The sequence below is a fragment of the Janibacter anophelis NBRC 107843 genome, from assembly GCF_001570945.1.
GTDB classification, from domain to species: domain Bacteria; phylum Actinomycetota; class Actinomycetes; order Actinomycetales; family Dermatophilaceae; genus Janibacter; species Janibacter anophelis.
In genome coordinates this window covers 1-41,206 of sequence record NZ_BCSQ01000030.1, presented here as the reverse complement: position 1 = coordinate 41,206, position 41,206 = coordinate 1, and the positions used below count along the sequence as shown (strand labels likewise).

The window sequence follows — 41,206 nt, the reverse complement described above, 5'->3', positions numbered from 1 at the left end:
CGGGCGGGCAGTCACCCAGGTCCTTGGGCAGAAAGATGAGGACCTGCGTCCCGGTGACGAAGACCCCGCCGGTGGGGAGCGCCAGGTGCTGGTCGAGGCGGATGAGGACGGTCTGACGATCTATCCGCAGGCGATCAGCGGGGACACCGGTATATGGGATGTCCCAGCGCACCCTGATCTGCGCGAGCTGCCGCGACAGGCCTCCCTGACTGACGTGGGACAGGCCGTGTCGTTGATGGCCGACGAGCAGACGGAGTGGGGCTGACCCGAGTCGGCCCGCGCCGGACCCGCACCCGGGTGCGTCGCGGCTGTATTAACGCAGGTCGCCGTCGCGACGGATGGGACGGGTGGCGTCGGCGGGGCCACCCTCGCGGCCGATCGGGCGGGTCTCGCCGTCCCGGGTGTCGATGCGCTGGGTCTGCAGGGTGGGGTCGTGGCGCTCGGCGGCCTCGGCCCGCTCCCGGGCGATCTCGGTCGAGGTGCGCTGGTCCTCGAGCTCGCGGTCGCGGCGGGCGACCTCCTCGCGGTGCGCCGCCTCCTGCTGCGCCAGGCGCTCGCGCGCTTGGAGCTCCTGCTCCTTGCGCAGGCGACGCTGCTTCGCCTTGCGAGTCAGCGCCCACTTGATGAGGACCAGCCCGAGCCACAGCAGGAGCATCGTCAGCATGCCCGCGATGACGAGGGTCAACGGGTCCAGGCTGATCGTCACGGCCTCGAAGAGCTTGATGTCGACGTCCTGACCGGCGACGTCCGGAGCCTGCGTGCCCACGAGCAGGGCAGCCCCGAGGGCGACGGCGACGAGCACGAGGATGAGGCCGAGGATGACCATGGCAGTCCTTCCGGGTACGTCAGCCGGCGGTCTCCGGCAGGGGGTCCTCGCTCACTGTATGGCCGAGCGACCCCAGGAGCATGTCGAGCAACGCCACGGCTCCGCGCGCGTCGAGCGGCTCGTTGCCGTTGCCGCACTTGGGGGAGACGACGCACGCCGGGCACCCGCTGCCGGAGCACCCGCACCCCGCGATCGTCTCCCGGGTCATCGCGAGCCACTGACCGATCCGGTCGTGGGCCCGCGCGGCGAAGCCCGCTCCGCCCGGGTGGCCGTCGTAGACCATGATCGTCGGCAGCCCCGTCTGCGGGTGCAGGTCCGTCGACACCCCGCCGATGTCCCACCGGTCGCAGGTCGCGAGCAGCGGGAGCATCCCGATCGCGGCGTGCTCGGCCGCGTGAGCAGCACCGGGGACGTCCGCCTCGGCGACACCGGCCGCGGCCAGCGCCTCCGGCGTCATCGTCCACCAGACCGCGCGCGTCGACAGCGTCCGCTCCGGCAGGTCAAGGTCGTGCCGGCCGATGACCTCGCCGTTGGGCAGCCGCCGCAGGAACCCCGTGACCTGTCGCCGCACGTCCACCCGGCCGAAGCTCACCCGCACCGGACCGTGGTCGACGCCCACCTCCTCGGCGACGATGTCGAAGGAGGAGACCGACTGGGCGTGGGTCGACCACCCCGGGTCACCCGCCACGACCGTCGCCGTCGACTGCTCCAGGTCGAGCTCCGTGACGACGAAGCTGCGCCCCTGGTGCACGTGGACCGCGCCCGTGTGGACCTGTGCGTGCGCCGACGCCTCGTCGACCGTGCCGACGACCCGGCCGGACCTCCCTTCGACGATGCTCACGACCTCGCCGATGCCCCGGAGCGAGACGTGCTCGCCCGGGCGGTCGGGTCGGGTCCAGAACCATCCACCCGGCCGCCGACGCAGGATGCCGCGCTCCACGAGCACGTCGAGGACACCGGACAGGCCCTCGCCGAACCACCGCTCGTCATCGAGCGTCACCGGGATCTCGGCCGCCGCGCACGCCACGTGCGGGACGAGCACGTGCACATTGCCCGGGTCGAGCACATTCGTCTCGACCGGCGCATCGAAGACCACCTCAGGGTGCTCGACCACCCACGTGTCCAAGGGGTCGTCGGCGGCGAGCAGCACGGCGAGAGCGTCCTGCCCGTCACGGCCGGCCCTCCCGGCCTGCTGCCACACCGACGCCAGGCGGCCCGGCCAGCCGGCCATGAGCACGACGTCCAGGCCGGCGATGTCGATCCCGAGCTCGAGGGCATTGGTCGCCGCCAGCCCGAGCAGGTCGCGCTCACGCAGGCGCCGCTCGATGACCCGGCGCTCCTCCGGCAGGTAGCCACCACGGTAGGCGGCGATCCTCCCTTCGTCCGTCGCGGAGACCTGACGGGCGGCGGAGGAGGCGAGCGCCTCGACCCCGGCCCGCGACCGGGCGAAGGCGAGCGTCTGCACGTCGCGCCCCACGAGCTGCGCCATGAGCTCGGCCGCCTCGGTCGTGGGGGAGCGACGGCTCCCTTCGTCGTCCTCCGGCGGTTGCCACAGCGCGAAGGTCACGCCACCGCGCGGCGAGCCGTCCTCGGTGACGGCGAGCACCTCGTCCCCGATGAGGCGGGAGGCGTGGGCCCCCGGATCACCGACGGTCGCCGACGCGAGGACGAAGACCGGGTCCGCGCCGTAGCGCCGCGCCACCCGTCGCAGCCGCCGCAGGAGCAGCGCGACGTGCGAGCCGAAGACCCCCCGGTAGACGTGGCACTCGTCGACGACGACGTACCGCAGCCGCCGCAGCACGTGCGCCCAGTGCTCGTGACCCGGCAGCAGGGAGTGGTGGACGAGGTCGGGGTTGGTGAGGATGACGTCCGCATGGTCCCGGATCCAGCGGCGCTCGTCGGTCGGGGTGTCACCGTCGTAGGTCGCGGCGCGCACGCCGGGCACCGCCCACGACTGGATGCGGGCGAGCTGGTCGGCGGCCAGCGCCTTGGTGGGGGAGAGGTAGAGGGCCGTCGCGCCGCGCCCGTTGGCCGCGGACCTGCCGTCGAGCACCGCGGTGAGCGAAGGGAGGAGGTAACCGAGCGACTTGCCCGAGGCCGTGCCCGTCGACAGCACCACGTGCTGCCCGTCGTGCGCGGCCTGCGCCGCGCGGGCCTGGTGGGACCACAGCCGCTCGATGCCCGCACCCGCCAAGGCCTGGCGCAGGGGAGGTGCCACCCAGTCGGGCACGTCGACGTGCTGCGCGGGGCGTGCCGGGATGTCCTCGACGTGGCGCACCCGCTCCTCCCGGCCCGCTGACAACGCGGCCAGCAGCTCGCGAGCCTGCGGACGGGGTGAGGACATGTGTTCTACGGTAGGCGGATGCCGATCTCCGTCACGACCAGCACCACGGGGGAGGTCAACATCGTCCACGTCAGCGGCGAGATCGATGTGACCTCGGCCGCCGTGCTCCGCGATGCCCTCGAGGCGCTCATCGCCGATGGGCGCCGCCGCCTGACGCTCGACCTCGGCGAGGTGACCTTCATGGACTCGACGGGCCTCGGGATCGTCGTCGGCCGGCTGAAGAAGCTGACCCGTCACGGCGGCGTCCTCACCGTGGCCGCCGACCACGAGCGCGTCCTGCGCGTCTTCACCATCACCGGGCTCGACCAGCTCATCGACATCCGCCCGACCCTCGCGGCCGCGGTCACGGCCGCGAAGGAGCCCGTCGCCTGACGCAACCGCGCGTCCGCCTCGGGCGTCTATCTGCGCACAGCCGGAGAGTTGGAGGAGCAGTGGACACCGTCGTCGTTCTCAGCCGAGCGGGCACCCGATCGGTGCCGACCCCGCTGCAGGCGTGCATCGAGGAGCACGGGACGCTGCAGTTCGTCACCCGTCAGGAGGCACCGCACGGACGCGAGGCGGCGCAGCTGCTGCGCTCGGCCACGGTCCTGGCGACGACGAATGTCACCCTGCCACGTCTCGACGCCGAGCTCCTGCGGGCCTGCCCGCGCCTGCGGCACGTCGTCCTCTACGCGACCGGGTACGAGCACGTCGATCTCGACGTCCTCGACGACCACGGAGTCGGCCTGACCGTCCTGCCGGAGTACGCCACCCCCGCCGTGGCCGAGCACGCACTCGGACTCCTGCTCGGGCTCGCCACCCGGGTCCACCTCGCCAACGACCGATCCCGTCGCCTCGTGCCCCCATCCACCTCCCTGCGCGGGATCGAGCTCGGTGGACGCACCCTCGGCATCATCGGCGTCGGTCGGATCGGCGGGCACCTGGCACGCATCGCCGCAGGGGTGGGCATGCGGGTCATCGGCAGCGACACCGACGAGGTGGCCTGCGCCGTCGCGCGGGAGCAGGGGATCCCCATGGTGGACACACCGAGGCTGCTCGAGCGTGCGGACGCCGTCGCCCTGTGCTGCTCGACCGACCCGCACGCGCCCCTCGTCGTGGGTGCCCCGGAGGTGGCGCGACTGCGCCCCGGAGCGCTGCTGGTGAACATCGGCCGGCCGGCACTGGTCGACCACGACGCGGTGGCCGCAGCGATCCGCACCGGGCACCTGCGCGGCTACGGGATCGACGACGCCGTCTTCGACCCGGACTGCGACCTGGTCACCGAGGGGCGGGTCCTGCAGACCGACCACAGCGCCTGGTGGCGTGACGAGGTGCTCGAGCGCGGAGCGCACCACTTCGGCCGGGCCATCCTCGCCGCGGTGCGGGACGAACCCGTCGACGTCGTGACGGCCCGACCCGAGCGCACGGAGCAGATCGCATGACCGCGCGCGCCCGCACGCTGCTGCTCCTCGCGCTGGGCCTGACCTGGCTGGTCGTCCCCGCCCTGCTCTTCGCTGCCCAGTACCCGACGTGGTGGGTGTGGATCGCCCAGGAGCAGGTCCCGATGACGTGGTTCCAGTCGGTCACCCTCGTCGTGGCGGGGGTGGTCGCCGGCCTCGGGTGGTTCGTGACCGGGCTGCTCGACCTGCGCCATCGCCGCGGGCTGGCGCTGCTGGCCGTGGGCTTCTGCGCGCTCGCCTTCGACGAGCGCTTCGCCGTCCACGAGCGCCTGCGCGACGGGTACCTCGCCCCCCGGGACGTGCGCCTGCCCCTGCTGACGTGGATCGCCCCCGGGGACTTCCTGCTCCTGCTCGTCGGGGTGGTCGGGCTCGTGCTGCTGCCCGTCGTCCTGCGCAGCATGCGGGAGGACCGGTGGGCCACGGCGCTGCTCGTGGTCGGGGTCCTCCTGGCCTGCATCACCGTGGGGACCGACTCGATCGACCCGCACACCTGGTCGGTGGAGGGCGAACGCGTCCAGCAGACACTCGAGGAGGTGCTCGAGCTCGGCGCGGGCCTGGCCTTCCTCGGGGCCGTCGCGTTGCGCCTGCTGGGGATGCTCGAGGAACTGGGGGCACGTGCCAGGCACGTTCAGCCGCAGGTCACCGACCGCGAGGTGGAGCCGGTCTGACGAGGGGCGACGCCCCCTTCGTCCGACGGGGGGCCCAGCGGGACAACGGCTCTGCGTCCCCCACCCGGGAGGACTTCCGGCGCTAGGGTGTGGCCACGGCTGTGGTCCGCGTCACAGCGATCGCGGCCGTGACCCGCGTCCATCAAGGAGGATGGCATGGCAGTCACGTACGGGACGCTGACCACCGCGTCGGCGATCGACCTCGACGGCACCAACCTGACCCTCGTCGGTGGGGTGGCGGTCATCGGACTCGTCGCCCTCGTCCTCGGGGTGGTCCTGCGCGGGCAGGTGCTCGCTGCGGGGGCCGGCACCGAGCGCATGCAGGAGATCGCGGGCGCGGTCGAGGAGGGCGCACACGCCTATCTGCGACGGCAGTTCCGCACGCTGGTCATCTTCGTCGCCCTCGTCTTCGTCCTGCTGCTCTTCCTGCCCGCCGACTCCCAGGCCGTGCGGTGGGGTCGATCCGGCTTCTTCGTCCTCGGCGCCGCCTTCTCCGCAGCGATCGGCTACCTGGGCATGTCGCTGGCGGTCAAGGCCAACGTCCGGGTCGCAGAGGCGGCCCGCTCCACCGGCCGCGACGACGGGATGCGCATCGCCTTCCGCACCGGCGGCACGGTTGGCATGTTCACCGTCGGCCTCGGCCTGCTCGGCGCCGCGGTCGTCGTCCTCGCCTACCGCGGGGACGCGCCCAAGGTGCTCGAGGGCTTCGGCTTCGGCGCCGCCCTGCTCGCGATGTTCATGCGGGTCGGTGGCGGCATCTTCACCAAGGCGGCCGACGTCGGCGCCGACCTCGTCGGCAAGGTCGAGGCGGGCATCCCGGAGGACGACCCGCGCAACGCGGCGACGATCGCCGACAACGTCGGTGACAACGTCGGCGACTGCGCGGGCATGGCCGCCGACCTCTTCGAGTCCTACGCCGTCATGCTCGTCGCCGCGCTCATCCTCGGCTCCGCCGCCTTCGGCGCGCACGGCCTCGTCTTCCCCCTCCTCATCCCCGCCATCGGTGCCGTGACGGCGATGCTCGGCATCTTCATCACCCGGGCGAAGGGGGGAGAGTCCGCCCTCGACGCGATCAACCGCGGCTTCTACATCTCCGCCGTCATCTCGGCCGTCCTGTGCGCGGTGGCCGCCTACACCTACCTGCCCGGCAGCTACGCCGACCTCGGCTCCCCGGACGAGGCCGTCGCCCAGCTCGTCGGCGACCCGCGCCGCGCCGCGCTGCTCGCCGTGGTCCTCGGCATCGTGCTCGCCGCCGTCATCCTGCGGATGACCGGCTACTACACCGGCACCGACAGCCGCCCGACCAAGGACGTGGCCCGCACGACCGAGACCGGCGCCGCGACGGTCATCCTCTCCGGCATCAGCCTCGGCCTGGAGTCCGCGGTCTACAAGGTCGTGACGATCGCGGTCGTCATCTACCTCGCCTTCCTCCTCGGCGGGTCCTCGGTCGTCCTCGGGCTCTTCTTCATCGCCCTCGCCGGCTGCGGCCTGCTGACGACCGTCGGCGTCATCGTCGCGATGGACACCTTCGGCCCCGTCTCCGACAACGCCCAGGGCATCGCCGAGATGTCCGGGGACGTCGACGACGAGGCGGCGCAGGTGCTCACCGAGCTCGACGCCGTGGGCAACACGACCAAGGCGATCACCAAGGGCATCGCGATCGCGACGGCCGTGCTCGCCGCCACCGCGCTCTTCGGCAGCTACACCGACGCCTGGCGCTCGGCCCTCAACGGCATCGACGAGGCCACGGTCAGCCCCGAGCGGGTGGCCGACCTCGAGCAGATGGTCAACACCCAGATCGTCTCGCCCAACGTGCTCGTGGGCGTGCTCATCGGTGCGGCCGTCGTCTTCCTCTTCTCCGGTTTGGCGGTCAATGCCGTCACCGTCGCGGCCGGCTCGATCGTCCACGAGGTGCGTCGCCAGTTCCGCGAGCACCCCGGGATCATGGCGGGCACGGAGAAGCCCGAGTACGCCCGGGTCGTCGACATCTGCACCCGCGACTCGCTCGGCAAGCTCGCCACCCCCGGCCTGCTCGCCGCGCTCACCCCGATCGTCGTCGGCTTCGGCCTCGGCATCGGCGCGCTCGCCGGATTCCTCGCCGGGGCGATCGCCTGCGGTGCCCTGATGGCCGTCTTCCTCGCCAACTCCGGCGGCGCCTGGGACAACGCGAAGAAGATCGTCGAGGACGGCAACCACGGTGGCAAGGGCTCACCCGGCCACGAGGCCGCCGTCATCGGCGACACCGTCGGCGACCCCTTCAAGGACACCGCCGGCCCGGCCATCAACCCCCTCATCAAGGTGATGAACCTCGTCGCCGTCCTCATCGCCCCGGCCGTCATCACGCTCTACCTCGGTGACGACACCCAGCAGCTCATCCGGTGGGCCATCGCCATCGTGGCCCTGCTCATCGTCACCGTCGCCCTGGTCATCACCCGCCGGGACGACGTGGCGATGACCGACACCGACAGCGAACCCGTCGTCGAGCGGGCCTAGGCTCGACGTCGTGACCTCCACGGCGACCCCACGCACCGACCCGGCCCTGCTCGACGCGCTGCGGGAGGACCTGGCCGCGGCCCCCTTCGGCGTCGACGAGGTGCACGAGCGGCTGGGTGACCTGGCCGCGCGAGCGCTCGGTCGTGAGCAGGTGCTGCCCGCGCGCCGCGCTGTCGCGGGGGCCACCGACCCGCTCGGTGTGCTCATCGGGTGCTTCGGGCTCGGGCTGCCGACCTCTGCCGACGACCTCGCGGGGGCGTTGCCCCGCACCGGGGTCACCGGTGCCGTCGCGCTCGGGATCGTCGAGCCGCACGGCGCGCACGTCGTCGCCACGTGCGACCTGCGGCCCTACGGCGACGACGCCGGCCACGCGTGGTGGGTCGCGTCCGACCCGACCGAGCACGCCCGCACCGAGCCGCTGCCCGTCGACCACGTCCTGGGCATCGGCGGCGCCTCCTCGACGCTCGCGTCGTGGACCCCGCGCGCGCAGGTGCCCCGGGCGCTCGACGTCGGCACCGGCTGCGGGGTCCAGGCCCTGCACCTGTCCACCCACGCGGACAGCGTCGTCGCGACCGACCTCTCCCGCCGCGCGCTCGGCTACGCGGCCTTCAACGCCGCGCTCAACCGGGTCGACTGGGACCTGCGCGCCGGGTCCTTCCTCGAGCCGGTCGCGGGCGAGGCCTTCGACCTCGTCGTGAGCAATCCCCCCTTCGTCATCACGCCGCGCGCCGAGGGGGTGCCGCTCTACGAGTACCGCGACGGCGGCGCCGCCGGGGACGCCGTCGTCGAGGCGCTGACCAAGGGGGTCGGCGCCCACCTCGCACCCGGCGGCATCGCCCAGCTGCTCGGCACCTGGGAGACCGTCGCCGGCCAGGACTGGCGCGAGCGGCTGGGGGAGTGGATCGCGGCGAGCGGGCTCGACGCCTGGGTCGTGCAGCGTGACGTGCAGGACCCCGCCGAGTACGCGGAGCTGTGGTCCCGCGACGGCGGGCACCTGCCCGGCACGCCGGGGCACGAGGCGCTCGTGGGCGCCTGGCTCGACGACTTCGCCGCGCGGGGTGTGGAGCAGATCGGCTTCGGGATCATCACGCTGCACCGCCCGACGACCCAGCGCGCTCCCTTCGTCGATCTCGTCGAGGTGAGCGGTCCGGTCGCCTCACCCATGGGGCCGACCATCGCCGCCGGGCTCGCCGCACGCGACCGCCTCGCCGCCCTCGACGACGACGAGCTGCTCGACCGCCCCTGGCGGTGCGCGGACGACGTGACGACCGAGACGCACGCGGCGCCCGGCGCCACCGACCCCAACGTCATCGTCCTGCGCCAGGGCGGCGGACTGGCCCGCTCGGTGCGCCTGGACACCCTCGACGCCGCCCTGGTCTCCGTCTGCGACGGCGAGCTGACCGCACGCCAGGCGCTCACCGCGATCTCGGCGCTGCTCGACGTGCCCACCGGCGAGGCCCTCGCGGCCGGCGCTGGCCTCGTGCGGCGACTCGCGGCCGACGGGCTGCTCCTGCCGGGCTGACCCCCGGGGACGGCGCAGGGCGGCCGGAGACCCGGCCGCCCTGCGTCGTGCTCACGCTCCGGAGGGAACGTGGGGGAGCGTCACTGCATGGAGAGCTTCCACTCATCCTCGACCTTGATGAGCTTGACGTCGTTCTCCTCGCCCTCCTTGTTCTTGACCTTGACGGTCGCGGTCTTCTCGTCCTCGGCGACCTCGGAGGAGATGACCTCGATGTCGTCGGCGTTGACCTCCTCGGCGACCTCCTCGCCGCTCTCCTTCATGCCGTCGACGCAGTTCATGCCGCCCTGCTCCATCGTCTTGACCATCTCGGGGTCGATGGAGTCGCAGATCTTTTCGTAGTCCTTGTCCTCGAAGGCCTGGGCGAAGTCGGTGACGGCCTGCTCCGCCTCGTCCTCCGGGCTGGCGCCGCACGCGGCGAGGCCGAGCACGAGACCACTGGTGGCGACGATGGTGGCGAGCTTCTTCATGGGTGTCCTCCCGTCCTGCCCGGCGGGCGCGCCGGGTCTGCTGGTACCGACCCTAGCGACGGGTCGGTGCCGGCGCGACGGGGAGGACTCCCCGACGGGGGTGAGTCCCGCCACCGAGAGCGGTCGGCTCAGTCGAACTGCCAGGACCGCTTCGACAGACCGAACCAGAAGCCGTCGACCGCGGTCGCGCGCTGCGTGGCGCCCGAGGCCTCCGCCGCACCGGCCGCGATGTAGAGCGGGGCCCAGTGCTCGGTGCGCGGGTGCGCCTCGTGCGCGGCCGGGGCCACCTCGAGCATGCGCTCGAGCAGGTCGAGGTCACCCGACTCGACCGTCTCGGCGGCCCAGTGGTCGAACTCGCTGGAGACCGAGGGCGGCGTCGAGTCCGCGCCGGCGCGCGGGTTGAACCAGCGCAGGTTGTGGGTGGTGAAGCCGGACCCGACGATGAGCGTGCCCTGGTCGCGCAGTGGCGCAAGGGCGCGGCCGAGCTCGACCAGCTCGCCCGGGTCGAGGGTCGGCATCGACATCTGCAGGACGGGCACGTCCGCGTCCGGGTACATCTCGACGAGCGGTACGTAGGCGCCGTGGTCGAGGCCACGGGTCTCGTCGCGCTGGACCTCGACCCCCTTCGTGCTCAGCAGGCCGGCCACCTCGTCGGCGAGCTCGGGCGCGAGCGGGGCGTCGTACTGCACCTCGAAGTACTTCTGCGGGAAGCCCCAGAAGTCATAGGTGAGCGGCACCTTGCGCTGGGTGGGGCTGACGGTGACGGGGGCGTCCTCCCAGTGGGCGGAGACCATGAGGATGTTGGTCGGCTTGTCGAAGGAGGCGGACCACCGCGCCAGCTCGGCGGTCCAGCGCGCGTCGTCGGCCAGGGGCGGTGCGCCGTGGGAGAGGAAGAGGACAGGAGGAGTGGTCATGACCTCACAATACTTGTATCTACAATTAAAAACAAGCGTGGAACGTCTCGCGACCACCCTGCCATGCGGAGGGCGTCCCCGGCCCGTAGTACGGTCGGCGCCAGATGAGCCCGACGTCGAAGCAGCGACGAATCCGCTGCACGCGGGATCAGGAAACGAGGCACACATGGCCAGCAAGCTCGTCATCGTGGAGTCACCCGCCAAGGCCAAGACGATCGCCGGGTACCTCGGCAGCGACTACGCGGTCGAGGCGTCGGTCGGTCACATCCGCGACATCCCCACCCCCTCCGAGATGCCCGCGGAGATGAAGAAGGGGCCCTTCGGCCGCTTCGGGATCAACATCGAGGAGGGCTTCGAGCCCTTCTACGTCGTCGACCCGGACAAGAAGAAGAAGGTCGCCGAGCTCAAGCGCCTGCTCAAGGACGCCGACACCCTCTACCTCGCCACCGATGAGGACCGCGAGGGCGAGGCCATCGCCTGGCACCTCCTCGAGACCCTCAAGCCCAAGGTCCCCGTCAAGCGGATGGTCTTCCACGAGATCACCAAGGAGGCCATCCAGCGCGCCGTCGAGGAGACCCGCGAGCTGGACCTCGACCTGGTCAACGCGCAGGAGTCGCGCCGCATCCTCGACCGCCTCTACGGCTACGAGGTCTCGCCGGTGCTCTGGCGCAAGGTCAAGGCCGGCCTGTCCGCCGGCCGCGTGCAGTCGGTCGCCACCCGCATCGTCGTCGAGCGCGAGCGCGAGCGGATGGCCTTCAAGGTCGCCTCGTACTGGAGCGTGGAGGGGACCTTCTCCTCGACCTCCGCTCCCTTCGCCGCCCGGCTGGCCTCCCTCGACGGGACCAAGGTCGCGACCGGCAGCGACTTCGACGACACCGGCGCGCTCAAGGGCAGCGCCCGCCAGCTCGACGAGCGCGCGGCCACCGCCGTCGCCGAGGCGACCATCGCCGCGGCCGTCACCGTCTCGTCCGTCTCGGAGAAGCCCTACACCCGCCGGCCGTACGCCCCCTTCACCACCTCCACGCTGCAGCAGGAGGCCGGTCGCAAGCTCGGGCTCGGCTCCAAGGCGGCGATGGGCGTGGCGCAGAAGCTGTACGAGAACGGCTACATCACGTACATGCGAACCGACAGCACCAACCTGTCGAGCTCGGCGGTCTCCGCCGCCCGCGGCCAGGCGCGCGACATGTACGGCGCCGACTTCGTGCCCGAGGCGCCGCGCGTCTACGGCAAGAAGTCGAAGAACGCGCAGGAGGCGCACGAGGCGATCCGCCCCGCCGGTGACCGCTTCCGGACCCCGGCGCAGGTGGCCGGTGAGCTGCGCGGCGACGAGTTCCGCCTCTACGAGCTGATCTGGAAGCGCACGATCGCCTCCCAGATGGCCGACGCCAAGGGGTCGACGGCGACGATCAAGCTGGCCGCGGACCTCGGCGGGTGCGAGGTCGCCAAGACCGCCGAGTACTCCGCCTCGGGCACCGTCATCACGTTCAAGGGCTTCCTCGCCGCGTACGAGGAGGGCACCGACGAGCCGCGTGAGGCCGCAAAGGGTGGCGAGGCCCGGCTGCCCAAGCTCGCAGAGGGCGCGGCCGTCGACGTCGTCGACGCCAACGCGAACGGTCACGAGACCTCCCCGCCCGCGCGCTACACCGAGGCCTCGCTCGTGAAGAAGATGGAGGAGCTCGGCATCGGCCGCCCCTCCACCTACGCCTCGACGATCAGCACGATCCAGGACCGCGGGTACGTCCGCAAGAAGGGCAGCGCCCTCGTCCCGACCTGGCTCGCCTTCGCCGTCACCCGGCTCATGGAGGTCCACTTCGGTCGGCTCGTCGACTACCGCTTCACCGCGTCGATGGAGGAGGACCTCGACGAGATCGCGTCCGGCTCCGCGGAGCGGGTGGCCTGGCTGCAGCGCTTCTACTACGGCAGCGAAGGGGGGCACGAGGGCCTGCAGGCGCTCGTCGCCGACCTCGGTGACATCGATGCCCGCGCCCTGTCGACGATCGAGATCGGCGACGGCGTCGTCGTGCGCGTCGGGCGCTACGGCCCGTACGTCGAGGAGGTCGTGCCGAAGGGGGTCGACCCGGCCACCGGTGAGGTCACCGACGAGACGAAGACGACGCCGGCCCCCAAGCGGGCCACCATCAACGACGACGTCGCCCCCGACGAGCTGACCCCGGCGATGGCGCGCGAGTTCCTCGCGGCCGCGGCGGACGACGGTCGTGTCCTCGGGCAGGACCCCGAGACCGGCCGAGACGTCATCGTCAAGAACGGTCGCTACGGCCCCTACGTCACCGAGGTGCTCGAGGAGGGCGACGACAAGCCCAAGCGCGGCAAGGCCAAGGTCAAGCCCCGCACGGCCTCGCTCTTCACGAGCATGGACCCGGCCACCATCGACCTCGAGCAGGCGCTGCGGTTGCTGTCCCTGCCGCGCACCGTCGGCACGGTCACCGAGACCACGACCGCCGAGGACGGCACCGAGAAGAGCGTCGAGGTGCCGATCACGGCGCAGAACGGCCGCTACGGCCCCTACCTGAAGAAGGGGACGGACTCGCGCTCCATCGAGACGGAGGAGCAGATCTTCTCCATGACGCTCGAGGAGGCCCTGGCGATCTACGCGCAGCCCAAGCAGCGCGGCCGGGCCGCGGCCAAGCCGCCGCTCGCCGAGTTCGGCGAGGACCCGGTGAGCGGCAAGAAGGTCGTCGTCAAGGACGGTCGCTTCGGTCCCTACGTCACCGACGGTGAGACGAATGCCACGCTGCGCCGTGGTGACGAGCCCGAGACGCTCACCGCCGAGCGCGCCTACGAGCTCATCGCCGAGAAGCGCGCCAAGGGCCCGTCCACCCGCAAGAAGTCGGCGAAGAAGACGACGAAGAAGACGGCCAAGAAGGCCACGAAGAAGGCCGCGGCCTCGTCGACGGCGAAGAAGACGGTCAAGAAGGCGGCCGCCAAGAAGTCCTGAGGTGTGGCGCGTCTGGCGCACGGACGCCGTTGCCCCCTTGGTTACCCGTGGGTATGGTCGCCGGGACCCCGTGCACCGAAGGAGCTGCCCCATGGACCTGGACCCGTCGACATTCGAGTCGATGACTCCGGAGGAGTTCGCCCAGACCGTCAAGAAGATGTCCGACGCGGAGATCTCCGAGGTGATGCGCGGGGAGCACCGCGTGGCCATCCTCGACACGATCTTCGGGCGCTTCCCCGACCTCTTCCGCCCCGACAAGGCGGTCGGGGTCAACAGCACCATCCAGTTCCGCATCACCGGCGGTCCCGAGGAGCACCCGCACGACACCTACGAGATCGTCGTCGACGACGGCACCTGCACCGTCTCGGAGCAGCCCGGCGACACGTACGACGTCTCGCTGATGATGGCTCCTCCGGAGTTCACCAAGATGGTGACCGGTCGGGGCAACCCGACGATGCTCGTCATGCGCGGCAAGATCAAGGTCAAGGGCGACATCGCCACGGCCGCCACGTTCCCGTCCCTCTTCGACATCCCGAAGGCCTGATCCGACATGAACCCACTGATCATCGCCAAGACCATGGCCAAGCGCGGGATGCTCAATCCCGGGCCCCCGGCCGCCCAGGTCAAGCAGCTCACCGCCCTGAAGAAGTGGGGCTTCGGCCTCGCCGGTGAGCTGCGCCAGGCCGCCAACCGCTCGCCCAAGACGGTCGCCGTCATCGACGAGACCCGGGGCGCGACGACCTACGCCGAGCTGCTCGCCAACTCCGAGAAGATCTCGGTCATCCTGCGCGACATGGGATTCGGGCCCGGCGACCGCGTCGGCCTGCTCGCCCGCAACCACGTGCAGGCCATCGAGGTCATGACGGCCACCTCGGCCATCGGCGTCGATCTCGTCCTGGGCAACACCGGTCTGGCCGGGCCCCAGTTCGCGGTCGTCGCGGAGCAGCAGGGGATCAAGGCGCTGATCCACGACGACGAGTTCGCCGAGGTCGTCTCGCACCTGCCCGCGTCGATGCCCAGGATCACCGAGACCGAGCTGGCCCGCAGGGTCGAGCAGGCTCCCCGGCCCGAGCCCCTGCCCGTCCCGGCGAAGGGGGGTCGCACGATCATCCTCACGTCCGGGACCACGGGTACGCCCAAGGGCGCGGCGCGCAAGACCCCCGGCGGTTTCGGTCCGCTGATCTCGATCATCGACCGGATCCCGCTGCACGCGCACGACCGCATCCTCATCTCGGCGCCGATCTTCCACACCTGGGGCTACGCCGCGATGCAGCTGTCGATGGCGCTGCGCGCGACGATCATCCTGCAGCGCAGGTTCAAGCCCGAGGCGGCCCGCGCCGCGCTCGAGGAGCTGCAGCCCGACGCGATGTTCGCCATCCCCGTGATGCTCCAGCGGATGATGGAGCTGCCGAGCGACCCGGCCGCGCGCTCGCGCCGCAAGCTGCGGGTCGTCGCCACCTCCGGCTCCGCCTTCCCGTCCGGCTTCACGACGAGGTTCATGGACGAGTACGGCGACGTGCTCTACAACCTGTACGGCTCGACCGAGGCGTCGTGGGTGTGCATCGCCACGCCGGAGCACATGCGGCGCAGCGCCAACACCGCCGGCACGCCGCCCCTGGGCACGGTCGTCAAGATCCTCGACCACGACGGCCGTGAGGTCCCCGCCGGCGAGACCGGCCGGATCTTCTGCGGCAACGAGCTCGTCTTCGACGGCTACACCAACGGCAACACCAAGGACTTCGTCGACGGGCTCGTCTCGACCGGCGACATGGGCCACGTCGAGGGCGACCTGTACTTCGTCGACGGCCGCGACGACGACATGATCGTCAGCGGTGGCGAAAACGTCTACCCCATCGAGGTGGAGGGCCTGCTCGCCGAGCACCCTGCCGTGCGCGAGGTGTCGGTCATCGGCGTCCCCGACCCGGACTTCGGCCAGCGGCTGGCGGCCTTCGTCGCACTCACCGAGGGCCACACGCTCACCGAGGACGAGGTCAAGGAGCACGTCCGCGCCCACCGCGCCCGCCACTGCATCCCGCGCGAGGTCGTCTTCATGGACGAGCTCCCGCGCAACGCGACGGGCAAGATCCTCAACCGGGAGCTGCGCAAGCACTTCGCATGAGGCTGTGGAGCCTGCACCCCGCCCAGCTGGACCGGGCGGCGCTGGTCTCGGGCTGGCGGGAGGGCCTGCTCGCCCAGGCCGTGCTGCTCGGCCGGACGCGGGGGTACACCCGCCACCCGCAGCTCGAGCGGTTCCGTGAGCTCGGCCATCCGGCGACCGGGGTGATCACCTGGCTGGTCGGCCTCGCGGACGAGGCCGACCGGCGGGGATACCGCTTCGACCGGACCCGGCTGGCGGGGGAGCCCGACCCGACCCTGCGGATGACCGTCACCGACGGGCAACTCGACCTCGAGCGCGCGCACCTGCTGGCCAAGTGCCGGGTGCGCGCGCCCGAGTGGGCCGCCCGGCTCGAGGCCGAGCCCGCCCGACCACACCCGGTCTTCGACGTCGTGACCGGACCGGTCGCCGGCTGGGAGCGCGCCGCCGCGCCGTGACCCAGGAGCCGGGACGCCTCAGAGCCAAGCGCCGAAGGCGAGCGGTTCCCGGGTGAAGCGATAGGTGGCCCAGTTGAAGTGGCTGACCTCTCCCTTCGCGTCACGCTGCACGCGCAGCAGCTCACCCGCCTCCCGCCCGGAGACGGTGCGGTAGCGGTCGGTCCCGTCCGGCTCGAAGACGGATGCCGGCTGCTCTTTCGGCTGACCGGCGATGCGGGCCTCGAGCGTGCCTCGGCGCACCGACAGCACGAAGTGGGTCCCCTCCGAGTACCAGTGGCCGAGGAGCGGGACGAGCTCCTCGGGGACCGCGGTGCCGGGCTCCCAGGGCTCGGGGACCACGGGTTCGCGCTCGATCGCGATCGTGCCGAGCTCGATGGCGGCGGTGGCCGGAGGGACGGGCGAGGATTTGTTCATCAGGATCAGTCCCGTCGTCGCCGACGAGCGCTCCGTGAAGACCCCGGTGATCGATCCCGGCCAGCCGCCGGTGTGCCCCACCCAGGTGCGGCCCTCGTGCCGGACGAGTTGGAAGCCCAGGCCCCACGCCGACGTCCAGCCGACGGCGTCGGCCATGACCTGCGGCTGGCACATCTCCTCGAGGGTGTCGGGGGAGAGGACCTCGTCCACGGGGTCGGCGACGAAGCCGCCCCAGCGCGCCATGTCGGTGGCCGTCGAGCGCAGACCGCCGGCCGGGTCCATGGCCGCCGCGTCGAAGACCGGCTCCTCCACCGGCACGTCGGCGAAGGGGGGAACGTAGTACCCCTTCGCCTGCCGGCCGCTCGGGGCGGTGCCCGTGCGCGTCATGCCGAGCGGGTCGAGGATCCGTCGCCGCACGGACTCCTCCCACGTGCAGCCGTCGAGGCGCTGGATGATCTCGCCGAGCACCGCGTAGGCGAGGTTGGAGTAGTGCCACCGGTGGTGCGGGCGGCCGACCCGCTCGGCCCCTGACCACCCGGCGAGCAGCTCCTCGCGGGAGGGCATGACCATCGTGTCGAAGACGTCGCCGACCGGCTCCCGCTGCATCCCCGAGGAGTGCGAGAGCAACTGGCGGACCGTCACGCGGGCGTGCGAGCTGTCCGACAGGTGCTGCTCGACGGTGTCGTCGAGGTCGAGGCGGCCCTCGTCGCGCAGCGCCATGACCACGACCGCGGTGAAGGTCTTGGAGTTGCTCGCGACGGGGTACTGGGTGTCCGCGTCCGGGGTGTCGCCCGGGGTCGCCAGGTCGATGGTGCCGATCCCGCCGAACCACTCCAGCGCACCCGCGCGCGCCACCCCGGCAGCCAGTCCCGGGACCCTCCCGTCGGTCTGCGCGGTGAGCGCACGGAGGGTCAGGGCACGGGCGGTGTCGTCGCTGAAGGTCATGATCCCCAACGTATCGCCGCTGCGTCACCCGCCGTCCGTGCCGTGCCATAGGGTCGACGGCGTGACGGACAGCGGGTACTTCATCGCCTTCGAGGGTGGCGACGGCGCGGGCAAGTCGACCCAGGTCGGGCACCTCGTCGCCGCGCTCGAGGCCGCCGGCCGCGAGGTCGTCGTCACCCGCCAGCCCGGTGGCACAGCCCTGGGTGCCGCTCTGCGCAACCTCGTGCTGCACGGTGAGCACATCACCGCGCGCGCAGAGGCGCTGGTCTTCGCGGCCGACAAGGCCCAGCACGTCGAGGAGGTCATCCTCCCTTCGCTCCGCCGCGGAGCGGTCGTCGTGACGGACCGCTACGTCGACTCGTCCGTCGCCTACCAGGGTGCGGGCCGCGCGCTCGGCGCGCAGGAGGTCGCCGACCTGCAGTCGTGGGCCGTTGCCGGGCTCACCCCCGACCTGACCGTCGTCGTCGACGTCGACCCGGCCACCGGTCGGCAGCGCCGCGGCGACACGCACGACCGGATGGAGTCGGAGGCCGACGGCTTCCACGCGGCGGTCCGCGAGCACTTCCTCACGATGGCGAAGGGGGAGCCCGCCCGGTATCTCGTCGTCGACGGCTCCGCGCCGGCCGAGGAGATCGCCGCACAGGTGCGCGAGCGGTTGGAGCAGGAGGGCCTGCTGTGAGTGTGCCGACCGCCGCCGGCTCGGCGCCCTCCGCCCGGGCCCCCGTCTGGCGGGACGTCGTCGGCCAGGAGGAGACGGTCGCGACCCTTCAGCGGGCCGTCGCCGACCCCGCTGCCATGACGCACGCGTGGCTCTTCACCGGCCCCCCGGGGTCCGGTCGCTCGACGGCCGCGCGGGCCTTCGCCGGGGCGCTGCTGTGCCCGACCGGTGGGTGCGGTGAGTGCCGCGAGTGCCGCACCGCCGTCGACGGCACCCATGCCGACGTCGACGTGCTCGCCACCGAGGCGCTGTCGATCGGTGTGGCCGCCGCCCGCGACCTCGTCCAGCTCGCCGGGCGCTCGCCGAGCGTCGGCCGCTACCGGATCATCCTCGTCGAGGACGCCGACCGACTGACCGAGCAGTCGGGCAACGCCCTGCTCAAGGCGCTGGAGGAGCCGACGCCCCGCACGGTGTGGCTACTGTGTGCCCCCAGCCTCGAGGACGTGCTCATCACCGTCCGCTCGCGCTCGCGGCACGTGCGGCTGCGCACACCTCCGGTCGCCGAGGTCGCCCGGTTGCTGCAGCGCCGCGACGGCATCGACCCCGGCATGGCCACCTATGCCGCCCGCGCCGCCCAGAGCCACATCGGCCTGGCCAAGCGGCTGGCCACCGACGAGGGTGCCCGGATCCGCCGGCGCGACACGATCACCATGGCCGCGCGCATCCGCGGGGTCTCCGACGCCGTCGGGGCCGCCGCTGACCTGCTGCAGATCGCCGAGCAGGAGCGCGACCGCACCCTCGAGGCCCGGGGCGCCGCGGAGAAGCAGCGCCTCCTCGAGACGCTCGGTGCCGACCCCAGCGCCCGCACCCAGCCGCCGCACATCCGCGCGCAGGTGACCGCACTGGAAAAGGACCAGAAGACCCGCGCCACCCGCTTCACCCGCGACATGATCGACCGGGCGCTGGTGGACCTGCTGTCGGTCTACCGTGACGCCCTCGTCCTGCACGCAGGCTCGCCCGTGGCCCTGGTCAACGAGGACGCGCGGCCGGTCGTCGAAGAGGTCGCCCGTGCCTTCAGCGGTGAGGGGTTGCTCATCGCCATGGAGGCGATCGCCACCGCCCGGGAGCGGATCGCCGCGAACGTCGCGCCGCTGCTCGCGCTCGAGGCGATGGCGGTGTCGTTGCAGCTGCCGCGCTGACGCCACGCGCTCTGAGGAGGTCGCGCAGCGACCGTCTCGAAGGGGCTGGGTGCGTCGACGGACGAAGGACGTGGCGCTGGTGCGCCGACGGACGAAGGACGTGGCGCTGGGCCGAAGTCCTTCGTCGTCGCGTGGTCACGTTGTCGTTCTCGACTTCGGCTTGATTCGCGCCACGCCCTCCGTCCGACGGCTTCGCTCGTGTCGCACCCTCGTCTTGGCCCCGGGCCCGGCGCTCCCTTCGTCCTGAGGCTGCATTGCCCCATGGCAATGCAGCCTCCGGGGGCGTCTCGGTCGGCGCGGGTAGCGTGCGGGCCATGCGTTCTCGTGTCGGCCGGCCCCGCTCCCTTCGCACGTCGGCGCGGAGGGTCGCTGCCGGGTCCGCCGCGATGGCGGTGCTGCTGCCGGTGGCGGGGTGCTCGCTCCTCGAGCCCGACGTGCAGCCGACGGGACTGACGGCGGGGGACCGCACGCCCCCGGAGGGGACCACGGGGCTCGAGCCCTTCTACGGGCAGACGCTCGAGTGGGGCACGTGCGAGCAGGGGACCGGCGAGTGCGCGCAGCTCGAGGTGCCCGTCGACTACGACGACCCCGACGGCGAGACGATCGAGATCGCCGTGCTGCGGGTCCCGTCCAAGAAGGACGCTGCGGGCTCGCTCGTCGTCAACCCGGGTGGGCCGGGCGGCTCCGGGGTCGAGTACGCGGCCGCTGCCGACGTCATCGTCAGCGGGCAGATCCGCAACCACTTCGACGTCGTGGGCTTCGACCCGCGGGGTGTTGGGCGCTCGGCGCCCGTCGACTGCCTGGACGACGCCGACCTCGACGCCTACCTCGCCAAGGACCCCACGCCCGACACCGACGAGGAGCGGGCTGAGGACGTGCAGGACAAGACGGACCTCGCCGAGGGCTGCGTGGCCAAGAGCGGCAAGGTGATCGAGCACGTGTCCACCGCCGACGCCGCACGGGACATGGACGTGCTCCGCGCCGCGCTGGGCGACGGCAAGCTGACCTACCTCGGCAAGTCCTACGGCACCTATCTCGGGACGACCTACGCCGAGCTCTTCCCCGACCGCGTCGGCCGCCTCGTCCTCGACGGCGTCATCCCGCCCGACCTGACGGGGGAGGAGGTTGCGATCGGCCAGGCGAAGGGGTTCGACACCGCGACCAAGGCCTGGGCGCAGGACTGCGTCGACGACTCCTGTCCGCTCGGCGACAGCGTCGACGACGTCGTGCGGAGCGTGCAGGAGCAGCTCGAGGAGCTCGACCAACAGCCCCTGCCCGCCACCGCGGGCATCGAGCTGACCGAGGGGTGGGCGACGTGGGGGATCGCCCAGGCGATGTACGACCAGGGCATGTGGTCCCAGCTGACCGATGCGCTCGTCAGCGCCCGCGACGGCGACGGCGGTCCGCTCAGCGAGCTCGGCCGTGCCTACGCCGGGCGCGATGCCAACGGCGGGTACGCGTCCAACCTCCTCGAGGCCCTGCCGGCGATCAACTGTCTCGACCGCCCGGAGGAGACCTCCGACCCGGAGGCCCTCGCCGAGCGGGCGAGCAAGGTGGCGCCGATCTGGGGACGCGCGCTGGCGTACGAGTCCCCGTGCCCGCAGTGGGCGGTCGAGTCCGACCACGTGCCGCACGAGGTCGACGCGAAGGGGGCCGACCCGATCCTCGTCGTCGGCACCACCCGAGACCCGGCCACCCCCTACGAGTGGGCGCAACGGTTGCACGAACAGCTCGCGGACTCCGCCCTCGTCACCCACGAGGGTGACGGCCACACCGCCTACATGCGCCAGAACGACTGCGTCGACGAGGCCGTCGACCGCTACTGGCTCACCGGCGAGCTGCCCGAGGGCGGGGAGATGACCTGCGAGGAGTGAGCAGCCGGGGTCGGTCACCCGTCTGGGTCACCTTGCTCAGTCGTCGCGCGCGGCGCGTGCACCAGACTGCGGGGGTGATCTCACCGCGTCAGCACCTGAAGAATGCCGCCGGCTTCGTCCTCGTGTGGCTGGTGGCCAAGGTGGCCCACCGGGTCCGATACCGCGCGGGGGAGATCCCTCGCCGGGGTCCGGTGATCCTCGTGGCCAACCACCTGACGATGACCGACCCGCTCGCCGTGGCGCGCGTGGCCATCGGGCACCGCCGCTTCCCGCACTTCCTCGCGATGCAGGAGGTCTTCGGCTGGCCGGGTGTCGGCTGGCTCGCCCGCGTCACCGGACAGATCCCGGTCGCTCGCGGCTCGGCGTCGGCGGCGGAGGCTCTCGACCGCGCGTCGGAGCGGCTCGATGCCGGCGCACTCGTCGCGCTCTACCCGGAGGGGCGGCTGACCACCGAACCCGATCGCATGCCGGGCCCTGCTCGTACCGGCGCCGCCCGTCTGGCCCTGCGCCACCCGGACGCGGCGGTCATCCCGATCGGTACCTGGGGGCCCCAGCAGGGACACCACCACATCTGGCACCGGCACACTGCATGCCTGTCGGTCGGCCCGCGTCTCGACCTGTCCTCCTGGGCCGGCCGCACCGACGACGCCGCGGCCAGGGAGGTCACCGACGAGATCATGACGGCCATCCGCACCGAGATCGGGTACGCCCAGCAGATGTGGCGCGAGCGCCGGGACGGCTGAGCCCGGTGGGCGGCACAGACCTCTGCCGCCGTATCGCCGGACAAGGTCAGGTCGGCGGGTCAGGCTGACGCGACGCGTCGCCACTGACCGTCGACGTACTCGACCAGTCCTAGGTCCTCGAAGTCGTGGAGCCACGTGGTCATCGGCCACTCACCCCACCGTCGGTGGAAGATCGCCGCGTTGCGCAGGATGGCGTCCACGTGCCTCACCGGTGGCGACTCGACCTCGTGGTGCTGGTGGTAGGCGCGGGCGCCGCCGACCCAGCCGTGCCGTGACCCCCGGGCCACGACGAGCCGGCCGAAGTCGGTGTCCTCGCCGCCGTAGCCGACGTAGTCCTCGCAGAATCCGCCGATGTGCGACCACGTGTGCCGGGAGAGGGCGAAGGAGAGCGACCAGAAGAGCTCGGGACGAGGGTTCGGGAGCCGCTGCCCTGGCTCGGGTGCAGGACGTCCGGGGTGGGGATCGTCGACCTGCTCCAGCGAGGCCAGGTCGTAGCCGAGCGGGGGCGGAGGCTGGAGGTACGTCACCGGCCCGGACCAGACGACCTCCGGCTCGTCGGTCACGGCGGCCGCGTAGTCCTCGACGAGGCGATGCCCGGCGAGGCAGTCGACGTCGAGGAAGACGAGGACGTCGGCGCCCAGCTGACGGGCCGCTGCGGCGCCCAAGTTGCGCGCGGCGGCCAACGGGAGCCCCTCCGGACCGCGCCCGAGAGGCACCACGTGCGCTCCCGGCGCCTCGAGAGCCGGGTCGTCCATGGCGACGACGACCCGGTGCTCCGGCACCCGGGTGCCGCGCCACAGGGTGCGTCCCTGGTTGAGCAGGTGGCGATGTCGACCGTGGGCGATCGTGATCGTGGCGACGGTGCTCATGCTCCACCCGCCTCCTGCAGGACTGCGACGAACCGGTCGGCCGCGTGCCCGTCGCACCAGCCCTGCCAGCGGTGGCCGTCGAGCCGACGCGCCCGCTCGAGCAGGGTCGACCAGCCGTCCTCCGGCAGCGAGCGGCACACGATGACCGGCCACCGGTCGTCGTCCAGGGCGCGCCCCATGGCGTGCTGCTCGTCGAAGGGGCGAGCCTGGGGGAGCACGATCGCGGGGCGGCGGGCGGCGGCGGTCTCGGCGACGGCGTTCTGACCGCCGTGGGTGAGCACGACATCGGCGCTGAGGAGCGCGGCGAAGGGGTCCTCCACCCACTGGTCCCCGCCGAGCACCGTCCACGTCCAGCCGGGGGTCCGGCTGCGGGCTGCGGTGAGCTCGTGCTCCGGGGGTCCGTCGCCACCGCGCCCCCACAGGACGGCCACGTGCGCCTCCTCGGTCCGTCGCGGCCGGGGCTCGGTGGGGGCGAAGCGCGAGAGCCCACCCACGCACCGCAGGCGGGCGAGGAGGTCCGGCGGAAGCCCGGTGCGCACCCGGGCGGTGGCGGGCCACATCGCCACGAGGGCCTCGCACACGCCGTACCCGAGCAGGTGCGCCGGATCGGACCGGTCACCGGGCAGCACGACCGCGACCACCGGCACGCCGTGCAGCCGGGCGAGCAGGGTGATCTCGACCGAGTGGTCACTCACGAGCAGGCTCGGACGAGCGGCCTCCAGCCAGGACGCGATCCGGGCCATTCGGCTCGAGAGTCCCGGGTGGCCCACCGGTGCCCAGTGCAGGTGCCCGCCCGCCGTGACGTCGTGGTGGCCGTCCGCGGGCGCGTCGTCGTCCAGGTGGACCCAGTCGCCGGTCCACCCCTTTGGGCGTGGAAGTGTGGACAGGCCGGTCACCTCGCCCGGCCACGCGGACGCGACGGACCGTGCGCGGTGGAGGTGACCGGAGCCGTGGTGGTGCACGTAGTAGCCGATCACGCGGCGGACGCCTCCAGGGCCCGGCTGTACACCCCTTCGTAGCCGTCGACCATCGCGCGGTGGGACAGGCGCTCCTCGGCCTCACGCCGGACCTCTCGCCGGTCCAGCGCGAGTGCGGCGCGCACCGCCTCCGCCAGGCCCTGCACGTCACCGGGATCCGCCAGGGCGCCGGTCCCGGCCGTGACCAGCTCCGGAAGCGCGCCGCGGGAGAACGCGGCGACCGGTGTCCCGCACGCCATCGCCTCGGCGGCCACGAGGCCGAAGGGTTCGTCCCAGGCCGGAGTGACGAGGGCGACGCTCGCGCCGCCGACCAGCTCCGCCAGCTCGCCGTGGGTCACGTGCCCGAGGTACTCGACGTCCTCGCCCAGCAGGGGCGCGACCTCTCGTTCGTAGTAGGTGCGGTCGAGCACCTCGCCGACCAGCCGCAGCGGTACCTCTGCACGCCGCGCGGCGGCGATCGCGAGGTGGGGCGCCTTTTCCGGCACGATGCGGCCCGACCAGATCGCGGGGCCGCCGCCCGGACCCGGACGCCAGTGGTCGAGGTCGACCCCGTTGGGCACGGCAACGCTCGGGACGACGTTCGCCCAGGCGCGAGCGGTGGCGTCACTCACCGCCACGAAGTGACAGTTCGGTCCGGCGAACTCCGCGGCGGAGGTCAGCCACGGCAGGGGTGGCGTGTGGAGGGTGGTCACCACGGGCAGGTCCAGCGCCCACGACATCGCGACCGGCAGGTGGTGGAGGCTGTTGTTGTGCACCAGGTCGTAGCGGGCCCGACCGGCGTGCATCAGGTCCAGCATGAGTCCCAGGTAGGCGTGGTGCTCCTCCATCCAGACCTCCGGCGGGGCGGCGACGTCCTTGCGAGCCGTGTCGTCGGGGGTGTAGACCGCGAGCGGCAGCTCGTGCACGTCCAGGTCGGGGTCCGAGCCGGCCCGGGCGAAGAGCGTGACGTGGTGGCCGCGGCTGCGCAGCTCCTTGGCCAACGCGTGAGTGTGCGCCTCCAGTCCGCCGGCGAAGGGCTCACGCACGGGGAACCGGCTCGACGCGATCAGGCAGATCCGCAGGCTGCTGCGTGGGCGACTCATGACAGCAGCCGTCGGTAGAGGGTCTCGTGCGTGGTCGCGACCTCCAGACGCTGACGGCGACGTTCCTCGACGGTGGGCGCGGGGAGCGGACCGTGGACGTACGCGCTCCGGACGGCCTCGGCGAGGCTCTCGGGGTCGAAGCGCCCTTCGTCCATCTCGTAGGTCAGGACCGGGCCCTGCTCGGCGTAGTAGCCGCAGGTCGGGGCCACGACCGTGGTGCCGAGGTCCCGGCACGCCTCCAGCCACCCCGAGTGGGTACCGAACCGGTAGGGCAGCACGGAGACGTCGAGTGAGCCGAGGTGGTCCCACAGCGCTGCGTCGTCGAGGTAGTCGTGCACACGCAGGTCCACGAGGCCCCGGCACGCGGCCTCCTCGAGGTGGTCGGCCAGGGCGGCGTCGCGTCGTGCGCCGTCGGGGGCCAGCACGTCACGGTGGCCGTTGACCTGGAGCACTCCGCCGGGCAGGTCGGCGACGGTCTCCTCGAGGACGGGCAGGAGTGCCAGCGGGTCCATGTTCGCCCGCAGGCTCTTGACGTGCACGCCGACGCGGAACTCGTCGCGGGTGCCGGAGGAGCGTGCACGGCGGGCGCGGTGGGCCCGCATGGTCGCCAGGTCGACGACGTGCGGGTGAGGCAGGACGATGGCGTCCCGCGCCCACCGACGACGGATCTCGTCGGCTGCGCCGGGGGTCAGGGTGACGACGGCGTCCGCGTGCCGCATGAGCACGTCCAGCTGGCGGGCGTGCGTCGTGCTGTCCGGGTGGTGCGGGTTGCGCAGGTCGTGGGCGGTGTAGACGATCGGCGCTCCCCGCAGGCGGGCGACAGACAGCGCCTCCTCCAGCTGGGAGGGGTCGCGAGCGTCGAAGCCGAACTGCACGTGCAGCAGGTCGTAGTCGGCGTCGGCCAACCACGCGGGGTCCAGCATGACGGGCGGCCACCACTGCTGCTGCGCAGAGCGGTCGGGGGACTGCGGGTCCGGGTCCTCGAGCCGTCGCACGTCCGAGGGCTTGCCCTCGTGGGCGATGTGTCGGACGTAGACGTGCGATCCGGGGACGGAGGCCACCGTGATGGGCCGGTCCTCGCCGGCACCCGGGCGGGTGCGCTCCCTCGTCGCTGACGGTTGCTGAGTCATGCGTCTCCTCTCGGCATACGGGAGACGTGCTGCGGGGTGCACTCCCTCCTCGGCACGTGTACCCGCAGCGCAGGGACTCATCCCCCGCCCGCCGGCCGGGAGGGACCGGCGGCTCAGCCCGTCACGGTGATCGTGTCCCGCCAGCTGGGGATCCACGCCCCGGTCTCGGTGTCCTTGCCGCTCAGCAGCACCTGGTACTCGCCCGGAGGCGCCCACCCACCATCGGGCATGCGACCCTTCCACGTCACGGTCAGGTCGGTGTCGCCTGAGCGCGTGCTCGACCGGTCGGAGATCATGCCGTACTCCTCGCTCGAGATGCGCACCCGCCAGGTCACCTCACCAGCGGTCCTGGCCGTCAGGGCGGACCCGCCACTGGCGTAGGGCACGGTCCGCGGTGTCGTGCGGGGCGTGTACAAGGCCGAGCCCTGCCGCTCCTTGGCGTCGGTGCGGATCTCGGGGAGCTTGGCGTAGAGGTAGCGACCCGGGCACGCGGTCTCGCCGCCGTCGCGGTGGCCGATGACCGTCGGGCGCTGCGCGCCGTTGATCGTCCCTGTGGCCGCGGGATCGATGTGGTGCTTGCCGAGCTTCCACGCCAGGAAGCTCTCGATGCTGGAGACCATCCGTTGCGGGGCGGCCGCCCGGTCGTAGTCGCCCATCGCCGAGATGCCGAAGGTCTCGTCGTTGAACCCCAGCGTGTGCGCGCCGATGACGGCCTTGTCGAGACCTCCGGCGCGGCCCTCCCACAGACGGCCCCACTTGTCGACGAGCACGTTGTAGCCGATGTCGTTCCACCCGCGTCCGTTGACGTGGAAGTCGTAGATGCCGCGCAGGATCTGCGGCACCTCCTCCGCCGTGTAGGCATTGGTCCCGGCAGTGTGGTGCACGACGGCGCCGCGGACCTCGCCGTACTCGGGCTCACCCCGGCGGATCGACTCGTCGGCGCCCCAGGAGGCCCGGCTGTGCACCGAGGGCTTGGCCTGGACGCCCTGGGCGCTCGCCGGGGGCGTGGAGCCCACATCGGCGTCGGCGTCGGAGGTGCCCGGGGCGACCAGGTCGACCTGCAGGTCGTCGGGGCGCACTCCGCCGGACTCGACCCGCACCTGGATGCCGTCGGACTCCCCGGTGATGAGCGGCTGGGTGCCGCCGCGGGCGTGTGCCGCCTCGGCGGTGCCCGCGTCCGGACCGGCCTCGGACTCCAGCAGGCTCCACTCGGTCCACCGGTCGGTCTCGGCGTCCCGGGTGCGCACGAAGGCCTCGACGTCGGTGCGGTCGCCGCTCCACGTGACACCCGCGACGCGGAACCCCTGGGTGTCCAGGGGAGCGGTCATCCCGACGACGTCGTCGCCGGACATGCCGATCGACGGCACCCGGGGTGCCGCCGTGAGGGCAGACCGGTCGACGGCCGGGATCGCGATCGAGGCGCGTTGCGCCGGAACGGGTGTGGGCTTCGCGCTTGTGTCCACGACGGGCACGACCGTGATGAGTGAGGCCGTCAGGGCGGCAGTGGTCAGGCGGGAGAGAGCACGACGAAGGGAGCTCACGAGACACCTCGCAGGGGATCGGGGTCCGGCTGGCCCGGCCACGCTAGGTGCGCTCCGGTCACCGTGCAGCGCGACCGGCCCCTCCTTGCCAAACCGCAAGTCGCTCCTTGCCGTACCGATGCAGTGCGCTGGCCGTTTGATGGTTCCCCAGGCGTGTCGTACTGCAGTTCACCCGGACGAAGGGGGAAGCACCCCGGCGTATCAAGGGACCCGGCGGGCACGGGGCACGAACTGCAGTACGACACGCCGGCCGGGGTACGACGAAGCCCCCGACCGGTGAGGTCGGGGGCTTCAGGTGGAGCCGCCTGTCGGAATCGAACCGACGACCTTCTCATTACGAGTGAGACGCTCTAGCCGACTGAGCTAAGGCGGCATGCGCCCGTGGACGCGAGGCACGAGTATACGGATGAGCGCCCGAGTCGCGTAATCGGGCGGACCGCGGGTTTCGAGGCTCGCGCCCGGTGGCGCTCGCACCTCAACCAGCGGGGTCGTGCGTCAGGCCACGGACTCGTCGACCTGCGTGCCGATCCGCTCGAGCACGACCTCGGCGATGGTCTCCGGGTGGGTCTCCATCAGCCAGTGGCCGGTCTGCAGCTCACGGGTGATCGCCAGCCCGGGCTGGTCGCCCGCCCGACGCCGCAGCTGCTCGACGGTTGCCTTGGTGGACACCTCGCCGAAGGCGGGGTCCTTGGCTCCCCACACGTATGCGGTCGGGATGGGGCGGCGGTGCACGCTGCGGCGGGGACCCCCCTTCGCCCGGCGCTTGCGCCACCACAGGGTCGGCGAGAGGGCCGCCCGGTACCACGCGAAGGTCCCCTCGGCCGCTCCCGGCGTCTTGAGGCGACGGGCGTCGTGGGCGGCCCGCTCGCGGGGCATGCCGATCCGCTCGAGGATCTGCTGGGCGAAGAGGCGGAAGAAGAGCACCGGCACGACCGGCAGCGCGAAGATCGCCATGTACCAGCTGTGCTTGTGCTGGTCGCCGGCCCGGAAGCCCTGCGCCATCGCCGATGGGCTGGGGGTCGAGAGCACGGTGAGCGTGTCCACCCGGTCGGGCTCGCGGGCCGCGATCGCCCAGGCGAGCGCTCCGCCCCAGTCGTGCCCGACGACGTGCGCCCGCTCCGTGCCGACCTCGTCGAGGAGCGCGACGACGTCGCCGACCATCTGGGTGATCTCGTAGTCGAGGTGGTTGCCCGGTCGGGCGCCTGGGGAGTAGCCGCGCAGGTCGGGCGCGATGACGCGCAGCCCGGCCGCGGTGAGGTGGGGCGTCACCTTGTCCCAGGCGGTGCGGTCCTGCGGCCAGCCGTGGAGGAGGACGACGAGCTCGCCGTCCGCGGGGCCGTCGTCGGAGACGTCGAAGGTCAGGCCGTCATGGGAGTAGTAGCGCACGGGTCGAACCTACCCGGCGGCACTCGACCGCATGCGGGGCCGGTCTGCGCCATGATGGCTGCATGGGCGAGCAGCCGGTCGATGCCGAGCTGCGGCGAGTGGCCGCGCTGACGGGTGGCGCACCGCTGTCCGTGAAGTTCTACGACGAGCACCGCGCCGAGGGTGCCCTGACGGCTGCGCGGATCATCCAGCGCAGCGGGTCGTGGCGCGAGGCCTGCGCCGCGGCGGGCGTCGAGACCAACAAGGCGGCGCGCACCTACCGCCGTCGCTGGAGCCGGGAGGACCTCCTCGGCTGGGTCCGCGACTACCTGGCCACGGACGGGCAGCCCTCGTACGGGCGCCTCAGCGCCTGGCTGCGTGAGCAGCCGGATGCCCCGTCCGCCAACACGATCCGCAACACCTTCGGCACGTGGACGGCGGTCCTCGAGGCGGCCATGGCACCTGCGGACGAGGAGTGAGCGCGGGGGACTTCGCCTTCCACCACGAGTGGTCCCTGCCGGGGCCGCCGGGGCTGGTCGTGGAGGCGCTGGCGGACATCGAGCATTACCCGCGGTGGTGGCCGCAGGTCCGGCAGGTGCACCGCATCGACGACCACTCCGGCCGCGCCGTCGTGCGCAGCGTCCTGCCGTTGACGCTCCACCTCGTCCTCACCCGCGAGACCGAGGACCGCGAAGGGGGCCGCCTGGGCGTGGGCATCGACGGTGACCTCGTGGGGTGGGCCGGGTGGTCGATCGACACCGCCGACGCCGCGGGGGAGCGCACGGTCGCGGTCTTCGACCAAGAGGTGAGGGTCGCCGCACCGTGGTCCGGTGCGGCGACCCTCGCGCCCTGGGTGCTGCGGGCCAACCACGCGTGGATGATGCGGCAGGGCCGCCGCGGGTTGGCGCGCCAGCTCGTCAGTCGTCGTCGCTGAGCGGGTTGTCCTTGGTGGCCAGCTCCTCGCGCGCCTTGGCGGCCGCGGCCTTGATGTCCTCCTCGGAGTGGGTCACGTCGCCCTGCTCCGGGATGTGGCCGGAGGAGGGCATGGTCCACCGGGCCGTGCTCACACCATTGGCCTTGGCGCGCTCGATCGCCTCGAGGACCGTCTTCTCGGCCTCCTCGCGGCCGACCCAGTGGGCGCCCTCGACGGACTTGCCGGGCTCGAGGTCCTTGTAGGTCTCGAAGAAGTGCTGGATCTCCAGCCGCCAGAACTCGCTGATGTCCTCGAGGTCCTTGATGCTCTCCTTGCGCGGGTCGCCCGCGGGGACGCACAGGATCTTGTCGTCACCGCCGGCCTCGTCGCGCATGTGGAACATGCCGATGGGCCGGGCGCGCACGAGGCAGCCGGGCCAGGTCGGCTCGTCGAGGAGGACGAGCGCGTCGAGGGGGTCGCCGTCCTCGCCGAGGCTGTCCTCGACGTACCCGTAGTCGCTCGGGTAGGCCATGGAGGTGAAGAGCATGCGGTCGAGGCGGATGCGACCGGTCGCGTGGTCGACCTCGTACTTGTTCTTCTGACCCTTCGGGATCTCGATGGTGACGTCGAACTCCACAGGTGGACTCCTCTTGGCTGGGTGAGGGTGAACTATTCTCGGGGTCAGTGTTCCACCAACTCAGCCACATGACCGCACAGGGGGCCGCGTGCGACGCACTCTGATCGCCGTGACCTCCGTCGCAGCCCTGGCGGTCGGCTACGGCTTCGCCGACGCCCACGACCGCGTCCCCGGGGTCCTGACGATCGACGAGGCGGTGGCCGAGCAGGCCCCCGAGCCGCGCGAGCCGACCCTCGTGCTGCCCCCGGCGTCCGAGGAGGCCCCCGTCCCCAGCGCCGCCGGCCTGGAGCAGGCGCTCGCCAAGGACGTCCGCGACCCGCAGCTCGGTCCGCGCGTCGGCGTCGTCGTGCGTGACGCCCTCACCGGCGAGACCCTCTACGAGCGGGGAGCCGACCGCCCCCAGATCCCTGCCTCGACGGCCAAGCTGCTCACGGCGGCAGCGGTCGCCGAGCGCGCCGACCTCAGCCGCACGATGCAGACCACCGTCGTGCGCGACGGTGACGAGCTCGTCCTCGTAGCCTCCGGCGACACGATGCTCGCCAAGGGCGCGGGCGACCCCACCGCGGTCGAGGGCCGCGCCGGCCTGGCGGACCTCGCCCGGCAGGTCGCGGACTCCGTCGGGACGCAGGGGGGCACGAAGCTCTCCCTTCGTCTCGACGCGACGTACGCCCGGGGCGAGCGCTATGCCCCGGGGTGGGCGATGGCCGACGTCGCGGCCGGATACACGCAGGGCGTGTCGATGATCGGGCTGGCCGGCGACCGGCCCACCCCCTTCAACCCGTCACCGAAGTTCCCCGAGCGCGCCACGCTCACCGCCTTCGCCGAACAGCTCGACAGGGCGGGCGTCGACGTCACGGTCGACGACTCGTCGAAGTCCTGGCTGCAGGCGGCCCCCGACGGCGCCGAAGAGGTCGGGGCCGTCGAGTCCGCGCCCCTCGGTGACGTGCTCGCCCTCGCGCTCGACGACAGCGACAACGCGCTCACGGAGAACGTGGCCCGCCAGGCCGCGCTCGCCGACGGTGCCGGGACCTCCTTCGCCGAGGTGACCGCCTGGGTCCGCTCGACCCTCGAAGCGGCCGGCGTCGATCTCACAGGCGTCAGGCTCAAGGACAACTCCGGCCTCAGCTCGGGCCAGCTCGTGCCCGCCCGGGTCGTCGCCGACGTCATGCAGCTGGGCATCACCGGCTCGGCGCAGACCATGACCCACGTGCTCTCCGAGCTGCCGATCGCCGGGCTGACCGGCACGCTCCACGACCGCTTCCACTCCGACGCCTCGCGGGGCGCGGCCGGCATCGCCCGGGCCAAGACGGGCACCCTGACGGGCACCTCCGCGCTCGCCGGCACGACGACGACACAGGAGGGACGGCTGCTCACCTACGTGCTCCTCGCCGACCGCGTCCCGTCGACGACGGGCACCCTCGGCGCCCGCGCCGCGCTCGACACGATCGTCGCGGACCTGACCGCCTGCGGCTGCGCCTGAGCGTCGATCCGGTTGGGCGAAGGGGGTCCCCTCCGTAGTCTGGGCCCGTGACCCAATACGTGGACTGGAAGTTCGCCAAGACCGCCGGAGCGCGACTCGTGCCGCCCGGACCGGACGTGAGCCACGAGGAGGCGGCCGAGACGGTCGCGCAGATCCGTGAGCTCGCCGCGGCCTCGGTCGCCCCCGTCGCGGCGACCTCCCGGATGACCGCCCCCGGTGACGCCCCGGCGGCCCTCGTCGTCGACCGGCCGACGTGGATCGAGGTCAACGCCGACTCGATGGCGGCGCTGCTCGACCCGGCGCTGAAGGTCATGGCGGAGCGCCGCGACAAGGAGCCGTGGGCTGCCGCCCAGGCCATCGGGTCCAAGCTCACCGGCGCGGAGGCCGGCGGGATGCTCGCCTTCCTCTCCACCAAGGTGCTCGGGCAGTACGACATCGCCCCCGACGGCACGCCCGCTCTGCTGCTCGTCGCGCCCAACATCGCCTCGACCGAGCGGGAGCTCTCGGTCGACTCGCGGGACTTCCGGTTCTGGGTGTGCCTGCACGAGGAGACCCACCGCGTGCAGTTCACCGCCGTGCCGTGGCTGCGCGAGCACATCATCGGCCGGGCCCGGGGGTTGGCGACCGACCTCATGCCCGACGCCGAGTCGCTGCGCTCGCGCCTGGAGCAGGTGACGACCCAGCTGCCGCGGGTGCTGAGCGGTGACGGGCAGGGGCTGGCCGAGCTGGTCATCACCCCCGAGCAGCGGGAGCGGATGGCCGAGGTCACGGCCGTGATGTCCCTGCTCGAGGGCCACGCCGACGTCGTCATGGACGACGTGGGGCCCGAGCACGTGCCGTCCGTGGCGACGATCCGGGAGCGCTTCACCAAGCGGCGCAAGGGGGCGGGGGCCGTCGACCGACTGCTGCGCAGGTTGCTCGGCCTGGAGGCCAAGATGCGACAGTACCGCGACGGCGCCGTCTTCGTCCGCGCGGTGCAGGAGCGGGTGGGGGTCGACGGGTTCAACGCCGTGTGGACCTCCCCGGAGACCCTGCCGTCCGCCCTCGAGATCACCCAGCCCGACGTGTGGGTGCGTCGGGTGCACGGCTGAGGTGGGCGCCGGCCACCCCTCCCAGGCCGACTGCCGAAGGGGGGTCCGCGCGGCCCTCGCGGGGCTCCCGGCCGGCTCGCTGGCGCTCGCCGCGGTGAGCGGCGGCACCGACTCCCTCGCCCTCGCCGGAGCACTGGCCGCCGAAGGACCCGCCCACGACGTGACCGTCGGCGCGATCATCGTCGACCACGGGCTGCAGCCCGACTCCGCCGAGACGGCCCTGCTGGCCGCGCAGCAGTGCGCCGACCTCGGGCTCGCCCCGGTCGCGGTCGTGCAGGCGGTCGTGTCGACGACCGGTGCCGGACTCGAGGCCGACGCGCGCGAGGCCCGCTACACGGCCCTGGCCGAGACCGCCGCCGCAATGGGGGAGGAGCACCCCGCCCACGCCGTGCTGCTCGGCCACACCCGCGACGACCAGGCCGAGCAGGTGCTCCTCGGCCTCGCCCGCGGATCGGGCGCCCGGTCGCTCGCCGGGATGTCCGACCTCGTCGTGCGGGGCGCGACCCCCTTCGTCCGGCCGCTGCTCCACCTGCCCCGTGAGACGACCGCGGCCGCGTGTGCCGCCTGGGGGCTGGTCGCGTGGGAGGACCCGATGAACTCCGACCGCGCCTTCGCCCGGGTGCGTGCCCGGGAGGCCCTGGCGGCCCTCGAGGCCGACCTCGGCCCCGGGCTGGCCCAGGCGCTGGCGCGCAGCGCCGACCTGCTGCGCGACGACGCCGACCTGCTCGACGAGCTCGCCGAGCGGGCCGTGCCCGACGACGACCCCGCCGGGGTCCGGGTGGGGGAGCTCGCGGACCTGGCCCCCGCCCTTCGCTCCCGGGTGTGGCGCCGCCTGCTGACCCGCGCGGGCGCGCCCACCGGTGCGCTGACCGCCGGACACGTCGCCGGCTGCGACCGCCTCGTCACCGACTGGCACGGCCAGGGGCCGCTCCACCTGCCCGGCGACCTGCGCGTGCACCGCGTCGGTGACCGGGTGCACATCGGGCCGCCGACTGGTGGACAATGAGGACCGCCGCAACCGAATGAGGAGAGCTGTGGACGCCAAGGACATCCGGGACGACCTCGTCGAGGTGCTCATCACCGAGGAGCAGATCCAGGCACGGCTGGCCGAGCTGGCCGCCGAGGTCTGGGAGCACTACCGGGACAAGGACGTGCTGCTCGTCGGCGTCCTCAAGGGGGCGGTCATGGTCATGGCCGACTTCATGCGCCACCTGCCGGGGTCGGCCCCCATGGACTGGATGGCGGTCAGCTCCTACGGCTCCGGCACCAAGTCCTCGGGCGTCGTGCGCATCCTCAAGGACCTCGACACCGACATCACCGACAAGCACGTGCTCATCGTCGAGGACATCATCGACTCCGGCCTGACGCTGTCGTGGATCCGCGCCAACCTCGACTCGCGCTCGCCCGCCTCCGTCGAGATCCTCACCCTGCTGCGCAAGCCCGAGGCCGCCAAGGTCGAGATCGACACCCGCTGGGTCGGCTTCGACATCGCCAACGAGTTCGTCGTCGGCTACGGCCTGGACTTCGCCGAGGGCTACCGCAACCTGCGCGACGTCGCGACCCTCGCGCCCCACGTCTACTCCTGAGTCTGCGGGCGCCCGCTCGCTCTCCCGAGCCCGCTCGACCGCTCGCTGGGCCCCGGGTGGTCGACGCAAGAAGCACCCGGCGCTGGGGATGAAGCCCCGCTCGCGATCCTGCACGTCACCTGGTCGTGAGGCGGGGCTTCATCCTTGATTCGCGCCGCGCGCTCCTTGCGTCTCCCTCTCGGTCCCTCCGTCGTGGTCGTGGTCTCGAGGCTCGTCGCTGGCGCTCCTCGCACCTCGACCAGCGTGGGCCCGGAGGGAGCGGGAACACCGGGACGCAGGTGGTCGTTGGTCTGGTGACCGCTGGAGGCAAGGGTTCAGGTAGTTTCGTCCTGATGTCCCCGCAGTTTCCGGGGGTCGCCACGTCGTCGAGTCAGGAAGTCCGGGAAGCCCCCGTACCCGTATGAACGCCAAGAAGATCTTCCGCGCACCCGCATTCTGGGCACTGCTGCTCATCGCAGTCTTCGTCCTGATGTTCACGACGCGCAACAGCAACGAGTACGCCCGGGTGGACACCTCCGTGGCGGAAAAGCTCGTGACCGACGGCAAGGTCGAGGACGCCCACTTCACGACCGACAACCTCCTGCAGCTCGACCTCAAGGAGGGGCAGACCTACTCCGACGGCGAGGCGGTCGAGGACGCGACCAAGGTCGAGACCGAGTTCATCGACGCCCGTGCTGAGCAGATGCTCAAGGTCGTCGAGGACAACGTCGACGGCGTGCAGAACGACACCGTCGAGGAGCCGAGCGTCTGGTCGAGCCTGCTCTTCTCCCTGCTGCCACTGCTGCTGCTCGTCGGCCTCTTCTGGTTCATCCTCAGCCAGGCCCAGGGCGGCGGCTCCAAGGTCATGCAGTTCGGCAAGTCCAAGGCGAAGCTCGCGACCAAGGACACCCCGAAGGTGACCTTCGCCGACGTGGCCGGCGCGGACGAGGCCGTGGAGGAGCTGCACGAGATCGTCGAGTTCCTGCGCGACCCGAGCAAGTTCCTCGCCGTGGGCGCCAAGATCCCCAAGGGTGTGCTGCTCTACGGCCAGCCCGGTACCGGCAAGACGCTGCTGGCCCGCGCGGTTGCCGGTGAGGCAGGCGTCCCCTTCTACTCCATCTCCGGCTCGGACTTCGTCGAGATGTTCGTCGGTGTCGGTGCCAGCCGCGTGCGTGACCTCTTCGAGCAGGCCAAGACCAACTCGCCGGCCATCGTCTTCGTCGACGAGATCGACGCCGTCGGTCGTCACCGTGGCGCCGGCCTGGGCGGCGGTCACGACGAGCGCGAGCAGACGCTCAACCAGCTGCTCGTCGAGATGGACGGCTTCGACGTCAAGACCAATGTCATCCTCATCGCGGCGACCAACCGCCCCGACATCCTCGACCCGGCCCTGCTGCGTCCGGGCCGCTTCGACCGCCAGATCGCGGTGGAGAACCCCGACATGATCGGGCGCCACCGCATCCTCGAGGTGCACGCCGCCGGCAAGCCGATGGCTCCCGGCGTCGACCTGCTCGCCGTCGCCCGCCGCACCCCCGGCATGACCGGTGCCGACCTGGCCAACGTCCTCAACGAGGCCGCGCTGCTCACCGCGCGCACCGACAAGCAGTTCATCGACGACGAGATCCTCGACGAGGCGATCGACCGCGTCATCGCCGGTCCGCAGAAGCGCACCCGCATCATGAGCGCGCAGGAGCGCAAGATCACCGCCTACCACGAGGGTGGTCACGCGCTGGTCGCCGCGGCGATGAACCACACCGATCCGGTCACCAAGATCACGATCCTCCCGCGCGGCCGGGCCCTCGGTTACACGATGGTCATGCCCCTCGACGACAAGTACTCGACGACCCGCAACGAGATCCTCGACCAGCTGGCCTACGCGCTCGGCGGTCGCGTCGCGGAGGAGATCATCTTCCACGACCCCTCGACCGGTGCCTCCAACGACATCGAGAAGGCCACGTCGATGGCCCGCAAGATGGTCACCGAGTTCGGCATGAGCGAGCGGATCGGTGCGGTCAAGCTCGGCCAGTCGCAGGGCGAGGTCTTCCTCGGCCGCGACATGGGCCACCAGCGTGACTACTCCGAGAACATCGCGACGATCGTCGACGAGGAGGTGCGCCGATTCATCGAGGACGCCCACGACGAGGCGTGGCACGCCCTCAACGACAACCGCGACATCCTCGACCGGCTCGTCCTCGACCTGCTCGAGCACGAGACGCTCAACGCCAAGGAACTCGAGGTCGTCTTCGCCGACGTGCGCAAGCGGCCCAAGCGCCCGACGTGGCTGAGCAGCGAGCACCGCACGATCTCCGACATCCCGCCGGTGCTCACGCCGGCCGAGCAGGCCGCCATGCGCGCCCGCGACACCGAGCAGGCGCAGGCGGCTGCCCCGGCGAGCGACCCGGGCATCACTCAGGCGATCGACCGCGCCGCCGAGGAGGGGGCGACGCTCTTCCCCGAGGAGCACCCGCCGAGCGAGGTGCGTCAGGTGCAGCCCGGCGAGGGCGTCGACAGCTCCGAGCGCGACTGACCCATGGCCGACGTCGACCTGGCGCGCATCGAGGCCGCCGTACGCGAGATCCTCATCGCCGTGGGCGAGGACCCCGACCGCGACGGACTCCTCGAGACCCCCGGGCGGGTCGCCCGGGCCTACGCCGAGGTCTTCGCCGGCCTGCAGGGAGACCCGGCGGAGCTGCTCGCGACGACCTTCGACCTCGACCACGACGAGCTGGTCATCGTCCGTGACATCCCCCTGTACTCGACCTGCGAGCACCACCTCGTGCCCTTCCACGGGGTCGCCCACGTCGGGTACACGCCGGGGCGCAGCGGCAAGGTCACCGGGCTGTCCAAGATCGCGCGGCTCGTCGACCTCTTCGCCAAGCGGCCGCAGGTCCAGGAGCGCCTGACCAGCCAGGTCGCCGACGCGCTCGTCGAGCACCTCGACGTCGCCGGCGTCATCGTCGTCGTCGAGGCCGAGCACCTGTGCATGTCGATGCGCGGGGTGCGCAAGCCGGGCGCCACGACCATCACCTCGGCCGTGCGCGGACAGCTGCGTGATTCGACGACCCGCGCCGAGGCCATGGCCCTGCTGACCGGGGCCGCCCGGTGACCCACGCGGTCCTCGACCGGGTCGCGGCCGTGCACGAGCGGCCGGGACCGACGGTCATGGGGGTCGTCAACGTCACGCCCGACTCGTTCAGCGACGGTGGCCGCTGGGTCGAGACCGACGCCGCCGTCACCCACGGACTCGATCTCGTCGCCGAGGGGGCCGCGATCGTCGACGTGGGCGGCGAGTCCACCCGCCCCGGCGCCGAGCGACCCTCCGAGCAGGAGGAGCTGCGCCGCGTCGTGCCGGTCGTCGAGGCCCTCGCCGCACAGGGCGTGATCGTCTCGGTCGACACGATGCGCGCCTCGGTCGCCGAGGCCGCCCTCGCCGCCGGTGGCGCGATCATCAACGACGTGAGCGGTGGTCTGGCCGACCCGCAGATGCCGGCCCTCGTCGCGGCGAGCGGAGCCCCCTTCGTCGTCATGCACTGGCGCGGCCACTCGCACGACATGCAGACCCGGGCCCACTACGACGACGTCGTCGCCGAGGTGTGCGCGGAGATGGGCGCGCGCGTCGAGGTGCTGCTCGCCGCCGGTACGTCGCCCGAGCAGCTCGTCCTCGACCCGGGCATCGGTTTCGCCAAGACCGCGGAGCACAACTGGCAGCTGCTCGCCGGCCTGGAGCAGGTCGTCGCGCTCGGGTACCCGGTCCTGCTCGGCACCTCGCGCAAGGGCTTCCTCGGCAGCGTCGGCAGGCTCCCGGGGCAGGAGCGTCCCCTGGACGCGCGCGCTGTCGTCACCGCCGCGACGAGCGCCCGCGCGGCCCGCGCCGGCGTGTGGTGCGTGCGCGTGCACGACGTCACCGCGACCGTCGACGCGATCGACGTCGCCGCGGCCCTCGGCGACCTGCCCGGGACCGCGTCGTGAGCGACCGCATCAGCCTCCTCGGGGTGCGCGCCACCGGGTACCACGGGGTGCTCGCGGACGAGAAGCGTGACGGCCAGGAGTTCGTCGTGGACGTCGTCCTGCACGTCGATCTCGCGCCCGCCGGCGCCACGGACGACCTCGCGCGGACGATCAACTACGCCGAGGTCGGAGCCGACGTCGTCCGGCGCATCGAGGGGCCCTCCCTCGACCTCATCGAGTCCTTGGCCGAGCAGGTCGCCACCGATGCGCTCGCCCGCGACGGGGTGCGGGCCGTCGAGGTCACCGTCCACAAGCCGTCCGCGCCGGTCGGGGTGCCCTTCGGCGACGTCGCGGTGACGATCACCCGCACGCGGGCCGTGCCGGTCGTCATCGCACTCGGCGCCAACCTCGGCGATGCGACCGCCACCCTGCAGTCCGCGATCGACGACCTCGGCGACACGCTGCACGAGGTGCGGCGGGCCCCCTTCGTCAGCACGGAGCCGGTCGGCGGACCCGACCAGCCGCGCTACACCAACACCGTCGTCGTGGCGACGACTCCGCTCACCCCGCACGAGCTGCTCGCCCGCCTGCACGCCGTCGAGGCGCGGTACGGCCGCGTGCGCGAGGTGCGCTGGGGCGCCCGCACCCTCGACCTCGACCTCGTCCAGTACGGCGACCCGACCGCCGGCACCGACGTCGTGAGCGACGAGCCGAGCCTGACGCTGCCGCACCCACGAGCCCACGAGCGTGGCTTCGTGCTGCAGCCGTGGTCGCGCGTGGACCCGCAGGCCGTGCTGCGCGTGGGGGAGCGCGTCGTGCCCGTCACCGAGCTGCTCGCTGCGGTCGACACGAGCGACATCGAGGAGGTCTGATGCTCGAGCGTGGCCTGCGGCTGCCGACCGTGCTCGTCGTGCTCGTCGCCTGCGGGGCCCTGAGCTGGTCCTTCGGGCGGTGGTGGATCGCCGGCGGCAACGCGCCCCTGCGGGTCGGCTGGATCGCAGGCGTCCTGCTCGTCGCGATGGGTGCGATCGTGCTCGTCACCGGGCGACGGATGTGGCGGATGCGCCACGGCCGCACCCACGTCGAGCCGCTCGTCGCGGCCCGGGTCCTCGGCCTGGCGCAGGCGAGCGCACTCACCGGCGCGGTCATCGCGGGCCTCGACCTCGGTCAGGCGATCGCCCTGGCGCCCGACGCCGGCTTCGCCGGGCGGGGAGAGCTGGCCGTGAAGTGGGCGGTCGCAGGGCTCGGGGCGCTCGTGCTCGTCGCCGCGGGCCTGGTCGTGCAGGCGTGGTGCCGGATCGACCGCGACCACGACGACGAGGAGTCGGGGCGGTCCGAGGTCAGCTGACCATCTGGTCGGCCCACACGACCCAGTTGCCCTCGTAGTGGCCACCGCTCAGTGGGGTGCCGGGGTCGCAGGTGATGAGGCGCAGCACCGGCTTGGGGTTGTCCCAGTCCCAGATCGAGTCGTCCTGCGGCACACCCGTCTTGGGGGCGGGCTCGGAGCGGGTGATCTTGAACTTCACCTGGTCGCCGGAGCCGTAGGAGACGGTGACGATGTCCCCGAGCTTGACGCTCGGCAGGTTCCAGAAGACGTCGGGGGCGCCCCTGTGGTTGATGTGGCCCACGAGGATGCTGGCGCCCTGGTGACCCGGCTTGGGCCAGCCGGGCTCGGCGTACCAGCCCGCGGTGCCGAAGGGGGGAGCCAGCACCTTTTGGGCATCCAGCATCGTCGCGCCCAGCGAGGCGTCGACGAGCTCACGACCGCCGGAGGTCACCTGGACCCGGGTCGGGTTGCCGCGGGGAGCCCGGCCGTCGCGGGCGGGGGTCACGGCTTGGCTCGTGCTCGTGCCGGAGGGTGAGGCCGACCGACTCGAGGACGTGCTCTTCGAGGAACTCGTGGAGGAGCTCTTCGATGAGGTCGTGGAGGAGCTCTTCGATGAGGTCGTGGAGGAGCTCTTGCTGCGTGACGAGCTCGCGGTGTCGGTCTGCGACGGCGGCATGATGCTGCTCGGCGGGACATAGGTGCCGGGGGAGACCCGCGCGGACTCCTCGTCCTGCTGGGTCCACCAGGTGCCGGCCGCGACACCGCCGCCGAGCAGCACCGCGGCTCCCGCGGCGAGCATGACGGTCGTACGGCGGTACCGCTTGCGCTCCCGCCAGCGCTGTCGGCGCGTCGGTGGGTTCGTCACTGTTCCCTCCCTGCAGGGTCATGAGCCGGTCGAGGGGGAGAACGAGCGTGGTCGCGCAGGAGTTCCCCCTGAGGACAACGGTACGGGCCGCCGGGCGCGGGGTGAACCCCGACCCGACGGCCCGTGCCGTCAGTGTGCTGACCGGGCGGTCAGCGGTGCGCTCAGTGCTGGGCGCCGTTGCGGCGGCGGGCCAGCGTCACGGCACCGGCGCCGACACCCGCGAGGAGGACCCCGCCGAGCAGGAGCGCGGCGTCGTTGCCACCGGGCAGGACCGACGAGTCGTCCGTCTGGACGACGCCCGGGGTCTCGGGGTCGGTGGCGTCGTCGTCACCGTCGCCGACCGTGGCGGTGGGCTCCGGGGTGGTCGGGGCCGGGGTGGTCGTCGGGTCCGGCGTGGTCGT

Annotated in this window: 39 protein-coding genes, 1 tRNA gene and 1 pseudogene; 26 read left to right on the top strand and 15 right to left on the bottom strand. The window is 72.3% G+C overall.

The features are described 5' to 3' along the window. Positions 1 to 265: hypothetical protein (locus JAN01S_RS17150; RefSeq protein WP_169797204.1), on the top strand; the 265-nt coding region annotated here is incomplete at its 5' end. Between the two features lie 48 nt (positions 266 to 313). On the opposite strand, the gene JAN01S_RS09630 is transcribed toward JAN01S_RS17150, so the two are convergent. Both JAN01S_RS09630 and JAN01S_RS09625 read right to left on the bottom strand, forming a co-directional pair. Then, the gene (locus JAN01S_RS09630; RefSeq protein WP_068317235.1) at positions 314 to 826 is read right to left on the bottom strand and encodes a hypothetical protein; all 513 of its coding nucleotides are present in this window, start codon (positions 824 to 826) and stop codon (positions 314 to 316) included. Positions 827 to 845: 19 nt separating this feature from the next. Next, positions 846 to 3,170, bottom strand: a complete 2,325-nt coding sequence (locus tag JAN01S_RS09625) for a DEAD/DEAH box helicase (RefSeq protein ID WP_068317232.1) — start codon at positions 3,168 to 3,170, stop codon at positions 846 to 848. An 18-nt stretch (positions 3,171 to 3,188) separates the two neighbouring features. Here JAN01S_RS09625 and JAN01S_RS09620 point away from each other — a divergent pair, with 18 nt between their 5' ends. From JAN01S_RS09620 to JAN01S_RS09600, 5 genes are all read left to right on the top strand, one after another. Then, positions 3,189 to 3,542: an STAS domain-containing protein gene (locus JAN01S_RS09620; RefSeq protein WP_068317228.1), complete on the top strand. Its 354-nt coding sequence runs from the start codon at positions 3,189 to 3,191 to the stop codon at positions 3,540 to 3,542. Positions 3,543 to 3,601: 59 nt separating this feature from the next. Continuing rightward, positions 3,602 to 4,591 carry an NAD(P)-dependent oxidoreductase gene (locus tag JAN01S_RS09615; protein WP_068317225.1) on the top strand — a complete coding sequence of 330 codons (990 nt, stop codon included), beginning with the start codon at positions 3,602 to 3,604 and terminating at the stop codon, positions 4,589 to 4,591. Then, positions 4,588 to 5,277 carry a DUF8692 domain-containing protein gene (locus tag JAN01S_RS09610; protein WP_068317223.1) on the top strand — a complete coding sequence of 230 codons (690 nt, stop codon included), beginning with the start codon at positions 4,588 to 4,590 and terminating at the stop codon, positions 5,275 to 5,277. The genes JAN01S_RS09615 and JAN01S_RS09610 overlap by 4 nt, the downstream gene beginning before the upstream one ends. Positions 5,278 to 5,433: 156 nt before the next feature. Beyond that, positions 5,434 to 7,770, top strand: a complete 2,337-nt coding sequence (locus tag JAN01S_RS09605) for a sodium-translocating pyrophosphatase (protein WP_068317220.1) — start codon at positions 5,434 to 5,436, stop codon at positions 7,768 to 7,770. 10 nt (positions 7,771 to 7,780) lie between these two features. Then, on the top strand, positions 7,781 to 9,292 hold the full coding sequence (locus JAN01S_RS09600; RefSeq protein WP_068317218.1) for a DUF7059 domain-containing protein: 1,512 nt from the start codon (positions 7,781 to 7,783) through the stop codon (positions 9,290 to 9,292). Between the two features lie 80 nt (positions 9,293 to 9,372). Here JAN01S_RS09600 and JAN01S_RS09595 read toward each other — a convergent pair whose 3' ends face one another. Together JAN01S_RS09595 and JAN01S_RS09590 are read right to left on the bottom strand one after the other, a co-directional pair. Continuing rightward, positions 9,373 to 9,759 (bottom strand): DUF4878 domain-containing protein, encoded by a 387-nt coding sequence (locus JAN01S_RS09595; RefSeq protein ID WP_068317216.1) that lies wholly within the window; start codon positions 9,757 to 9,759, stop codon positions 9,373 to 9,375. Positions 9,760 to 9,887: 128 nt separating this feature from the next. Continuing rightward, positions 9,888 to 10,673, bottom strand: coding sequence for a dioxygenase family protein (locus tag JAN01S_RS09590; protein WP_068317212.1), 786 nt, complete (start codon positions 10,671 to 10,673; stop codon positions 9,888 to 9,890). 166 nt (positions 10,674 to 10,839) lie between these two features. Between JAN01S_RS09590 and topA the strand changes: the two genes are divergently transcribed. The 4 genes from topA to JAN01S_RS09570 all read left to right on the top strand — a co-directional run bounded on the left by topA (position 10,840) and on the right by JAN01S_RS09570 (position 16,182). Further along, a complete protein-coding gene (gene topA / locus JAN01S_RS09585) occupies positions 10,840 to 13,629 on the top strand; it encodes a type I DNA topoisomerase (protein WP_068317208.1) in 2,790 nt (929 codons plus the stop codon). A gap of 91 nt (positions 13,630 to 13,720) precedes the next feature. Next, positions 13,721 to 14,173, top strand: coding sequence for an SCP2 sterol-binding domain-containing protein (locus JAN01S_RS09580; protein ID WP_068317205.1), 453 nt, complete (start codon positions 13,721 to 13,723; stop codon positions 14,171 to 14,173). Between the two features lie 6 nt (positions 14,174 to 14,179). Beyond that, on the top strand, positions 14,180 to 15,748 hold the full coding sequence (locus tag JAN01S_RS09575; RefSeq protein ID WP_068317203.1) for an AMP-binding protein: 1,569 nt from the start codon (positions 14,180 to 14,182) through the stop codon (positions 15,746 to 15,748). Beyond that, positions 15,745 to 16,182, top strand: coding sequence for a pyrimidine dimer DNA glycosylase/endonuclease V (locus tag JAN01S_RS09570; protein ID WP_068317200.1), 438 nt, complete (start codon positions 15,745 to 15,747; stop codon positions 16,180 to 16,182). The genes JAN01S_RS09575 and JAN01S_RS09570 overlap by 4 nt, the downstream gene beginning before the upstream one ends. 18 nt (positions 16,183 to 16,200) lie before the next feature. Here the strand turns inward: JAN01S_RS09570 and JAN01S_RS09565 are convergent, their stop codons facing one another. Beyond that, a complete protein-coding gene (locus tag JAN01S_RS09565; protein WP_068317197.1) occupies positions 16,201 to 17,541 on the bottom strand; it encodes a serine hydrolase domain-containing protein in 1,341 nt (446 codons plus the stop codon). 61 nt (positions 17,542 to 17,602) lie between these two features. On the opposite strand from JAN01S_RS09565, the gene tmk reads away from it, so the two are divergent. The 4 genes from tmk (at position 17,603) to JAN01S_RS09545 (ending at position 22,015) form a co-directional block, all read left to right on the top strand. Further along, positions 17,603 to 18,220: a dTMP kinase gene (gene tmk, locus JAN01S_RS09560; RefSeq protein ID WP_068317194.1), complete on the top strand. Its 618-nt coding sequence runs from the start codon at positions 17,603 to 17,605 to the stop codon at positions 18,218 to 18,220. Continuing rightward, positions 18,217 to 19,398 carry a DNA polymerase III subunit delta' gene (locus tag JAN01S_RS09555; protein WP_244884802.1) on the top strand — a complete coding sequence of 394 codons (1,182 nt, stop codon included), beginning with the start codon at positions 18,217 to 18,219 and terminating at the stop codon, positions 19,396 to 19,398. Before tmk ends, JAN01S_RS09555 begins: the two co-directional genes overlap by 4 nt. Positions 19,399 to 19,712: 314 nt before the next feature. Further along, positions 19,713 to 21,272 (top strand): alpha/beta hydrolase, encoded by a 1,560-nt coding sequence (locus JAN01S_RS09550; protein WP_068317188.1) that lies wholly within the window; start codon positions 19,713 to 19,715, stop codon positions 21,270 to 21,272. 74 nt (positions 21,273 to 21,346) lie between these two features. Beyond that, a complete protein-coding gene (locus JAN01S_RS09545) occupies positions 21,347 to 22,015 on the top strand; it encodes a lysophospholipid acyltransferase family protein (RefSeq protein ID WP_068317238.1) in 669 nt (222 codons plus the stop codon). A gap of 59 nt (positions 22,016 to 22,074) precedes the next feature. On the opposite strand, the gene JAN01S_RS09540 is transcribed toward JAN01S_RS09545, so the two are convergent. The 7 genes from JAN01S_RS09540 to JAN01S_RS09510 form a co-directional block, all read right to left on the bottom strand. Beyond that, the gene (locus tag JAN01S_RS09540; protein ID WP_068317185.1) at positions 22,075 to 22,884 is read right to left on the bottom strand and encodes a glycosyltransferase family 2 protein; all 810 of its coding nucleotides are present in this window, start codon (positions 22,882 to 22,884) and stop codon (positions 22,075 to 22,077) included. Continuing rightward, a complete protein-coding gene (locus JAN01S_RS09535) occupies positions 22,881 to 23,861 on the bottom strand; it encodes a hypothetical protein (protein ID WP_068317182.1) in 981 nt (326 codons plus the stop codon). Before JAN01S_RS09535 ends, JAN01S_RS09540 begins: the two co-directional genes overlap by 4 nt. Continuing rightward, positions 23,858 to 24,943, bottom strand: a complete 1,086-nt coding sequence (locus JAN01S_RS09530) for a glycosyltransferase family 4 protein (RefSeq protein ID WP_068317177.1) — start codon at positions 24,941 to 24,943, stop codon at positions 23,858 to 23,860. Before JAN01S_RS09530 ends, JAN01S_RS09535 begins: the two co-directional genes overlap by 4 nt. Further along, positions 24,940 to 26,073, bottom strand: a complete 1,134-nt coding sequence (locus tag JAN01S_RS09525) for a glycosyltransferase family protein (protein WP_244884801.1) — start codon at positions 26,071 to 26,073, stop codon at positions 24,940 to 24,942. The genes JAN01S_RS09530 and JAN01S_RS09525 overlap by 4 nt, the downstream gene beginning before the upstream one ends. A gap of 113 nt (positions 26,074 to 26,186) precedes the next feature. Continuing rightward, a complete protein-coding gene (locus JAN01S_RS09520; RefSeq protein WP_068317172.1) occupies positions 26,187 to 27,614 on the bottom strand; it encodes a peptidoglycan recognition protein family protein in 1,428 nt (475 codons plus the stop codon). 296 nt (positions 27,615 to 27,910) lie between these two features. Further along, positions 27,911 to 27,987: transfer RNA gene (locus JAN01S_RS09515), tRNA-Thr, on the bottom strand. A gap of 122 nt (positions 27,988 to 28,109) precedes the next feature. After that, a complete protein-coding gene (locus JAN01S_RS09510; protein ID WP_068317170.1) occupies positions 28,110 to 29,000 on the bottom strand; it encodes an alpha/beta fold hydrolase in 891 nt (296 codons plus the stop codon). 62 nt (positions 29,001 to 29,062) lie between these two features. Here JAN01S_RS09510 and JAN01S_RS09505 point away from each other — a divergent pair, with 62 nt between their 5' ends. Then, positions 29,063 to 29,458, top strand: a complete 396-nt coding sequence (locus JAN01S_RS09505; RefSeq protein ID WP_068317167.1) for a hypothetical protein — start codon at positions 29,063 to 29,065, stop codon at positions 29,456 to 29,458. Beyond that, entirely contained in the window at positions 29,455 to 29,913 is a 459-nt protein-coding gene (locus JAN01S_RS09500; RefSeq protein ID WP_068317165.1) for an SRPBCC family protein, read from the top strand. The genes JAN01S_RS09505 and JAN01S_RS09500 overlap by 4 nt, the downstream gene beginning before the upstream one ends. Here JAN01S_RS09500 and JAN01S_RS09495 read toward each other — a convergent pair. Next, entirely contained in the window at positions 29,897 to 30,529 is a 633-nt protein-coding gene (locus tag JAN01S_RS09495) for an inorganic diphosphatase (RefSeq protein ID WP_068317162.1), read from the bottom strand. The two genes, JAN01S_RS09500 and JAN01S_RS09495, sit on opposite strands and share 17 nt — an antisense overlap. Before the next feature lie 109 nt (positions 30,530 to 30,638). On the opposite strand from JAN01S_RS09495, the gene dacB reads away from it, so the two are divergent. The 9 genes from dacB to JAN01S_RS09450 all read left to right on the top strand — a co-directional run bounded on the left by dacB (position 30,639) and on the right by JAN01S_RS09450 (position 39,961). Beyond that, a complete protein-coding gene (gene dacB / locus JAN01S_RS09490) occupies positions 30,639 to 32,009 on the top strand; it encodes a D-alanyl-D-alanine carboxypeptidase/D-alanyl-D-alanine endopeptidase (RefSeq protein ID WP_157075685.1) in 1,371 nt (456 codons plus the stop codon). 47 nt (positions 32,010 to 32,056) lie between these two features. Continuing rightward, on the top strand, positions 32,057 to 33,100 hold the full coding sequence (locus JAN01S_RS09485) for an Rv3626c family coenzyme F420 biosynthesis-associated protein (protein WP_068317156.1): 1,044 nt from the start codon (positions 32,057 to 32,059) through the stop codon (positions 33,098 to 33,100). 1 nt (position 33,101) lies between these two features. Further along, a complete protein-coding gene (gene tilS, locus JAN01S_RS09480; RefSeq protein ID WP_068317153.1) occupies positions 33,102 to 34,106 on the top strand; it encodes a tRNA lysidine(34) synthetase TilS in 1,005 nt (334 codons plus the stop codon). Between the two features lie 28 nt (positions 34,107 to 34,134). After that, complete coding sequence (gene hpt, locus JAN01S_RS09475; RefSeq protein WP_205353103.1) at positions 34,135 to 34,686, top strand: hypoxanthine phosphoribosyltransferase; 552 nt, start codon at positions 34,135 to 34,137, stop codon at positions 34,684 to 34,686. Between the two features lie 400 nt (positions 34,687 to 35,086). After that, entirely contained in the window at positions 35,087 to 37,192 is a 2,106-nt protein-coding gene (gene ftsH / locus JAN01S_RS09470) for an ATP-dependent zinc metalloprotease FtsH (protein WP_068317147.1), read from the top strand. 3 nt (positions 37,193 to 37,195) lie between these two features. Continuing rightward, a complete protein-coding gene (gene folE, locus JAN01S_RS09465) occupies positions 37,196 to 37,771 on the top strand; it encodes a GTP cyclohydrolase I FolE (RefSeq protein ID WP_068317143.1) in 576 nt (191 codons plus the stop codon). Further along, positions 37,768 to 38,634 (top strand): dihydropteroate synthase, encoded by an 867-nt coding sequence (folP, locus tag JAN01S_RS09460; RefSeq protein WP_068317139.1) that lies wholly within the window; start codon positions 37,768 to 37,770, stop codon positions 38,632 to 38,634. The genes folE and folP overlap by 4 nt, the downstream gene beginning before the upstream one ends. Then, on the top strand, positions 38,631 to 39,485 hold the full coding sequence (gene folK, locus JAN01S_RS09455) for a 2-amino-4-hydroxy-6-hydroxymethyldihydropteridine diphosphokinase (protein WP_068317136.1): 855 nt from the start codon (positions 38,631 to 38,633) through the stop codon (positions 39,483 to 39,485). Before folP ends, folK begins: the two co-directional genes overlap by 4 nt. Further along, positions 39,485 to 39,961: a DUF3180 domain-containing protein gene (locus JAN01S_RS09450; RefSeq protein WP_068317134.1), complete on the top strand. Its 477-nt coding sequence runs from the start codon at positions 39,485 to 39,487 to the stop codon at positions 39,959 to 39,961. The genes folK and JAN01S_RS09450 overlap by 1 nt, the downstream gene beginning before the upstream one ends. Here the strand turns inward: JAN01S_RS09450 and JAN01S_RS09445 are convergent. Next, a complete protein-coding gene (locus JAN01S_RS09445) occupies positions 39,954 to 40,445 on the bottom strand; it encodes a class F sortase (RefSeq protein ID WP_068317130.1) in 492 nt (163 codons plus the stop codon). The two genes, JAN01S_RS09450 and JAN01S_RS09445, sit on opposite strands and share 8 nt — an antisense overlap. Before the next feature lie 16 nt (positions 40,446 to 40,461). On the opposite strand from JAN01S_RS09445, the gene JAN01S_RS09440 reads away from it, so the two are divergent. After that, a complete protein-coding gene (locus JAN01S_RS09440) occupies positions 40,462 to 40,638 on the top strand; it encodes a hypothetical protein (protein ID WP_157075684.1) in 177 nt (58 codons plus the stop codon). Positions 40,639 to 40,966: 328 nt separating this feature from the next. Here the strand turns inward: JAN01S_RS09440 and JAN01S_RS17145 are convergent. Further along, positions 40,967 to 41,206 (bottom strand): annotated as a pseudogene (locus JAN01S_RS17145) (hypothetical protein); the annotation flags it as partial.

Excerpts from the sequence above, each read along its gene's own strand:
- JAN01S_RS09540 (WP_068317185.1), bottom strand. The coding sequence starts at position 22,884 with ATGAGCACCGTCGCCACGATCACGATCGCCCACGGTCGACATCGCCAC.
- folE (WP_068317143.1), top strand. The coding sequence starts at position 37,196 with ATGGCCGACGTCGACCTGGCGCGCATCGAGGCCGCCGTACGCGAGATC.
- JAN01S_RS09565 (WP_068317197.1), bottom strand. The coding sequence starts at position 17,541 with ATGACCTTCAGCGACGACACCGCCCGTGCCCTGACCCTCCGTGCGCTC.
- JAN01S_RS09605 (WP_068317220.1), top strand. The coding sequence starts at position 5,434 with ATGGCAGTCACGTACGGGACGCTGACCACCGCGTCGGCGATCGACCTC.
- JAN01S_RS09595 (WP_068317216.1), bottom strand. The coding sequence starts at position 9,759 with ATGAAGAAGCTCGCCACCATCGTCGCCACCAGTGGTCTCGTGCTCGGC.
- JAN01S_RS09575 (WP_068317203.1), top strand. The coding sequence starts at position 14,180 with ATGAACCCACTGATCATCGCCAAGACCATGGCCAAGCGCGGGATGCTC.
- JAN01S_RS09590 (WP_068317212.1), bottom strand. The coding sequence starts at position 10,673 with ATGACCACTCCTCCTGTCCTCTTCCTCTCCCACGGCGCACCGCCCCTG.
- JAN01S_RS09570 (WP_068317200.1), top strand. The coding sequence starts at position 15,745 with ATGAGGCTGTGGAGCCTGCACCCCGCCCAGCTGGACCGGGCGGCGCTG.
- JAN01S_RS09450 (WP_068317134.1), top strand. The coding sequence starts at position 39,485 with ATGCTCGAGCGTGGCCTGCGGCTGCCGACCGTGCTCGTCGTGCTCGTC.
- JAN01S_RS09630 (WP_068317235.1), bottom strand. The coding sequence starts at position 826 with ATGGTCATCCTCGGCCTCATCCTCGTGCTCGTCGCCGTCGCCCTCGGG.
- JAN01S_RS09625 (WP_068317232.1), bottom strand. The coding sequence starts at position 3,170 with ATGTCCTCACCCCGTCCGCAGGCTCGCGAGCTGCTGGCCGCGTTGTCA.
- JAN01S_RS09525 (WP_244884801.1), bottom strand. The coding sequence starts at position 26,073 with ATGACTCAGCAACCGTCAGCGACGAGGGAGCGCACCCGCCCGGGTGCC.
- topA (WP_068317208.1), top strand. The coding sequence starts at position 10,840 with ATGGCCAGCAAGCTCGTCATCGTGGAGTCACCCGCCAAGGCCAAGACG.
- JAN01S_RS09530 (WP_068317177.1), bottom strand. The coding sequence starts at position 24,943 with ATGAGTCGCCCACGCAGCAGCCTGCGGATCTGCCTGATCGCGTCGAGC.
- JAN01S_RS09610 (WP_068317223.1), top strand. The coding sequence starts at position 4,588 with ATGACCGCGCGCGCCCGCACGCTGCTGCTCCTCGCGCTGGGCCTGACC.
- ftsH (WP_068317147.1), top strand. The coding sequence starts at position 35,087 with ATGAACGCCAAGAAGATCTTCCGCGCACCCGCATTCTGGGCACTGCTG.
- JAN01S_RS09505 (WP_068317167.1), top strand. The coding sequence starts at position 29,063 with ATGGGCGAGCAGCCGGTCGATGCCGAGCTGCGGCGAGTGGCCGCGCTG.
- JAN01S_RS09580 (WP_068317205.1), top strand. The coding sequence starts at position 13,721 with ATGGACCTGGACCCGTCGACATTCGAGTCGATGACTCCGGAGGAGTTC.
- JAN01S_RS09550 (WP_068317188.1), top strand. The coding sequence starts at position 19,713 with ATGCGTTCTCGTGTCGGCCGGCCCCGCTCCCTTCGCACGTCGGCGCGG.
- JAN01S_RS09620 (WP_068317228.1), top strand. The coding sequence starts at position 3,189 with ATGCCGATCTCCGTCACGACCAGCACCACGGGGGAGGTCAACATCGTC.